Source organism: Maribacter sp. ACAM166, assembly GCF_005771495.1.
In the GTDB taxonomy this organism is placed as follows: domain Bacteria; phylum Bacteroidota; class Bacteroidia; order Flavobacteriales; family Flavobacteriaceae; genus Maribacter.
In genome coordinates, this window is sequence record NZ_VAUW01000014.1 from 57,672 (window position 1) to 98,352 (window position 40,681).

38 protein-coding genes and 1 pseudogene (1 of these 39 running past the window's edge) are annotated in these 40,681 nt (G+C 34.5%); 18 read left to right on the forward strand and 21 right to left on the reverse strand.

The features are described 5' to 3' along the window. Together ES765_RS11420 and ES765_RS22695 are read left to right on the forward strand one after the other, a co-directional pair. Nucleotides 1-338, forward strand: partial view of a carboxymuconolactone decarboxylase family protein gene (locus ES765_RS11420; protein ID WP_138114450.1) — the 3' portion only. 211 nt of this gene lie to the left of the window's left edge; only the last 338 of its 549 coding nucleotides appear in the window; the start codon falls outside the window, past its left edge; the stop codon is at nt 336-338. A 243-nt stretch (nt 339-581) separates the two neighbouring features. Then, nucleotides 582-767, forward strand: a complete 186-nt coding sequence (locus tag ES765_RS22695) for a hypothetical protein (protein ID WP_317131409.1) — start codon at nt 582-584, stop codon at nt 765-767. Between the two features lie 128 nt (nt 768-895). Here the strand turns inward: ES765_RS22695 and ES765_RS11430 are convergent, their stop codons facing one another. Next, nucleotides 896-2,449 (reverse strand): DEAD/DEAH box helicase, encoded by a 1,554-nt coding sequence (locus ES765_RS11430; protein WP_138114452.1) that lies wholly within the window; start codon nt 2,447-2,449, stop codon nt 896-898. 99 nt (nt 2,450-2,548) lie between these two features. On the opposite strand from ES765_RS11430, the gene ES765_RS11435 reads away from it, so the two are divergent. Next, a complete protein-coding gene (locus tag ES765_RS11435; protein WP_138114490.1) occupies nt 2,549-3,148 on the forward strand; it encodes a pseudouridine synthase in 600 nt (199 codons plus the stop codon). A 1-nt stretch (nt 3,149) separates the two neighbouring features. On the opposite strand, the gene ES765_RS11440 is transcribed toward ES765_RS11435, so the two are convergent. Both ES765_RS11440 and ES765_RS11445 read right to left on the reverse strand, forming a co-directional pair. Continuing rightward, nucleotides 3,150-4,085: an EamA family transporter gene (locus tag ES765_RS11440; RefSeq protein ID WP_138114454.1), complete on the reverse strand. Its 936-nt coding sequence runs from the start codon at nt 4,083-4,085 to the stop codon at nt 3,150-3,152. A 17-nt stretch (nt 4,086-4,102) separates the two neighbouring features. After that, nucleotides 4,103-4,561: a cold-shock protein gene (locus ES765_RS11445; RefSeq protein ID WP_138114456.1), complete on the reverse strand. Its 459-nt coding sequence runs from the start codon at nt 4,559-4,561 to the stop codon at nt 4,103-4,105. A 1,163-nt stretch (nt 4,562-5,724) separates the two neighbouring features. Between ES765_RS11445 and ES765_RS11450 the strand changes: the two genes are divergently transcribed. Beyond that, nucleotides 5,725-6,354 carry a GntR family transcriptional regulator gene (locus tag ES765_RS11450; protein ID WP_138114458.1) on the forward strand — a complete coding sequence of 210 codons (630 nt, stop codon included), beginning with the start codon at nt 5,725-5,727 and terminating at the stop codon, nt 6,352-6,354. 8 nt (nt 6,355-6,362) lie between these two features. Here the strand turns inward: ES765_RS11450 and ES765_RS11455 are convergent, their stop codons facing one another. Beyond that, nucleotides 6,363-6,962, reverse strand: a complete 600-nt coding sequence (locus tag ES765_RS11455; RefSeq protein WP_138114460.1) for a hypothetical protein — start codon at nt 6,960-6,962, stop codon at nt 6,363-6,365. A gap of 3 nt (nt 6,963-6,965) precedes the next feature. Then, nucleotides 6,966-7,457, reverse strand: a complete 492-nt coding sequence (locus tag ES765_RS11460; RefSeq protein ID WP_138114461.1) for an RNA polymerase sigma factor — start codon at nt 7,455-7,457, stop codon at nt 6,966-6,968. 248 nt (nt 7,458-7,705) lie between these two features. On the opposite strand from ES765_RS11460, the gene ES765_RS21755 reads away from it, so the two are divergent. Further along, the gene (locus ES765_RS21755; RefSeq protein ID WP_171017291.1) at nt 7,706-7,852 is read left to right on the forward strand and encodes a hypothetical protein; all 147 of its coding nucleotides are present in this window, start codon (nt 7,706-7,708) and stop codon (nt 7,850-7,852) included. A gap of 2 nt (nt 7,853-7,854) precedes the next feature. Here ES765_RS21755 and ES765_RS11465 read toward each other — a convergent pair whose 3' ends face one another. Genes ES765_RS11465 through ES765_RS11475 form a run of 3 tightly spaced genes read right to left on the reverse strand, consistent with a single transcriptional unit; the run spans nt 7,855 to nt 10,581 of the window. Further along, nucleotides 7,855-8,946: an amidohydrolase family protein gene (locus ES765_RS11465; RefSeq protein ID WP_138114462.1), complete on the reverse strand. Its 1,092-nt coding sequence runs from the start codon at nt 8,944-8,946 to the stop codon at nt 7,855-7,857. 4 nt (nt 8,947-8,950) lie between these two features. Then, complete coding sequence (locus ES765_RS11470) at nt 8,951-9,574, reverse strand: NTP transferase domain-containing protein (RefSeq protein WP_138114463.1); 624 nt, start codon at nt 9,572-9,574, stop codon at nt 8,951-8,953. Next, nucleotides 9,571-10,581 carry an XdhC family protein gene (locus ES765_RS11475; RefSeq protein WP_138114464.1) on the reverse strand — a complete coding sequence of 337 codons (1,011 nt, stop codon included), beginning with the start codon at nt 10,579-10,581 and terminating at the stop codon, nt 9,571-9,573. The genes ES765_RS11470 and ES765_RS11475 overlap by 4 nt, the downstream gene beginning before the upstream one ends. Nucleotides 10,582-10,790: 209 nt before the next feature. Here ES765_RS11475 and ES765_RS11480 point away from each other — a divergent pair, with 209 nt between their 5' ends. Together ES765_RS11480 and ES765_RS11485 are read left to right on the forward strand one after the other, a co-directional pair. After that, nucleotides 10,791-11,882: a vWA domain-containing protein gene (locus tag ES765_RS11480; RefSeq protein ID WP_138114465.1), complete on the forward strand. Its 1,092-nt coding sequence runs from the start codon at nt 10,791-10,793 to the stop codon at nt 11,880-11,882. 206 nt (nt 11,883-12,088) lie between these two features. Continuing rightward, on the forward strand, nt 12,089-12,919 hold the full coding sequence (locus ES765_RS11485) for an OmpA family protein (protein WP_138114466.1): 831 nt from the start codon (nt 12,089-12,091) through the stop codon (nt 12,917-12,919). A gap of 152 nt (nt 12,920-13,071) precedes the next feature. Here ES765_RS11485 and ES765_RS11490 read toward each other — a convergent pair whose 3' ends face one another. The 4 genes from ES765_RS11490 to ES765_RS11505 are packed head-to-tail and all read right to left on the reverse strand — an operon-like array spanning nt 13,072 to nt 17,201. Further along, complete coding sequence (locus ES765_RS11490) at nt 13,072-14,535, reverse strand: M14 metallopeptidase family protein (RefSeq protein ID WP_138114467.1); 1,464 nt, start codon at nt 14,533-14,535, stop codon at nt 13,072-13,074. A gap of 57 nt (nt 14,536-14,592) precedes the next feature. Beyond that, nucleotides 14,593-15,261, reverse strand: a complete 669-nt coding sequence (locus tag ES765_RS11495; RefSeq protein ID WP_138114468.1) for an N-acetylmuramoyl-L-alanine amidase — start codon at nt 15,259-15,261, stop codon at nt 14,593-14,595. Nucleotides 15,262-15,270: 9 nt separating this feature from the next. Then, a complete protein-coding gene (locus ES765_RS11500; protein WP_249356345.1) occupies nt 15,271-15,672 on the reverse strand; it encodes a 3D domain-containing protein in 402 nt (133 codons plus the stop codon). A 17-nt stretch (nt 15,673-15,689) separates the two neighbouring features. Beyond that, nucleotides 15,690-17,201 carry an FG-GAP-like repeat-containing protein gene (locus ES765_RS11505; RefSeq protein WP_138114469.1) on the reverse strand — a complete coding sequence of 504 codons (1,512 nt, stop codon included), beginning with the start codon at nt 17,199-17,201 and terminating at the stop codon, nt 15,690-15,692. A 107-nt stretch (nt 17,202-17,308) separates the two neighbouring features. On the opposite strand from ES765_RS11505, the gene ES765_RS11510 reads away from it, so the two are divergent. Then, complete coding sequence (locus ES765_RS11510) at nt 17,309-17,710, forward strand: DUF2452 domain-containing protein (RefSeq protein ID WP_138114470.1); 402 nt, start codon at nt 17,309-17,311, stop codon at nt 17,708-17,710. A 152-nt stretch (nt 17,711-17,862) separates the two neighbouring features. Beyond that, nucleotides 17,863-19,194 carry a serine hydrolase domain-containing protein gene (locus ES765_RS11515; RefSeq protein ID WP_138114471.1) on the forward strand — a complete coding sequence of 444 codons (1,332 nt, stop codon included), beginning with the start codon at nt 17,863-17,865 and terminating at the stop codon, nt 19,192-19,194. Between the two features lie 360 nt (nt 19,195-19,554). Here ES765_RS11515 and ES765_RS11520 read toward each other — a convergent pair whose 3' ends face one another. Then, a complete protein-coding gene (locus ES765_RS11520) occupies nt 19,555-20,397 on the reverse strand; it encodes a 1,4-dihydroxy-2-naphthoyl-CoA synthase (RefSeq protein ID WP_138114472.1) in 843 nt (280 codons plus the stop codon). 189 nt (nt 20,398-20,586) lie between these two features. Between ES765_RS11520 and ES765_RS11525 the strand changes: the two genes are divergently transcribed. The 7 genes from ES765_RS11525 to ES765_RS11555 all read left to right on the forward strand — a co-directional run bounded on the left by ES765_RS11525 (nt 20,587) and on the right by ES765_RS11555 (nt 25,914). After that, a complete protein-coding gene (locus tag ES765_RS11525) occupies nt 20,587-21,315 on the forward strand; it encodes a phosphatase PAP2 family protein (protein ID WP_138114473.1) in 729 nt (242 codons plus the stop codon). Nucleotides 21,316-21,573: 258 nt separating this feature from the next. Beyond that, entirely contained in the window at nt 21,574-22,524 is a 951-nt protein-coding gene (locus ES765_RS11530; RefSeq protein WP_138114474.1) for a carbon-nitrogen hydrolase family protein, read from the forward strand. A 200-nt stretch (nt 22,525-22,724) separates the two neighbouring features. Further along, the gene (locus ES765_RS11535) at nt 22,725-23,297 is read left to right on the forward strand and encodes a DUF2911 domain-containing protein (RefSeq protein WP_138114475.1); all 573 of its coding nucleotides are present in this window, start codon (nt 22,725-22,727) and stop codon (nt 23,295-23,297) included. 358 nt (nt 23,298-23,655) lie between these two features. Then, nucleotides 23,656-24,246: a hypothetical protein gene (locus tag ES765_RS11540; RefSeq protein WP_138114476.1), complete on the forward strand. Its 591-nt coding sequence runs from the start codon at nt 23,656-23,658 to the stop codon at nt 24,244-24,246. A gap of 189 nt (nt 24,247-24,435) precedes the next feature. Then, the gene (locus tag ES765_RS11545) at nt 24,436-24,909 is read left to right on the forward strand and encodes a hypothetical protein (RefSeq protein ID WP_138114477.1); all 474 of its coding nucleotides are present in this window, start codon (nt 24,436-24,438) and stop codon (nt 24,907-24,909) included. 421 nt (nt 24,910-25,330) lie between these two features. Then, a complete protein-coding gene (locus tag ES765_RS11550) occupies nt 25,331-25,651 on the forward strand; it encodes a Bor family protein (RefSeq protein ID WP_249356348.1) in 321 nt (106 codons plus the stop codon). A gap of 59 nt (nt 25,652-25,710) precedes the next feature. Beyond that, nucleotides 25,711-25,914 (forward strand): hypothetical protein, encoded by a 204-nt coding sequence (locus tag ES765_RS11555; protein WP_138114478.1) that lies wholly within the window; start codon nt 25,711-25,713, stop codon nt 25,912-25,914. Between the two features lie 150 nt (nt 25,915-26,064). Here the strand turns inward: ES765_RS11555 and ES765_RS11560 are convergent, their stop codons facing one another. The 5 genes from ES765_RS11560 to ES765_RS11580 form a co-directional block, all read right to left on the reverse strand. After that, on the reverse strand, nt 26,065-27,228 hold the full coding sequence (locus tag ES765_RS11560; protein WP_138114479.1) for a glycosyltransferase: 1,164 nt from the start codon (nt 27,226-27,228) through the stop codon (nt 26,065-26,067). Between the two features lie 316 nt (nt 27,229-27,544). Then, nucleotides 27,545-29,761 (reverse strand): tripartite tricarboxylate transporter TctB family protein, encoded by a 2,217-nt coding sequence (locus tag ES765_RS11565; RefSeq protein ID WP_138114480.1) that lies wholly within the window; start codon nt 29,759-29,761, stop codon nt 27,545-27,547. 221 nt (nt 29,762-29,982) lie between these two features. Further along, nucleotides 29,983-31,494 carry a DEAD/DEAH box helicase gene (locus ES765_RS11570; protein ID WP_138114481.1) on the reverse strand — a complete coding sequence of 504 codons (1,512 nt, stop codon included), beginning with the start codon at nt 31,492-31,494 and terminating at the stop codon, nt 29,983-29,985. A gap of 98 nt (nt 31,495-31,592) precedes the next feature. Beyond that, nucleotides 31,593-32,522 carry a 2-hydroxyacid dehydrogenase gene (locus tag ES765_RS11575; protein WP_138114482.1) on the reverse strand — a complete coding sequence of 310 codons (930 nt, stop codon included), beginning with the start codon at nt 32,520-32,522 and terminating at the stop codon, nt 31,593-31,595. A gap of 3 nt (nt 32,523-32,525) precedes the next feature. Next, a complete protein-coding gene (locus ES765_RS11580; RefSeq protein WP_138114483.1) occupies nt 32,526-33,035 on the reverse strand; it encodes a DUF6155 family protein in 510 nt (169 codons plus the stop codon). 172 nt (nt 33,036-33,207) lie between these two features. On the opposite strand from ES765_RS11580, the gene ES765_RS11585 reads away from it, so the two are divergent. Further along, a complete protein-coding gene (locus tag ES765_RS11585; protein WP_079513021.1) occupies nt 33,208-34,071 on the forward strand; it encodes an RNA polymerase sigma factor RpoD/SigA in 864 nt (287 codons plus the stop codon). A 774-nt stretch (nt 34,072-34,845) separates the two neighbouring features. Beyond that, complete coding sequence (locus ES765_RS11590; RefSeq protein WP_171017293.1) at nt 34,846-36,132, forward strand: interleukin-like EMT inducer domain-containing protein; 1,287 nt, start codon at nt 34,846-34,848, stop codon at nt 36,130-36,132. A gap of 66 nt (nt 36,133-36,198) precedes the next feature. Here the strand turns inward: ES765_RS11590 and ES765_RS11595 are convergent, their stop codons facing one another. From ES765_RS11595 to ES765_RS11605, 3 genes and pseudogenes are all read right to left on the reverse strand, one after another. Beyond that, nucleotides 36,199-37,536 (reverse strand): YaiO family outer membrane beta-barrel protein, encoded by a 1,338-nt coding sequence (locus ES765_RS11595; RefSeq protein WP_138114485.1) that lies wholly within the window; start codon nt 37,534-37,536, stop codon nt 36,199-36,201. After that, on the reverse strand, nt 37,536-39,908 hold the full coding sequence (locus ES765_RS11600) for a sulfatase-like hydrolase/transferase (RefSeq protein WP_138114486.1): 2,373 nt from the start codon (nt 39,906-39,908) through the stop codon (nt 37,536-37,538). Before ES765_RS11600 ends, ES765_RS11595 begins: the two co-directional genes overlap by 1 nt. 9 nt (nt 39,909-39,917) lie before the next feature. Continuing rightward, nucleotides 39,918-40,511, reverse strand: a pseudogene (locus tag ES765_RS11605) (glycosyltransferase); the annotation flags it as partial. Between the last annotated feature and the right edge of the window lie 170 nt (nt 40,512-40,681).

The window sequence follows — 40,681 nt, forward strand, 5'->3', positions numbered from 1 at the left end:
AAGTAAATAACTGTCTTTATTGTTTGTCTGCACATACTGCTATTGGAAAAATGAATGGTTTTACCGACGAACAGATTTTAGAATTAAGAGCTGGTAAAGCTTCTTTTGACTCAAAATTAGATGCATTAGCAATATTGGCTAAAAATGTAACGGAGAATAGAGGGCAGACCGATGCAGATATTTTGGAAAATTACTTTAAAGCAGGCTATACAAAAGCCAACCTAATTGATGCTATTTCATTAATAGGGGATAAAACAATTTCTAACTATGTACATAGTACAACTCAAGTTCCAATAGATTTTCCAATAGCTGAGCCATTAGATAGAGTAACCGTATAGTTAATAATAATTAAGAGCATCATGCTAATAAAACGTATAATAATGAAAAAAGTAGTATTAATTGTAATAATAATATTGGCATTTACCTTTAATTCAAATGCACAAAACAGAAAGATGAATCAAGTTGTTAAAACTATTTCTTTATAACAAACAACAGGCGAGTTTACCCAAAAATCATTAACTGTTGGTGAGGGTACTTATATTTTTGAAGTTTCAAATAATCATGTAGGTAAGGATGTGGGTTTGGTAATAGTACCTAAAGGAAAAGACGTTAGTAAGCCAGAAAATCATATTCAAACAGCATACGTAACTTCAACTGTTAAAGATGGTAGTGTAGAACAATCCAAGGAAACACTATTAAAAAAAGGGGAATATGTGTATTTTTGTCCTTTAAATCCGACACCTCAGTATACTCTAACAGTGGAGTAGTTTTAAGCGATAATCTTATATAAGAAAAAGGGTTGTTCGAATTTGATGAACAACCCTTTTTAGGTATTTTAATTTCCTTTGAAAATACTTAAATAGTGTAGCCTATTTAAAGATACATTAGTTATCCATTAATCCTCCGGCGGATGTCCATGAATATCTTCAAAAACAGTATCAAAATTTTCTCGTAAATAGGCATTCAATTTCTTCTGATAATCATCTCTGAGCCAGCTTAAAAAGTTGTATGTACTTTTGCTGATGCATTTACCGTACACATGTATACGGTTGTCAATATCTTCTTTCAGTAATTTAGCCAATGCCAACGCATCATATACATCTTCACTGTTTTCAATACAGATATACCCATGATGTGCAATTGAACGTTCTAAAACAACCTTAGATGATTCACCAGCAAAAGTTGCGGTTTCATACGTATCCTTAATATCAAAAAAGGTTTCATCAGAATTTTTAAATTCTTCTTTTATCTCATCCGAAAGATCCATTTTGAAATCACTTTCAATATCCTCGTCATCACGGATACGGTCCATGTAGAAATTTGGCGACTTAAATATAGCGCCCCAATCTAAATCTGCACCCCAAGGTCCAAATCGGTATAGGTTGTTACCTAGGTCAATAACCGTAAATCGCGATTTATTGTTCAAAATCCTTGATCCCCTACCAATCATTTGGTAATAAAGGGTAAGTGATTTTGTTGCTCTATTCAGGATAATCGTATCTATAGTAGGTTCATCAAAACCTGTAGTCAATATGCTTACCGAGGTTAAAATAGCATCTGGAGTTTCTCTAAACCATTTCAAAATTTGTTTTCGCTGTTTTTTTGTAGCGGTATTGTCTAAGTGCATTATAGGTAGACCGACAGCTTGAAATGTATGATAAACTTGTATCGATGTTTCGATACCATTATTAAAGATTAACGTTTTTTTACCTTTAGAGTGTTTTGTATACGCTTCTAAAAGTTTGCTCAGCATAGCTGGACTCGTATACAGGTCAGCTGAAGATTTTACAGTATAATCACCGTTAGAACCTATTTCTAATGAGGTTAGGCCCATATCGTATTGAAAAACCTCTGCCTTTGCCAAGAACTCATTTGCAATTAAATTTTCTATGGATTCCCCTGGTATGAGTTCAGCATAGTTTTTATTCATTGGCAGGTCTTTGTTCGAACTTAACGGAGTTGCCGTTACTCCTAAAACAAAGGAATTTTCAAAAAATTTAAAGAGTTTGGTAAAAGAATTATAATGCGCTTCATCAATAATCACAAGACCAACATCGGAAATATCTAACTGGCCATCATTCAATCTATTGTTCAAGGTTTCAACCATAGCCACATAACAACTATAGCGTTCTTGGTCGTCTAGATTGGCTTTGCTATTAACAACTTTATTTACAACCCCAAAGCTAGTAAGCATTTTTGAGGTTTGGTTGCAAAGCTCAATACGGTGGGTCATTACCAGAACTTTTTTGCTGTGGTTCTTTAGGTATTGGCGTACCATTTCAGAAAAAATCACTGTTTTACCACCACCTGTTGGTAACTGGTATAAAAGGTGGTAATCTTCACGTTCAGAATCGAACTTGTCGAAAATTTGTTGAATGGCTCCTTGCTGGTAGCTATAAAGTTCTTTTTCGGTTTTTTTATCCTGTAGTTCAAAAACAGTCTCTTGCATAAAATCTTCTCTGGAAGTTGCAAAGGTAACATTCTCCATAATGGATTACTAATTCACGGGTTAAAAAGGGTATCTTTTGCGACCATAGGTAACCGATTGATGATAGATGCCAGTATTAAAATAAAACATTACCATTTTAAAGTATATAAACCCTTTGGTTTGTTGAGCCAGATGTCTTCTGGTGAGGATCGTCAACTACGTAAAAAGCGCTTTCTGAGTGAGCTTTACGATTTCCCGGAAGGAATAATGCCAGTTGGGCGGTTAGATGAAAAATCAGAAGGTCTTTTGTTGATGACTACAGATGGTAAATTGAGCGATACGATAAACAGTGCAGGAATTGAAAAGGAATATTTGGTCCAACTCGATGGACTGATTACTTCTCATGGGATAGAACAATTATCCAAAGGTGTTAGTATAGGGGTTTTTGGTAAAAAGTATACCACTAAACCATGTTTAGTCAAACCATTAGAAAACGCTCCTGCCCTACCCAAAGCAGATACATCCTTACGTATAGGTAGGCATAGGCCAACCTCATGGATAAGTATAACGGTAACGGAAGGGAAATTCAGACAAATTCGGAAAATGACTGCTGCTGTGGGTTTTCCAACGTTGCGACTGGTACGTATTCGTGTAGGAGAAATCAAATTAGATAAATTAATACCTGGAGTAGTTGAGCCAACCCAACTTAATCGAGAATAATCTATTTAGGTATTCTTTTCCCAGTGAAGCGGGAAAATATGGTTAGCCTCTTTTTTGTGTTAATAAAATAGACCCCCATTAAGAGCATACACGAGGCGAAAGCTGATTGTAATGTTATATTCTCATTTAAAAAATACCATCCTAATACCATAGCTATAATGGGATTTACATAGGAAGAGGTAGCTACTTTTTCTGGCGATACTATTCGTAATAAATAATTGAAAGCGGTGAAGGTTACAATACTTCCAAAAATTATTAATAGTACCATTGCCCAAACCACCTGTGTACTCCATTGATTTGGCGCTGACCATGTTTCACCAAATAGGGTGCTTATCAGAAGCAGTGAAAAACCACTTGTAAGCATCTGATAGCCTGTGTTTACAAAGAAGTTCTTCGGTAAATCTGCCTTACCAACAAAAAGACTGCCGTATGACCAGCTCAGCATACACAGGAATATTAATACCATTCCTAGTACGGCACCCTCTTGTGCAATAATCTCTTTTTGACCTACCAATAGAAAGATACCCGTGATGCCAAAGATGACACCAATTACAGACATGGGCTGTATTTTTTTTCCTTGAAGCACACGCATCATTAACAATACGACTAAGGGCTGTGCAGAAACTTCAAGGGCTGCAAAACTACTATCCACATATTTCAATGCCCAAACAATAACACCATTACCAAAAGTCAAAAATAGAAATCCGGCAAAAAATGTATTTTTAAATTGGGCCTTACTAATTTTTAAGGGTAACCCTAAAAGCTTGGATATTAGGAAAATTAAACTACCAGCTACAGCAAAACGAATACCCGCCAACATAAAGGCAGGTAATTCGGTAACTGCAATTTTATTTAACAAATAGGTTGAGCCCCAAATGAAATAAATGGCAAAAAATGACAATACGACCAAAACGGTATTGCGTTTCATTTTTGCCATAGGAGATTTATTAGATACTATATCTTCTTAACACGAACGGCGTTCATACCTTTCATGCCTCTTTCCAGCTCGTAAGAAACTTTGTCATTTTCCATAATCTCATCAATAAGACCACTTACATGAACAAAATATTTCTCGTTATTTTCGGTGTCAATAATAAAACCAAAACCTTTTGAAGTGTCAAAAAATGAGACTTTACCATTTCTTACCGGGTCAAATTCTTCAACATCTCCTTCTTCCTTTTTAGGAATACCAAGAATGATATCCTCGGCTTCAACTTCAACTTTCAATGAAGGGTCTGGCGGAGTGTCTACTAAATTACCGTTATAATCAACATAAGCAAGTGGTATCCCAGAGGTTCCGCCTTCTTTTGTTGCAGCTTTACGAGCAAGCATCTTTTTCTTTTTCTCTTCACGCTTCTTTAAGCGTTTTTTTTCTTTTTCAGTTTTATTAAATGTCTGTTGTGATTTTGCCATTCGAAATTTTAATGATAATACTTGATTTTATTGTATAGGAACTGAAATACGTGGTGACGTGTATAACGAATGGTAGGTTTCTTGATTAAACTATGACGTCATTCGTTGTAAGGTCATTGCAAGAATCATCTGCATCCCTATAAAGTTTGGCAAAGATACAAGTTGTATTCGGATTACAAAGCATATAAAGAGCTCAAACTATTAAACTTTTAAAAGAATTCGTATTTATCAGAATAGAAATTTAAGTACGGACTATAATTTGATGCTAAAAGTGAATCTAATTTCAGATTAGGATCGATATCATTGCGTAATTTTCAGGCTTTTGTCCTAATTATAATTCACCTTCATTTAAAATAATCTTAAAATCATTAAATTAAAACGCCCACGTAACTGACAGTATTATAGTATTTTATGTTTATTTCAATTTTCCCAAATAATCTATTTGGGAAAATTAGTACCTTTTTATGCCTAGTACTGTAACAAATAACTTTAGTAGTCGTCTACTTTGTATAACAAAACAATTAATCATCAATTTAAAAATGAACATCATGAGAACTTTCATCAGAAACACACCAACGGAATCTAGAAGAAATACATTCTTTTCAAATTTTAAGAACAGTAAACGAGTACAGTGGGCATCCTCTAGAAACCATACGCATTAATAAAAACATCAATCAAAATAAATTAATCATCATCGGCTCATCATCGATATAAAACGAACATCATGAGAACTTTTATCAGAAACACACCAACAGAATCTAGAAGAAATACATTCTTTTCAAATTTTAAGAACAGTAAACGAGTACAGTGGGCATCCTCTAGAAACCATACGCATTAATAAAAACATCAATCAAAATAAATTAATCATTATCGGCTCATCATCGATATAAAACGAACATCATGAGATATAGTAGACCCAAATTGGTGTATAGCTTCATCAAATTGGAATATGTGAATGGCAATTATAGATAAACAACAATCGATTTTTTCTCAGATGCACTGTTAAAACTTCAATTTATACGAAGTTGTAAGGATATGAACTCATCACTCATATCCTTTTTTATTGCTAAACTATTTGGGTTTTGGTTACGAATAGATGCTTGATATTTAATAAAATAGAGTGGATTATTTTATATTCATATACGATATATTATATTTGATTTATGTTGGTTAAAATAAATTTAAGGGATCAAGTACGAGATTATCTATTATCTGAAATGATTACGGGCAATCTACGCACAGGTAAAACAATTAACTTAGCAGCACTATCAAGAGATTTAAATGTGAGTGTTACCCCTATTCGAGAAGCATTGGCACAATTACAACAGGCACATATTATAAAAGCAGTTCCAAACAGAGGATTTATTATTTCAGAATTAGATGTGAACGAGGCAGAAGATCTTTACGGATTAGCAGCTAATTTAGAAGTTATGGCCATTGAGAATTCTGAATTCACCGAAGAAGATATTAGACATCTCCGTAACCAACAGGAGGTTTTTGAAAACGCTAATAATGCAATTTCTAGAATTCAGGCTGATCTCGAATTTCATAGATTACTTACGAAAGGCTACGAAAATGATTTAGCGTTACAAATTCTCAATGATTTGAAAACGCGTATCTTCTTTTACGAACGAGCCTTTACAAATGATGATTCATTCTATAACAAATCAGACAATCAACATGAATCTATAATTGCAGCCATAGCAGATGATAATATACCCACAGCTTCCCTCCTATTAAAGATGAATTGGATGTTGATATTGAATTATATCCAAAAGAAGTTGACAGAGTAGCTTTAATATTACTCCATATCCTTAAGTAATTCTTGGGCTGATTTTGTTAATCTTAGATATCCTTTATACGCCCAGATACAGAAAACGGCCGTAACAATTAAAGTTATAGAAAGTAATACCAACTGTTCTGTTTTCAAACCCACTTGAAAAATATTTTTATTCGAACTGATTTTAGAAAATACGGGCAAAATAAAGAACAGTCCTAAAAACCCAACGCCCATACCTATCTGTTGTAGTTGTAAAAGTCGATTTTTCGCCTTTATAAAATGACTTAAATTATCCTTATAAGTACCTTTTAATATATTTAGGGTTTTTATTTTTCTCAATGCCTTTAAGATCAAGATGGGCAATATGATGAGATAGCTCAGAGATAGAATACCACAAAGTTGTAAGTACCATGTATCCAATTCACCGAATTTAACTAGGAATAACATGGCGATACAAAAACAAACGCATGCACCAAGTGTTTCGTAAGCCGTTACGGTTTTAAACTTGTTACGGTATTTTTCTTTGGTCATATTAAGAATAATTTCGTTGGTTAATTTCTTTTGATGCTCTAATTCATTGCTCATTTGGCTCCATGCAGATTGCAGTTCTTCTAATTCCATGGTCTATAATTTATTCATGTTAGTTTTTAATTTTTTCTTAATTCTAGAAATACGAGTGCCCACATTACTAGCTTCGAGTCCTGTTATTTCCGCAATTTCCTTATACCTTTTTCCTTCAAGTAAAAGGAATATCAATCCCATATCTAACGTGTTTAGTTGCTTTAACTGCCGATATAGAAGCCGTAAACGTTCTTCGTATATTTCATCTTTGGTAATGTCCGTTTCTTTAATAACAGTATCTGCAATTGAAATAGAATCTGGTCTTCTTCTCTTTCTTTTTAAATGGGTAATCGCAGTATTCATTCCCACGCGATACATCCATGTGGAGATTTTGGATTCATTACGAAAAGAATCGAAGTACTTCCAAAGTTGATATACAACTTCTTGAAAAAGGTCTTCTTGGTCCTGTTTGTTATCGGTATAGATAGAGGTAACCTTGAACAATAAACCTTGATGCTCCCGTATTAAATCAGTAAATAATGCTTCTTTCGGCATTTTAAAAATCTATTTAACCCATTAGTAAAGCAATGATTGCATTTGTCACACCATGGAGTGTTTTTTTTAAAATTAAATCTGAAGTCAATTGAAATAACAATTCGAAGATGCATCGATAAGTATAAATTCTTTGGTTTTGTTAATAGGTATATGAATTTTACTTCAGATTATCAATAGTTTAACTGAGGTTTAAATAATTAATAGAACATGGCTTATAAAAGTCCGTTTTACTTGAAAATTAATGAGTGATGCACTATTTAAATAAAGAGATTGAGGCATTGACAAAACGAAAAAACACCCCAGCCTTGGCTACGAAACAACCATCCTGTGGGATTTTTCAAAATGTAAAAAACATTTCGGCTGCGGCAGAGAATGTGATACTCAAAAATGTATAATCTTATTGGTTAAAAAGTGAAGTATCTAATCCGGGAATTAACTTTACCGCATTTTTATAGTATAGTTTTTTTAATACCTCGTCCGGTAAATTAAGTCCGTACATCGCCCAAAAGGCATGATACTTCTTGTAGTACGGAAAATATTCATCATTACTTTCCAACACTCTAAAATAAGTTGGAAATTCTTCTGGTTTCCAACTATCTTTTCCAAATAGAACCCGATCTTGATATTTAATAAAAAATGCTCTAGCATTTTGAGGCTGTCTTCCTAATTCGGCTATAACAGCAGAAATGCCCACATTCATATTTGGCATTTCATCTAACAATTCCCCTAGCTTCCCAAGGTTATTAGCATGCCAACCCATATGGGCATTGATAAATTTCGTATTCGGATGCTTCTTAAAGACGTTGTGCTGCTCTTGTATGATTTGCTCAAAAGGCACAGGATCTGTTGCAGATCGTTTTCTTCTAGGATGTGTTTTTAGTTCTAGCCAACGTTCATTATCGGCATTCATAGCATCCCAAAATGATTTCGGGTCTGCTGCGTGTATCAATACTGGCACATCCATTTCGCCACATTTCGCCCAAATAGGATCTAATCGTGGGTCATCTATTGCCAGACGTTTTCCATCTGCATCCTTATTTCTAAGTCCGAGACTTTTAAAAATTTTCAATCCCTTTGCACCATTTTTGATATCTTGCTCTAATTGTGAAGCAGCTTTTTTGCCCCATTCTAAATCCGTTGCTCCTTCAAAATCGACATTCGAAAAGACCACAAATCTATTGGGGTAACTTTTGTTGATATTTTGAATTTTCTCCTTGATACTTTCTCCAGAGCCACCGCTTAAATTCACCATAATCGCTTCATTCATGGTGTCCATATCTTTGACTAAACCAGATAATGCCTCGACGGACATATCTCTTTGGTGACTATGAACATCTATAAAAGGAAATTTAGCTTTTATGATTTCCTTACCAGGTACAACAAGTGTTGACGTTGGATTATATTCTTCAAAACCCATATTTTGAGCTGATGCAGGTACTACAGTAAATATTAAAAATGCTATTAGAAAAGTTGATATTGTTCTGGTCATACTATTATTCATTCTTGTTACTAATTGATTGTATTAATTGGTTGTATTCGAGTTTTGTATCTACATCTAATGACTGACCTCCGGCGTCTAAACGAACCATCTCTTTAAAATTAGTGTTTAAAAGGTCTTTAGCACCTTTATCGCCATCTAAAAGTACTAAGTTAGGATAAAGCAATTTAGGGAACAATGCGGGTACACCCACCCCTTTCCTATAATTCGTAGCAATTATTTTAGAGGTGTCTTTTTCAAAATTATGTATGAGTGAATTTAAATATGCCGAACTAAGTAAGGGTTGATCGGCAAGACAGATTAAAATACCATCTGGTACGGGATAGTTGTCTACTAAAATTTTAACGGCAAAAGCAATACTATTCCCCAATCCATCAGACCAATTAGGATTTACAGAAACCATTACATCACTTTTAGGAAGGTTACATTCTTCTAGTATGGTTTCGAAACTTGAACCAAGAATCACATGAATGGTATCTATATTACTTTTCTTGACGGTTTTAATGGTTTCTAATAGGAAGTTAGAATCTTTCCATGGTAGTAGCTGTTTAATACCTTCCATACGTTTGGAGCCACCTGCAGCCATGATAAGTACTGCTATAGTAAGGTTGTTTTTCAATCGTAAATTTTTTGACCTATATCTTTCAGCATCATCGGATTGGTCTTTCGAATGACCGTTAATATTTCAGATAGAATGGAAATTGCAATTTCTTGGGGCGTTTCCGCTCCGATGTTTAGACCGGCCGGACCATGAATACGTTCTAAAAAATCTAAGGCAATATCCATATCTTCCTCTATTAAGGTAGCTAATAATTTCTCCCTACGTTTAGCCGGTCCTAATAAACCTAAATATATCGGTTGCGTATTTTTTAGTACCATTAAATATTTTAGATCTTTAACATAGCTATGGGTCATTAAAATTACGGCGGTGTTTGAATCTATATGTTTTATAGGAAAATTTTCTGGTTCATAATTCAAGAGGGTTTCAATACCTGGGAAATCTGCCAATGATTTATTTTCTTTAGGAGTCACCGCTACGGTAACTTCCCAACCCATACTCAAACCGAAATGAGAAAGCTGCACTACATCATGTTCTCCCCCAATTAGTAATAGTCGTTTACAAGGTTGCATGGTTTGCTCAAAATGTAAAGCATCAGGTTGTTTTTTGGTAGAACTATTAAATGCGAATGTTTCGGAATCCAATAAAACAAAAGTTCCGTACCCCTCTAATTTTCCAAACTCTTTCTGGTATGAAGTCTGAAGCTCAAAGGACTTTCTATTTTTAATTGTTTTTTGAAATTTAAATAAGAGGTCATTACTAGGAGAAAATGGTTCTAATAACACATAAAGAATTCCTTCACAACCTAAACGATACCTACCATCATAGTTCATGAGTTTTGCAGTATTATTCTGAAAAACAGATTGCGTTTGAAACAAAATTTCTTTTTCAACACATCCCCCACTTACTGCCCCAATCATTTTATCATCTTCTCGAATAAGCATACGTACACCCGGTTTACGATAAGAAGAACCTTCAAGATCAACAACAGTTGCTAAGACACATCGAATTTTTGCATTGTTCGCCTTTTGAAATTCCTTAAAGATATTTTTTAATTCGTGGGTCATATACCTTAGCAGTTTATGGATTTATAGGGCTGGTCAATGGTAGCAACTAAGCAATTTTATAGCCAATAAACTTATGGAAATATAACCCTTTTGAAAATCTTGTCATCATAACAATTTTGGCTTTAACAATCTTTAACATTTATTTTATTATTCCCTATAATTTATATAAACTTTGTTCGTTCTGCTAGTTGAACCTATAATTAATAAATATGAAAAATTTCTTAAAGACCTTCAGTGTGTTTTTTTTGCTGTCTTTACTAGTTTCTTGTGGTAGTGCAGATGATGATGTTAATCTAGATTTGAATTTTGGTGATGGTCTTGGGAAGGGAGAGCCTGTAGATGATTGTTTAGGATTGGAAGAAGGGGAATTGGTTTTGTCTATTCAAGAACAATATACAACCTTACCCGGTAAAGTATCCGTTTTCTTTAGAGTATCCGATACAAATGGAAGTCCAGTACCTGGATTGACTGCTGAACAGTTTACCATTTATGAACAAGGGAGAAATGACGATTGTTTTAACACAATTTCAACTTCAGAATCCTCTGCACGTATTTCGCCAAATTCACAGATTTTTTCGAACAGTACATTATTGGTATTAGATTTAAGTAATAGTGTTCTCAGTAGCAGTTTACAAGAATTAAAACAAGCATCAACTAGTTTTATTAATGCGGTTATGCCTACTATCTCACAACAATCTGTTCAAATGGCCATCTATTGGTTTGATGGAGAAGATGAACTACATCTGTTGAATGAGTTGACGCCATCTAAAGATGAATTAGTGGCTTCTATTGATGGTATCACAGATGATATTAGTAATGATCCCTCAACCGATTTATACGGTGCGGTCATTAAATCGACTGACATCGCTTCAGGATTGGTAAAAGAATCAACTTCCGGTGGAAAGATTGGAGCGGCATCTGTGGTGATTTTCACCGATGGTACTGATCAAGCCTCTCGTTTTACAGAAGAGGCTGCATTAAAAAAGGTTAAAGATGCGAATGCCAATATTTCTTTCTTTAGTATAGGGTTAGGTGCAGAAATTGATACCGAGGTATTAACAGCTATAGGTAAAACAGCTAGTGTGTTTGCTCAGAATAAAGATGAGTTAGAAAGAACCTTTAGAGATATCTCTGAGAAGGTATCTGAACGAGCTAATAGTTATTACTTATTTGAATATTGCAGTCCGAAACGTGATGGTAGTGGAGAAAACAATCTTGCCATTGAGTTGAATACAGGTGCTAGACAAGGTGCAGTTCAAACTAAATTTAATGCCAACGGGTTTACCGGTGGATGTGAATAAATAATTCCTACTTAAAATATAGAAAGAAGCGTTTTTACGCTTCTTTTTTTTTGTTCAAATTTCACTCAAGCAACGTATTGATACTCATTTTGTTGGCTATAAACGTCTAAACATATAAACCCGTAGTGGATGTATTGAAACGTCCGTTTATCGATTTGCCCCGTATATAAAAGCGATTACACTAATATTAATTTAAAAAGTATAAAATGAAAAGATTATCCTTAGTTACTTTATTATCAGTAGCCATGCTAACATCATGTGTTTCTAAAAAGAAATACGTAGCCTTAGAAGATAACCTGTCTCAAACCCAGAGCAGACTAGTAAAGACTCAAGTTGAAAAAGAAGACTTGGAAGCTCAAATGTCGAAAATTGAAGCTCGTGTAGAAGAGTACAACACGAAGATCAACTCATTGAAAGAAATGAATGATAGCCAGTTCACTAGGGTTGATAATGTTACCGTAATGAGTAACAACATAAAAACTAAAATGAGAAATACCTTGAAAAATGTTGACCCTGCTAAATTGGCCGGAGCTAAAACATTACAAGATTCTATGAATTTGGCAGTTTCCTATAAACTAAAGCAGTCAATTTCTGAGGATGGTGAAGATATAAATGTTAGTATTGATAAAACAGTAGTTATGATCAATATTTCTGATGAATTATTGTTCAACACTGCAAGTTATAATGTAAGTAACAAAGCTAATAGCATTTTGAAAAAATTGGCTGAAGTAATCAAATCAGAGCCTAGCATGGAAGTTATGGTAGAAGGTCATACCGATTCTAGAACTATAAACACACCCATGGTTAGCGATAACTGGGATTTAAGTGTGAAACGTGCTACTTCTATTGTTCGTAAATTACAGAAAGAGTACGGTGTTGATCCATCTCAATTAATTGCTTCTGGTAGAAGTAGTTATTTACCCATAGTCGAGAATAATTCAAAAGAAAATATGGCCATAAACAGAAGAACAAAAATTATTATTCTTCCAAACTTAGATAAATTCTTTGCGCTATTAGATGCTGAAAATAACTTATAAAGAACATTGTTCTAGCACAAAAAAAAGGAAGCAATTGCTTCCCTTTTTTTGTGCTTAATTTTCGGAAATGAAATGACCAGTGCATTCTATTGATCATATAGGTGTTCAGTCTAGAGAATTAAACTTAATGATTCAATTTAAATTCTAGTTGGCTATTTATAAATCATTGCGTTGGGTACGGAAACATTCTTATTTCCTAAGTTGACTAAAAAACCATTAATCACCGCATATTCAATCGTACCCTCTTTTTCTAAAAAGAAGGTAGGATTAATACCTGGTTCCAATACGAACTCCGGTATCTTATACTTAGGTCCGATTAAATGAACAGGGAATGGTGAATTTATGTGCTTTCCGGGAATTGGCACCATTCGCACATATCCAACTCCTTGTTTCAATAATTGTTTAAAATCTAAAGCTTTCACTTCTTCTATTGTACTTAATGTCTTAGGGTATGCCTTAGCTTGTTTTATGCTATATGCAGAAGCATCTAACGTTTCATATCCATAATAGGTAGAAAGATCACCTTGATCTAAAATACGACTGCTATACCAAAATGAGTTGTGGTCGGCAATATCCACTTCAATTTGATTTATTCCCAAATCCAATACGTACATATTACCCATTAGTTCATAGTTCGCATTAACAATTTTTAAGTCAAATAATTTGCGATCGTTTTCAGGTATTTTTTCATATTCATCTATCGAAATCCCAATATAATTCTGTTTTGCAATAGTATAGATAGCAGATAAAATAGAAACATAGTTCAACTTTCTAATTTCCTGTTTCTCAATATCTTCAGCATAACCACCAGATTCAATAAGTATAGTACTCGTACCCCATTTTTGAATGTTATCACCGAATGCCCTAGGCTCAAAATCATCATTATATCGACCTACTTGTCCCGGGGCATATTTCTGTAGGATATCGTTCATAAATACAATTATTTTCATGGCATTACCACGTGTTTCATTGATGTCCTTTTCATAATTATATGCTGGAGCTAAATAAGAAATTGTAGCCGGCTTATCAGTACGTTCGGCATTATAGTAGGTACTTTGATCATGAAGGTTGAATCCGAAATCCGCATCGAGGCTATCACGAACCCTTTTTAAGGTTTTAGACTCTGGTGATTGTAATTGTAGAGCATCTCTATTTATGTCTATTCCCAATAAGTTTCTACGTTGAAAAAGTTCTGCTCCATCCGGATTCAGCATGGGTAAAAAATGGACCGTAAGGTTCGCTAAAATCGCCTCTTTTTCTACTTTGAAATCAGCACTATCAAAGAATTTTAATATGTCGAATATCGCTTGTGTGGCCGTAGGCTCATCACCATGCATTTGAGACCAAAGAAAAACATTGGTATCGCCTGTACCAATACTTATCAAGCTTAAATCCTTTCCTCCAATAGATTTGCCAACAGTGGCTACCTTAAACTTTTTGTTCGCAGTATATGTATCAATCAGGGGTTGAATATCAGCTCGTTTTATACGTCTTTTCCCAATTGAGGTTTCTTTAAAATTATCGTATGAATCGTATAATTGTGTTGTTACATTTTCTGATTGACTCATTCCTAGCATAGAGAATGAACATATTATTGCAAGTACTATATGCTTCATTGTTTATTTAATTTTAAGTTATTAGACTATTGATGTAAATAAGTTGAATAGAGCTTATTATTTAGATGGATTTTCAGGTAATTCTTTAAATTTTAAATCCTTTACTGCTTTTCTTACGTTGAACATAAAATCAGGTCCAGGGTCTGTTTTCTTGGTACGGTAACCTTCATCTTTTTCTAACCACAAGGGGTTATTTTCAAATAGAGTATACTCGTAATGGCCTATTAAATAGTCAATATCATATTTTTCCTTAAGATATCGAACCAACCAAATATTTGATTTCAACTGTGCTTTTGTTAGTGGTAATTCATCAGTTCCTCCAACATTTTCAACACCTATAGCACAGTGATTAAGACCAATAACGTGACGAGCCATAGTAGTTTCTGGTAAAAGTTGATAAATAGTACCATCTCGGTCAACCATAAATTGAGAAGATACATTTAAACCACTCACATCTTTAATGTCAGGACGCCAGTTAGGCAATGTTGCAGGATCGAAGGCTTCAAATGATTTTTCAAATGTGGGAATAACCGTCCAATGTAAAACAATCATTTTAGGATAGATTTGCGGAGCATCTTGCTCTAAGCCATATCTATTTTCAAGATATTCCAATGTTAATATTTTACGCTCTTCATTAAAGGTAATAGGACGTTCTACGATTGTTTTCGTTGTAGTACAGGAAGTAACTAAAGAGCCTAAAAGTAACCAGAATGAAATGTGTTTCATTTTTGTAAATTAGTTTATACTATCTTTTTTAACTGCGTATTTGATGGTTATTTTTCGTCTTCCCCATTCTTTGGCATCATTGATATTTTCTCCCATGTAAACATCAATTCTATTTTTCCACCTAGAATGCATTTTATCCTTCACAATATATATACCTTCTAAAGTATCAATTTTCACCATGGTATTATAAGCAAGTCCTCTATTTAATAAATCTCGAGATACGGCTATCCATTTTAAACCAGGTGTAATTGAATCTCCCCATGCCGCTATAGCCGGATGCTCATAAGACGTTTGATTCGGGAGTGAGTTATAGGCAGTGGCGGTTACTTTTAAAGGAATCCAATCATATTTTTTATCCAAGGTTTCATCAGTACAGCCAAAAGCTGCAAAGCAACTAAAAAGTATAATCATACGTTTCACCATACCTACTAATGTAGTTTATTTTCGAGTATTAAAAGATCGGTATAACTTTCACTCCACGCTTCTTCCAATTCTTTAGGTACGGGTGTAAATGAATAGGTAAGCGCGCTTAAAACAATATCTTGGTCGCCATCACCATCAATATCTGCTGAATCCATTAAGAACCATCTGGCCATTTTGGTATTTGCTAAATGCTCTTGTTTGAAGGAAAAATTCTTACTATCTACATTTTCTAAATACACAAAGTTGTATTCTGGATGATTTTTATAATCTGGAAAGGTTGCTAAAAGCGCCATGTCCATATCTCCATCTTGATCAAAATCTTTTGCAATCACTCGGGTTGCGCCGTTTAACGGATGAAAATAGGTCTCTTTAAAGCTATTCTGACCATCATTCAAATGAATTCGCATACCATGATAAGGTTTGCTTACATAAGATTCATCAGCATTATCACCGTTAACCGTTATGATATCTTCATAACCATCACCATTGTAGTCAACCAGCTCAAACCAACTAGAACCATAAACCGGACTAAATCGAATTACCTTATCAACCGTGAAATCTAAATTTTCTTTCTGGTATAAAATATAAACAGCCTCGTCTCCTTGTGCGGCTAAAACTACTAAATCAACTTTACCATCTTTATCCATATCTTTGGGTACCACCCTTAAGCTTCCTGGTATGTCTAAAAGGGGTTTTTCTTCGTAAAATCCATAGGAATCTTTTTCGAGCAACGTCAGTTTACCTTTTAAATCACCAAATTCACTTACAAGTATTTCTTCAGTGCCATTGTTATCAAGATCAATATATAGGGTGTGAACCGGCCGATGGAGTGAATCCATTAGTGATGCTGTGGCATTTTTTGACTTTAAAACTATTTTTCCACTCGGTATTTCTGAAGGGACCAATAAACCCATACTGGTAACGTAAGTGCTATCACCCACTATTCTTGCATCTGTAATTGCGCGATTAAAATAGCCTACCAATTTATTCTCTTTTGTGTTCAAATCAAACGACGATAATTCACCTTTTCTGGTACCCGTTAATATAGAGTTCGTGGCTGTATCTATTTTTAAGAATGTATATAAACTGCCTACCGCACTATCTAATAAAATAGGGGTACTCATAAATTGAGATAGAGGAGAACTTTTAGTAGGAACGGTATCACTTGAAATACTATCAGGTGCCATTTTAAGGATATAAGACTTTAAAAGCTCCCAATCCGCTGCTTCAATAATCGGTTTGTTAGGAAATATTCCCGTTTTGATTATCGCCATCTGTTCAGGAAATGATAATTTAAGATAGGGGTGGTTCTCAGATGTTATAATTCCCATTCTAGCCGCCATTGCCGGTAATACACTATTCTCCCAAATATCTTTTGGCAAATCTTGTATATCGGGTGCCATATGGCAACTTGCGCAATAGGTTTCATAAAGCACCACCTCTTTAGGTCGATTTTCAGTCGTACATGATATAAAAAGAACTATGAAAAAAGCGTAATAAGCTGTTTTGAAATCCATTGGAATTAAAATGATTTTCCTAATTGCGGAATTAAGTTTGGAAGATACCTATACCCACAAAATCTCGCAAGTGATAAATGAATGGTTTTATTTAAATTTGTAGTGCTATGAAAGAAAATAAAAAACCGGACAATGTCGTGTTCAACGAAGAAACACAGGAGTATCATGGAAAGTTATCACCCTTTGCAACCAGCGTTTCCGCTCCCAAAATAACACCGCCAGATGTTTCCTCTTGGAAAAACACGCATATTGTAAGTGCCAATAATCAGTTTAAGGCTCAATACGAAGAGCTACAGAAATCATATAAAGCATTGATGGATGATTTTGAGTACAATAATTTAGTATACAGTGCCAAATTCAATTTTGAACCGATTGTCGGAAAGGAATATCACCTTTATAGCGCCAAGGACGAAAGCACGTTTCTATCATTAATACCACCAAATGAATGTACGTTCGAGCATTTAGGCAGCTTTAGGCTAACAGGCGATAAAACCTGGGAAAAAATATGAGCGGGGTAATGAGAAATCACTATTTCACCTCAAAAAAAGGGATAATCTACCTACCAAAAAATGACCAATATCGATACTTCTATACTGAAGTATTCATCAGATGTTAATCATATAGTGCGGGTTCATACATTTAAAAAAATTAAAACGAAAAAATGAGAAAAATAAAATGGATTTTAGGAATAGCATTGGTTTCTGTATTGTTGTTAGGTTATTTCAATTACCCAAAACTTAATCTTATTTCTGGCTATGCCTCTAAAAATATGGCCTCGAATGTGTTTATAGCCCATAGAGATGCTGTAGACGTCATTTTGAATGATCACGAAATGACGCTTATTAATTTGGCAGATTCTGAGGTCTCGGAAGCTGATAAATCGGCTACCGCAAAAGTATACGGGCTCATGAAACGAAAAGCGGTTTATAAAGAAGGGTTGGGCGCCGTACTTACCAATAATGAATTTTTAAAACATAGTTTTGATTTAGTTCCTAAAAGAACCATTCGAGCAGACAGTTTACCCTTTCCCTATGGAAATAATGGAATAGCCGATACGCTTTTGGACAATGTGGATTATGCTAAATTAGAAGTTGCCTTCTCAAATGCCTTTAAAGATCCGCAAGAAAAAACCAGAACACTATTAGTTGTACATCAGAATCAAATTATTGGAGAACGCTACCTACGAGGTTTTTCTAAGGACACTCCAATTTTAGGTTGGTCTATGACCAAAAGTGTTTTGGCGACTTTATATGGTATTTTAGAATACCAAGGGAAAATTAAGATGGATGCTACTGCGCCTATTGCAGAATGGCAAAATGATAATCGAAATAAAATAACAATAAATCATTTACTACGCATGCAAAGTGGTCTTGCTTGGGATGAAGATTATTTTAAGATATCAGATGTAACCCAAATGCTATTTTTGGCATCAGATATGACCGTAGCGCAGAAAAAAAATAATGAAGTTGCAGCACCTGGTGAAATTTGGAACTACTCTTCCGGAACCACGAATTTATTGTCAGGCATATTACGAAATCAATTTAATTCGCACCAAGAATATTTGGATTTCCCATACACACAATTAATAGATAAAATAGGAATGAATTCCATGATTTTAGAAACCGATTTGGTCGGTAATTACGTGGGTTCTTCCTATGCATGGGCTACTACCCGTGATTGGGCTAAATTTGGACTTCTATACCTAAACAACGGTGATTGGAATGGACAACGCATATTTTCAGAAACCTGGGTAGAGTATATCACCAAACCAACACACGACTCTAACGGAACGTATGGAGCGCATTTTTGGTTGAATGCAGAGGGTAAATATCCAGATATACCTCGTAATATATATTCTTTAAATGGTTTTCAAGGGCAACGGGTATTTATTATTCCCTCGAAAGATTTGGTCGTAGTACGCACAGGTTTAAAAGAACAGACGGACGAACAATTTAATACACTATTGAAAGAAATAATGCAATCCATTCGTTAAAAGACTTAAAAGTTCAGCCTTATTTATGCAATACCACACTTTTGCATATTTTCACAACAGTATCCTCTTAAATGGCAACATAAGTTTCCACGTACTGCGTTTCATTTCTACATTTACAGTGTTATTAAAAACGATTTAAATTTTTTCATTTTCATATAGTGTTCTCGTAAAAGAGTCTGATCTTCACTGATTAGACTCTTTTTAGTTTGGTTCAACTCCGCTCACCAACCTAAAATTAGAACTAAAGTTATAATTTGAATTTATCAAAATAGCTCGGTGTCAATTCTCTGACCACTAAATCCATTCTCTGAGCTTAGCCGAAGTGAACCATCAACGGACAACCATCAACCATCAACCAAATCACGGTAACCAATTATCTTTACCAAAGTTGGGTTTACGTTTTTCAAGAAAAGCGTTTCTGCCCTCTTTGGCTTCATCGGTCATATAGGCCAAGCGGGTAGCTTCTCCGGCAAAAACTTGTTGCCCTACCATACCATCATCAGTTAAGTTCATTGAAAACTTCAACATTTTTATAGAGATAGGAGATTTTTCTAAAACTTCTTGTGCCCATTGAAAAGCTGTATCCTCCAATTCGTCATGCGGAATTACAGCGTTCACCATACCCATATCAAAGGCATCTTGGGCAGAGTAGTTTCTACCTAAAAAGAAAATTTCACGGGCCTTTTTCTGACCAACCATTTTAGCTAAATAGGCTGAACCATATCCACCGTCAAAACTAGTCACATCAGCATCTGTTTGTTTAAAAATAGCATGTTCTTTACTGGCCAAAGTCATATCACAAACAACATGTAGACTATGTCCGCCACCAACAGCCCAACCTGGTACTACGGCAATGACCACCTTAGGCATAAATCGAATCATACGCTGTACTTCTAATATATTTAAACGATGCTGGCCATCTGTCCCAACATAGCCTTTTTCTCCTCTAGCCTTTTGATCCCCACCACTACAGAATGACCAAATACCATCTTTGGTAGACGGACCTTCGGCAGAAAGTAAAACCACTCCGATAGAGGTATCTTCCTGTGCGTCATAAAATGCCTTGATTAATTCACTGGTTGTATGTGGTCTAAAAGCGTTACGTACATTCGGTCGGTTAAAAGCGATACGGGCTACACCTTTACATTTCTTATAGGTTATATCTTCAAATTCTATGGCGGTTTGCCAATCAGGTGATTTCATACTTTCTTACTATTCAGTTGCGGTATAAAGATACGAGTTCATCGGTCACCTAACCAAATGTAGCGATTGGCTAAAATTTGTATGAAAATGTAAGGGGCGTTATGAAACGAGTTATTTATCCTACGGTATGTAATAGTCCTTTTTTATAATTTCCCCTATGTTTACAACTTAAACATAACGTTTAGTAGCATGAGACAAACCCTTTATGCCTTTATAAAATCTATTCGTAAATTTTTGGCGGATAAGTTACCTCAATACAACGCTAATTTACCCTACCTCATTACGGTATTAATTGCCCTAGTTATAGTCGTAGGAGGGATAAATTTATTTATAGCGTTTACAGAAACGTTAAAAACAGAAGTCCTGGCCTCCTACGATACGGCAATAACTGATTATGTGATTTCGTACCGCTCTCCTACCCTTACTGCGTATTTTAAATTTATGACCAATGTTGGTGATTTTTATGGCTACTTGATGGTACTAGGTCTTTTTCTGGTGTTTTCCCTATTAGTTTTTAAACGCTGGAAATATGTGGTACAAGCAACATTAGTTTTAGCCTTGGCGACAGTTTCGAATATGATGCTCAAACGGTTTATTGATCGTGCGCGCCCCGGAATAGAACACTTGGTTTCTGTAGAAACCTTAAGTTATCCCAGTGGGCATGCCATGAGTGCGATGGCATTTTATGGTTTTTTAATGTTTCTTGTATACAAATTCAACATTTATATAATAGCTAAGTTTTTGTTGATCCTGGTTTTGGCTATTCTAATCTTAAGTATAGGTATAAGCCGAATCTACCTTGGCGTTCATTTTCCTTCGGATATTGCTGGCGGATTCATTGCCGGCTTCATATGGGTAGTATTTTGTATACTTGTTTTTGATTTGATTGAAATATTCAAGAGAGATCCAAAAACGTAATAACCATCGACGTTCGATTTTGAATTACTTTTTAGTTAATTCCTAAGCTTTTTAGTCAACGCATTGAAGTCTTGAGTGGAATGATGCTTTAATAAGTATTGATTTACTTAATTTTAGTTAATAAGTTATCACAAAACAGCTTAGGAGCACTTGACTTCATATTTTGAAACAACGAACTTCGTTGTCATCTGCTATAAGTGCCTTGTAATGAGCTTGTAGAAGTGTAAAACTCCTCTTAGTTCATCGTTATAAAGAAATATGAAATTAAAAGTTTGCTTAGTTCAAGATAGTCCAGTTTTCTTTGATAAGGAGAAAACAATTGAGAAAATAGAAAACCTAGTTAAAACCTACGCAAAGCAAGGTTGTGAATTAATCGTATTTCCAGAATCATTTATTCCAGGCTATCCAAGGGGGTTTTCTTTCGGTGCAAAAGTAGGTAGTAGAACCGATGAAGGAAGAAACCTATATTCAGAATATCATAAAAACAGTTTAGATTTAGAAAGCACTGATCTTAAAAGACTTGAAAAGCTTGCTAAAACTGAAAATGTTTACTTGGTGGTAGGTATAACTGAAAAACAATCAACTAACGGTAGTCTGTTTTGTTCCATGCTCTATATTTCGCCTACAGATGGGTTATTGGGTGTTCATAGAAAAATAAAACCAACAGGAAGTGAACGTATAATTTGGAGTGAAGATAATGGGGAATCTTTAGTTACGTTCAAAACCAAAATAGGAAAAATAGGTGGGCTTATTTGTTGGGAAAATTATATGCCATTGGCAAGAATGGCCATGTATAAACAAGGGGTTGAGATTTATATTGCACCAACAGCTGATGCTAGGGAAGAGTGGACTTCTACCATGAAACATATAGCGTTAGAGGGTAGATGTTTTGTTTTAGGATGTAATCAATTTTTTGAGAAATCAATGTACCCAAAGAAATATCAACACCTCGTAGAAGAAGAATCTGAACAGATGTGTCGAGGTGGTAGCGTAATCGTCTCACCATTGGGTAAATTAATTGCGGGACCTTTATATGATAAAGCAGGAGGGTTAATCGCAGAATTAGATTTAGATGAACTAGTTTCAGCTAAATTAGATTTCGATGTTATAGGTCATTATTCAAGAAATGATATTTTTCAATTTAATGCTTTGAACCAACCTGACATGAAGGTTGAAAAAGGGCTTGATACTGAAACCTCAGAATACTAGTTTCATTAGCTCAGCTACTTATAAGTATACTTCTTTAGTGACTTCTTGTAAAATACATTAGTAAATGCTTGACTGCATATTTTCAAACAACGAACTTCGTTAGTATTCGATAAAAGGTATCTGCGCTGCGCTTGTCGAAGTATTGAAGCTCCTCTTTGTTTAAATTTCAATTAACAATAGTAACCTCAATACATAATAGTATGAAAAATATTATCACAGTATTTGTGCTCATTAGCTTATTTACCTTTAGTACTGTAGCACAAGAATTTCGTGGACTAGACAAGAGTCCGTTAGACAGGGCTTATTTACCAAACAATTTTGCTCATGACAGAAAATTTGCTCCTGAAAGAAAGCTAGGCGAAACACCAATACTCAAAGTTGATTATAGCAGGCCTCAAAAAAATAATCGAGCCGTTTTTGGCAGTATGGTTAAATATAATGAGGTATGGCGTTTTGGCGCTAATGAAGCTACAGAGATAAAGGTTTATAGAGACATAACTATTGGTGGTCAATCACTTAAAACAGGTACGTATTCCATGTTTGCTATTCCAACCGAAAATAATTGGACCATAATATTTAATTCCGACCTAGATTACTGGGGACATTACAGTTACAACAAAGAGCATGATGTAGTAAGAGTTGAGACTCCTGTAATTGAAAGTAAAGAAATGGTTGAACAATTCTCTATACAATTTGAAGATGTAGAAGACGGAAAAGCTGTTATGTACATTGCCTGGGATATGGTACGCGTTGAGCTACCGGTAAGCTTTTGAATATCTTCAACAAACAAGGTATATGTTGGTATAACGGATGTTCTAAAGATGGTTTATTGTAAGAGGATAGAAATATAGTACCAAAATTGGACACCTAGACATAAATTAGATTTCGATTTTCTTAATTTATGTACCGATATACATGTTGAATTTATAATCAACAGATTGAAGCTGCTGGGCCGAGCTGCTTTACATTATTATTGTTAGTTTTCGTTAATAACTTCTTACAAAAGCAATACGACTTCCTTTTACCTTTCTACGGAAAACAGCGAACTTCGTTATCATCCGCTAAAAGGAATTAAAACTCCTCTTAGCTTATCGTTGGCTGCAATTAGAACTGAATCCTCAAATAATTAAAATGGACACTTTAATCATTGCCAAAACTGTTGGATACATGCTTAAGGCAATGAAATTAAAGGAAGACACAAGTTTATTCCGTAAAGAGTTTGCCTCCATAAGACATGGGAATTACTTTGAGTTTACAGAATTAATTAAAGGGGAAATTCCGACAGTTGTAGTCTATAACAAAGGAGATGTTCAAGTAAATAATAAACTTACAAGAGATGAAATCGATTTTGTTGGTTTAATAAAATCAGGTCCTTGTATGCTTAAATTCCATGAAAATTGTTTATGCCAATTCGGAAAATTAGTTGATAATGACATTTCAGATGAAATTTACGAAATGGTAGCATTATTTGAAATTAGTTTAAGAATGCATGCTAACAATAATAATTTAATTAATTATCAAGAAGATTTAATTGATGTTATTTTTAAACTTTCGAAATCAAAAAAGCTACCGAATAATCTAGTTAAAAAACTGCAAAACGGAAGTCGATTTTTAAATATGATTAAGCATCCAAAAAATCAATTCCCAAGTTGGAATGACGGAATTATTGCTTTTAATGAAGCATATTTTTTTTGTCTAAAACACTCACTAACCATAATTTAAAGATTCATCTAAAAACTTGACAAAATATACCATATACAAGTATATTGACCGAAACGGGATTCCATATAAAAAATGGCTTCAATTGGTATTAAATATAGTGACTATGAATTGAAAAAAGATAAAAGCTCTAAACAAACAATAAAAATTGAATTACCATTCGACTTAAAATAAGAAGAACAAAATGAAATAGTGCTTGATTATATATTTGACTTGACCTCTTATAGAGTTGATGATGTTAGAGGAGACCAAGAATATAAAAATAATGGTCATGAAATAAAAACACTTGGGAATATTGAATCAATAAGAGGAGATTTAGGATTATTATATACTAAAATACAAGATTTAGGGAAATTAAAGAGAGTTGGTGGTGATTTATGGTTTAGTGGTTCCGATGAGTTTATTAATAAAGGTAGTTTTAAAATAAAAACATTGACACCACTAGAAAAAGTTAATGGAGCTGTTTCAATTAGAGGCAATTCTCTAACCTCTTTAGGAACACTAAAATACGTAGGTAAAAATTTGAGTTTAAGATTTTCTAAAGTAACTGACTTGGGCAATTTGGAGGATGTTGGTGGAAATCTATTAATTTCAAAATACAATTTAGAATATTATGATTTTTCAAAAATTAAAATTGAAGGCAAAATCAGAAAGTATAACGATTAAATAACTGCAGCTAACAAGAACTGAGGTAAAAAACAACTCTTTTCTTTATTAATTCAACCGCTATTATTTTAAATGACTTTTCGTAATGTCTTTTTTCTGTTCTCATCGTGGATTGAGTTATAAATTTAAAGCTTAACCTACGGTCCAAACAAGTATAGTAACTCCAGTATGTAGTGGCAGACTAAGCCGTAGTACTGAAAAAGTTTCTGTAATGGAGATGGAGCGAATGGCTTAGCTAATTTGGAATACCGTTTGCCAACTTGCAAAAGGATGAGCTTATATTTGTTACAAATTAGAAGAGCCGTGTGAGGGGAGACTTTCAAGCACGGTTCTGTGAGAGGCTTGGGGTGAAATCCCCCTTGCCTACTCGATGCCAAACCAGTAATGCCCAAACGAGACTCAAAATGAGTAATATAAATAAATGTTTAATTTAATTAAAAAAAGAATGATTAAAAATTCAATGAAAACGATGGCAATCTTATTTGCTTCATCAATGTTATTAACTTCTTGTTACTCTTACACTAGTGTTGTCGGAGAAGGAGCAAAAGGAAATTCTCAAACGACTAAATGGAATCATTATGTTGTTTATGGATTAGCTCCTGTTGGAGTTTCTGATTCAAAACAAATGGCAGATGGTGCGAAAGATTATACAGTTCAAACGAGGCAATCATTTGTTAATGGATTAGTATCTGGTTTAACTTTTGGACTTTATACTCCAACAACTACAACAGTGACTAAATAGTTAATGAATTAAAGAAGGAAGGTAATTTAAGAATTGCCTTCCTTTTGAATAACCTTATAATGAAAAAAATATTTTTTTACATCTCAGCTATACTTTCTTTAATATTAATAGTTAATATAATTCAAATAGTAACAACCGATTTTGAAAGGTTGACTGAATATGGGTTTGGGTATTTAATTGGAAAAATAATTCTTTTCGGAATATTTTTATCTTTAACTCTTTTAACAAAAAAGCACATTAGGGAAAAGGAAGTAACTGAATAAAAGCACTATTTACAAAAAAGTGTATAATTAATTTATTGATAATAAGTTGCTTACGAAAATACTCGCAAATTTTTTATTCGGTTTTTATTTTTTTAATTCCATGCTTAACCATGTAAAAAACCAGATACATAATCGATAACGAAACTTTAACTACCTCCTATTCTTCTCCTCAATCCATTTGCCCATAAACTTCGTACTTTGAAATGTTTGGTATTGTAACAACGCTCCAATAAAATTTTGTTGTCGGTGCGTTGACAAGTTCTTTTGAAGTTCCTCTATTTTTTTTGTAATTATATGTTCCAAGCTTTTTTTTGAATACAAGGTATTGATAAGGGTTTTACCTTGTTCCTGCGCATTTTCCCAGGTGAGTTTAATAGTATATAACCGCACTGCAGCTTGAGCATATGCCGCATGGTCGTTTTCAACATAGCCGTTCCACTCCAAAATGCCCTGCATACCTTCTGCGCCGATGGTGGTGGTAACGCTTGGTGTACCATTTTGCATGGCAGATACCAGCTTTCCTTTAATTCCCGCTCCAAAATGCAATGGGGCCAAGCATACTTTAGCGGCTTGCATTACTTCGTTTACATCATCTACCCTTCCCTGTACTAAAAAACCTTCTTTTGGATTGTGCATTTCCAAGATTTGTTGGGGTAAATAGGCTCCGTAAATATTTAATTTAGCCTTTGGTAATTGTGCATGAATTAAGGGCCAAATAGCTGTTTTTAAATAGTTGATTGCATCAATATTTGGTGTATGTTTTCCTCCACCAATGAACATAAAGTCCGTTCTATTCTCGAAGGTTGTCCACTTTATATCCTCTGCTATTTCATCAATCATAAAAGGAAGTAACAAAAGTAGACTTTTGTCCATTTTTATGACATCGGTAAGCAAATCAAGTTCAAAACTAGAGATGATTAGCGAAAGATCGCAACGATACATACTGGCAATTTCGCGTTTGGTCTTATCATCTTCTAACCAGGCTTTCGTAGTAAATGGAATTTCCTTCTTGAAACAAAGTTCTCGAACATGACGTAGGCTATGTAAATCTTCCGTATCAAGAATACGTAAAGCATTTGGAACCTGTTCTACCACGCGCCATCCAAATTGTTCTTCACTTAAAAATCTATCGAAGAGAACAACACTGGGTTGAAAATCGGACACAAAGGCATCAAAAGAAGCATTATTAAGTTCAATTACTTGCGTTTGAATATCTCTAGAATTCAAATCTGCCGAAAACTCAAAATTAGATGCAGCAGAAGCTACCGTAATAGTATAGCCTTGTTTTTGAAATACAGCCAATAATTGCATCATACGTTCTCCAGCAGCAGTAGAAGCTGGTTCTGGCCATACGAAGGCAATAACAAGAAGCGTTTTAGTATTAGATTTGATAGGAGACGGAATTTATTGGGTTAGTTAAAGAGCGGAGTACAAAGTAAATGAAACAATGTACATTTAGCAATTAGCAATTAGCAATTAGCAATTAGCAATTAGCAAAAATACAATTTAAAGAGAACTGTCAGTATGGGGATAATCGTAGACTTTTCGTGGTCTGTTGCCTTCGACTGCGCTCAGGATGACATTTCGTCAAATGAACAACAACGAACAACCAAATCTTAGTCCCTAGTCACTAACTCTTGCTCACTACTCCTATTTCATCTACTACCACTACCCCATAGGGCGTTTGGTCAAAAATAAATTCAATAGTTTGCAATTGTCCTAGATTAAAATCGGGATTCTTAGCTGTAAATGTTTCCAAAGGAAAATGAAAAGTTTGTAATTGTACTTCCCACTCTTCACCGATCATTTCTTTATCTAAAAATTTAAATTTAGTAAAACGTGTTTTCAATGGTTTAGAAATACTTTTTATATCGCTTACCTTAATTGAAGTGCTTGCACCAAGTTCATCTGTCAGTTGAATACTGAAATCTAATTGTGGTATTTCCCGCTCCTCTTCTTCATCTATATCACGGTCTTTTTCCTCTTCCGTCTGGTTCACGTTTAACCATTCATGGTCACCAGCTGCCAAGGTCATTTGCAACGCTGAATTCGTAGATAACAGTACTTTATCTGTCTCGGACAATGAGATTGTATAAACCCCTTTAACATCTGATTTTGTAGGCTTCTCATAATCCCAACCTAAAATGACAGCACTATTTTCCTGACTATCCTCATCACGAGAAGGTAAAATATCTTCTTTCCATAATGCCATGTTTGAAGCAGTTAAAAGCGTGCTATCGGTTGCTGTGGTGATGTCTAAGTCTTCCTCAAAATTTGCTATCATTTTCAAATTAGAGGGTTCAAAATGCGTCAAGTAATGTTCAATAGGCAACCATTGCTTGGCGAGTGAAACATTTTTAAAAATAGGTAGATAAGTAGAATTCTGCTTTAGGCTCGCCTCGGCAAAGGCACTTATAAACACTTTAGCAGTCTCTTGCTGTTGCTTTTCTCTTAATAATGGATTTAGGTTTAACAACCATTTAGACGGAACACCAAAATCTGAATTCCCCCAGGTTGAATTGAACTGGCCATGGTTGGCGTGATGAATGTAGACTCCTGCTTTAAACCCAGGAATAGAATCTGTGAACTGTAACCTACGATAGGGACGCATTCCCCAGAAACTCACTTCGTCTGAATCGTACGATCCCTGTAAACTTAAAAAGTTTACATTTTTAAGTTTAATTTTACGATGGTACCGATAATCTGTTGGTGCCAAAGCAACCACCCCTTTTATATTGAAATTAAAATTGAATTTCTCTTTTGCCTGATCAGGAAAATACGGCAATTTGTTATACGCTGCTGCAATAGAGACAGCCTCTCCACCCCTTGAATGGCCTACTAACATGATATTCTCCATATCAACTTTTTGCGCTAAATCATGACCAGTCTCTGAATTCCAGTTTTGCCATTGTTCCAAATGTTTCAAAAGTAACCATGCCCTGGCTGGCATTTCCTTACCCATAAAGTCTCCAGACCAATGTCCGTTCAGAAAATTCTCATCTATGGATACAGCAATGATACCTCTACTTGCCAATAAATTCCCCAAATAACCATAGCCATCGTCAGAATAATCAATCATGCTATGATTACCATGTACAATTATAGTCAATGGAAACGGGCCTTCTCCATCGGGCATATATACCCTGCCATTTAAAGGAAAGTTCTCAGCACCAAATCCCCAATATTGTTCACGCCATTTTTTCTTTTTCCCCTTCCAATCAGGTATAAGCCATTTCCCGTTTACAGTATTGGTTTTATACGTGACACCGCTCGCAAACTCCTCACGTTGTTCATCAGTGCCACTACCATAGGTAAAGGTTTTTATCCCATAAGAGCCTTCGGCAGCTGGATTGTCAAAGTACGGAGTAGCAGACGCAAAATTATCAGTTTGTGAAAACGCCAAAGGAACTTCTTTATCAAAAGGGTCTGAACCAGTATTAATCAAAACAAACAATACATAAACCACACCAATTAAGGTGGTGCCAAATAAGATACTTGAAAAAAATGATTTCCTTCTTAGAAACCAATTGAATGAAATACAAAAAAGAATACCTATACCAATTATAGCACTAAAGAAAAGGGTTGGCCAGCCAAAACCAATATATTTCAAAATTACAAATCCTAAAATTCCGCTAACTATAGCAGAAATTGCTGTTCGTGGAATTTTTTTAGACCCTTTACTAATAACATTTAGAATACCATAAAGAATTGCATTTATTGTAATGCCTAGAAGAATCCCTAAGAGCATCATGATTATAGGATGCCATCCGGTAAGAAAATGATAACCGGCTATACCATAAAATAAAATTGTTAATAGGAAAATAAAGGATAGGAGTCGGTTTTTCATACGTGTTCGTTATTCTTGTGGTTCAAGAGCATGAATTTAACCATCTTATAGGGATATTGACAATCAATAGAGAATTTTTCGAAATTCTTTAATAAAGGGGGTGGATATTAAAGAATTAACTCGCCAATCGCCGTAATACTAGAATATCTAAATAATAATTAAAAGAGAACAATATCGTACGTTGGTATACATACAATTCAACCAACATCTAAGTTTGATATTTACATTTTAGATGCAAATTTTTTGGAAATTTTGGAACGCAACTTTCGTTCATAATCTTCTTCTAACCATTCTTTGTAGTTCTTGGTGTTGTTCATGATGCAATAGGAATATTGACGCACACGATATTTTATTTCTTCTTTTAGCTTTTTTGCAAGAATACGGGCGTCAAAAACATCTTCTGAATTTTCAGAACAGATTTTTGCGTGTTGTTCGATACTTTTCTCCAACACCAATTTAGATTTTTCTCCATTAGCAAAACTCTTTTTGTATTCTGCTTTGATGTCAAAATCGATATCAACCGACTTGGCGAACTCTGCTCTTAAAACTGCCGGCATTTCGTAGACGAATTCCCTTTCAATATCCTCATCGTTTTTAATATTCTCTAAATAGAAATCTGGAAAATGGAATATTTCTTGCCAGTCAATTCCAGCATTCCAAAGTCCGAAACGGGCAACGTTGTTTCCCATGTCAATGACATTGAAATCTTCCTTTTGGGGTAAATAGCGTGACCCACGCCCAATCATTTGAAAGTAAAGCGTAAGTGACCGGGTAGCGCGGTTTAGAATAATAGTTTCTACACTTGGTTCATCAAAACCTGTAGTTAAAATACTTACCGAAGTGAGTATGGCATCGGGTGTTTCCTTAAACCATTGTAGTATATCTCGTCGCTCTGAAGCATTATTTTTGTTATCTAGATGTCGAATGTTGTACCCTGCTTTTTTAAAGGTTTCACAGACATATCTAGAAGTGTTTATTCCGTTATTGAAAATAAGTGTCTTTGTACCTTTTGCAATCTCGCTATAAGCAGCCACAAGTTTATTTAGCATGCTATGGTTACCGTACAACTCATCTGATGATTTTACGGTGTAATCACCACTAATTCCTAGTTTTAAACTCTGCAGACTAACATCATAGTTATACATGTTCGCCTTGGCCAAGAACTTCTTCTGAATCAACGATTCAATTGATTCCCCAACAATCAACTTTTTATAGTTGTCTTTCATGGGTAGTTTAATATTCGAACTTAGTGGTGTAGCGGTAACACCTATAATCACTGAATTCTCAAAAAACTTAAATAACTTTCGAAAAGAGTTATAATGGGCTTCATCTATAATAACCAGCCCAATATTATTAATTTCAATTTTCTCTTCTTGAAGTCTGTTGTTAAGGGTTTCGACCATGGCTACAAAGCACATGTATTCTTCTTGGTCTTGCCATTCCTTAACTTCACTATTAATGATTTTATTCTTTACTCCAAACCCTTTAAGCATCTTTGAGGTCTGCAGGCTCAATTCAATTCGATGAGTTAGCACTACCACCTTTTTCTTTGTCTTTTCTATAAACCGTTTTGCTATTTCAGAAAAGACTACTGTTTTGCCACCACCCGTTGGTAGTTGGTACAATAGGTTCGAATTATCACCAGTATCATCCAAATACTTGAAAATAGTATTTAAATCTTCCTCTTGATAATCGTACAAGGTCTTTTCGGTAATCTCTTTCTGTAGCTTCAAAAGGGTTGTAGGCGTTAAACAGGTTTATAATGCAAAAACCTTATAAAATTATGTGATTTTTGTGGGTAAAAGAAATATAAATCTTGAATTTCGAAATATTAATAGCCATTTGCCATGTCTACCTTATGATTCAGTTCCTCGTTATTATGTAGTCGTTTGTAGTTTTCTAATAATTGGGGAATTACTGAATTTGTGTCTGAAACACTTGCATAATGGGGAGTCATATGTATTTTTTTATGATTCCAAAAGGGGTGTGCCTGTGGTAATGGTTCTGTATGATAAACGTCTAAACATGCCCCAGAAAGGTGACCATTATCTAATAACATTAGTAAATCACCATCGACCAAATGACCGCCTCTAGCTACATTTATGATATACCCATTTTTAGGAAGCTGTGCTAAAAGGTCTTTATTTAAAAAACCTTCTGTTTCTGGCGTTAATGGTAAAAGACATACGAGTATATCTGAAGATTTAAGAAATTCAGAAAGGGCTTCTTTGCCTGAGTACGTATTTACATTCTTGATGTCCTTTTTACTTCGACTCCACCCCTGAACATTAAAACCAACTCTGGTTAGGTCAGATGCAGTAAGCGCACCTAATTCGCCAAGACCTAGAATACCCACGGTAACATCTTTAATACGTAAATATTCCAAAGGCTGCCATACGTTTTCAACTTGATTTAACCTGTAGGCATTCAAATTTTTAAGATGAGCCAATATAACCGCCAATACATGTTCAGACATATCGCTAGCCAAAAAGGGGTCTACGATACGTGTGATAGGCACGTTTGTTGGACGTGTGGGGTCTTCAAAAATATAATCAACCCCTGCCCCTGCCGATGCAATGCATTTTAAATTGGGATAATTGGAAAGTGACCCAGGTGGATGTTTCCAAATAATAGCCATGGTAATTTCATCTTTGGGATGGTCTTCTAAATAACTATATACCTTTAATGTACTGTTTGCCTTTAAAAGCGCATTTTTCCAAAGTATTATTTTATTGTCTTGTCGAATGATAACTATTGCCATTATTTAATCTAATATATCCAAGGCTTTTGAAAATTCATCTTCAAAAAGCCATTTTTGGGATTGGGTTTCTTTATAAATAGTAAGGATTCGTACTTTAAATTCGGGTAAGATACCTTGAACGACTGTATATTGTATTACTTCGTTGAACGAATTTAGCATACTTCTATAAAAGGAATCGGGCACATTTTTTTCCATTGAAAATGTTTGCGCAATTTCAAGATTAAAACACATTACATCTGCAATTAAATGTGAATCTACCCCTAATTTTATAAAATGTTTCAAGAATTTTTGAGCCACAGATCGTCTTGCTTTTGGTCGTCTTCTTTTTAAAGGAAAGTATTCATTTGATATTTTCCCCTTAGCTTCTTGAATCAATTTTTCCTCTTTCGGATTGAAAGCAAAATCATAATACGTCTTTACAGTCGGAAATTTTTCATAAAGCTCTAATAGCTGTTCTTCCAATGCCTTTTTAGGTAATTTAGAAAGATATGTTTTTAAAGCTCTTTTACTCATATTTAATAGCTGTGTAGGTTCAAAAATAAGGCATACTCGTTTAATGACCTAAATGCATAATACTTTGTTAAACCTTATAAATAGTGTAGAAGTATAGCTTAGTTTGTTTGGTATTGACAATAATAAGTGGTATACTGTAAACTTGTAGAACTTCTAAATTCCATACACACATATGAGGCAACTAAAGATTATCAAGCAGGTTACGAATCGCGAGTCTAAATCACTCGACAAATACTTGCAAGATATCAGTAAAATTGATTTGATTACTGCAAATGAAGAGGTAGAGTTAGCACAAAAGATAAGGGAGGGTAGTCAAGCAGCTTTGGAAAAATTAACCACAGCAAATTTAAGATTTGTGGTTTCCGTAGCAAAACAATATCAAAATCAAGGTTTAAAATTACCTGATTTAATCAATGAAGGAAATTTAGGTTTAGTAAAAGCAGCCAAAAGATTCGATGAGACTAGAGGATTTAAATTTATATCCTATGCGGTATGGTGGATTAGACAGTCTATTCTACAAGCCTTGGCTGAACAATCAAGAGTAGTTCGTTTACCATTGAACAAAATTGGTTCTATTAATAAAATTAAGAAAACATTTTCTTACTTAGAGCAGGCACATGAACGTCCGCCATCTCCTGAAGAAATTGCTAAAGAATTAGAAATGACAGTTTCTGAGGTAAAGCAATCACTTAAGAATTCAGGTAGACACGTATCTATGGACGCACCTTTACGTGAAGGAGAAGATTCAAACTTATATGATGTATTGCGTTCAGGTGAATCACCTAGACCAGATAATCAATTGTTACAACAATCTTTGAATACAGAAATCAATAGAGCGTTGGATACATTGTCCCCTAGGGAGGCTGATGTGGTAAAACTATATTATGGTATTGGTGACCAACAGTCAATGACTTTGGCTGAAATAGGACAAACATTTGATTTAACTCGCGAACGCGTTAGACAAATTCGTGAGAAAGCAATTCGCAAGTTACGTCATGCCTCTAGAAGTAAGTTGTTGAAAACATATTTGGGATAGAATCAAATACATCTATATAATAAGAAAGCATCCATTTGTAATGGGTGCTTTCTTATTTAACCCTAGTATCAACCTAAGAATAGGTTAATTTATTGATGTTGAAATTAACCAGAATATCATTTAAATCCTGAATAAAATTTTGATAGGATGGAAAATCTTGATTTTGGTGTGCCATGAGAATTTTGGTTTTTAGATTTGTGGCTTGGACTGTTTACATATAATCCAATTCAGCTAATTCGTTTATACTTAAAATTTCATTTAAATCTTGAAGAAATAACAGGTACTCTTCACCGTAGGTATCGTAAAGCATGTGTGTAGGTTTAATTATTACATTTTGATTTGGGTAACTACTTCTACTAAAGTAAATATATAGTGTAGATTAAGGTGTGACAATTAAATGTGGTGAACCTTTTTGTTTTTGTGGTAAAACCTATAAAAAAGTGTTGTTTACTTAAATTATCGCTAGTCACTAATTTGGAAAAGGATTCTATAGTGACCGTTCATCCGAGTTAGTGGTTTTTAATCGGCGAATTAGTTGTTCCAATACCTTGACGAATGTTTTAGAATTTCAAAATCATTTACATCTTACTAGTAAATACATTAAAAATAAGTAGCGTACTGTTTCTACGTTGTACCATCTGATATACTTTCTGAATCTTAATAACGCTAAGTAAACTACAATATGAAGCACTTAAATTCGTTAATTCATACGCATCTTTACGAGTGTAAACACAATCAAAATTAGATTTAAAAGAAATGATAAATTCTTCCGCTATGCTATTCATTATCCTAAGAACCAATGTACTTCTGCCTATTCTCATTTTAAGCAGTGTAGTTCATAGTTTGGCCATTGAGCCAATCATTAAAATAGCACCTATTTATGAGCATATAGAACTACTTTTAAATAGCCATAGTTTTAATGCGAAGCAACGAAGCACCTTTAGTTTTTTATCCCAAACAGAATCTATAGAGCGCGGATTAACGGTTATTCATTTTCATGATTCAAAAAATATTGAATATAAAACCTTTGATACATACGGTAGTAAAGCAGAAGCAGAAGCATTGTTGACCGTGCTGACTCAAATGATTGAGAGCAACGCAAATTTCGCACTATTGGCCCATGATTCTGCAGCTGCAAGTCTAGGAGATTTAGCAAAATCATTACAATCACTAGGGTTTATTCAATTAAGCAATTTACAAGGAAGACAGGCGTACATTATGCATAACTTAAACGGTAGTATTATTGAAGAAGTAAATGACATGTCGGTTATTAAAACTATTTCAGTGTCTTCTGAAATTTTTGATAAGCATAGTTACTTTCCTAAAATAACATATGATTTTGAGCCTAATATTGATAGATATATTGCACATGCAGGCGGTGAAGTAAATGGGATAAGATCAACCAATTCAAAAGATGCCCTAGATCAGAATTATAAAAAGGGATTCAGAATTTTTGAATTGGATATTATAGAAACTTCCGACAGGCATTTAGTTGCAGCACATGATTGGAATATGTGGGCCCGTTTTACAGATTATACTGGTGCCTTACCTCCTACTCATGCTCAATTTATCAAACGAAAGATTTATGGGGATTATAGTACATTAGATATGGAAGGTATAAATACTTGGTTTAAAGAGCACCCAGACGCTACTTTGGTGACCGATAAGGTAAACGACCCACTTGCTTTCGCTGATGCCTTTATTGATAAAAACCGGCTTATTATGGAGCTATTTAGCGTTATGGCAGTTGAAAAAGCATCTGAACATAATATACATGCCATGATTTCACAAGAACCATTACTTGGATTAAAAGGAGATAAAATAAACTTCTTAAAAGTGAATAATGTAACATATGTAGGTCTTTCAAGAAGAATGATTGCAAGTCAAACTAAACTTTTACTGCAACTAAAGGAAGCAGGTATAAAAGTGTTTGTATATAATGTGAATTTTGACCCAGGGAAGGATGAAGAATATGTACAAAACAACGAAATAGGCCTTGTTTATGGGATGTATGCAGATAAATGGATATCGGATATGAATTCTAAAAATTTTACTAAATAAAATTTAGGAATTATTAAATCGATCGAATAATTTTCTATTCGGATATACTATTCGGCTGTCAACAACCTAAAAATTAAATTGATAGGTTAGTCCGGCAGAGAATGAATAAAAGAAACTTCCAGGGACGAAAGATTGTTCCTGACGCAATACACCAATATTCGTTCGATAAGAACTTAGATTATTTTTACTCGTAAACTGATACTCACAGCTTAACCGCTGAGATTCGATATACAATAAGGTCTCTGCCAAAATTTGATTTCCTGATGAAAACTGCCTCAACTCAGGAGAAAATCCGATTCCGAAATTGATTCCCATATAGTTTTCAGCATCCTTTAAATATTTTCTAATTAATATATTTCCCGATGCTTTAGTTAATTGATTAGGTACAGGTGTTATATAAGAACGTAATGAGAAGTAGTAATTTCCTCGGTAGTAGCCTAACGAGTTTGTTATCGACTTTACAGCTCTTGTGGCAAAACTAATATATCTACCTCCGGCTGAAAATTCAATACCACTTTTGTGATTATAATAAATATCTCCGCCGACTTTATGGTTTGGATATAGTTCTGAATTAGAGTATCCATAATTCAAATACGCATAGAATCCTTTTGCAATTTTTGGATAAAGGTCTAAGTCCAGTTGAATACCGTTTTTACCCAAACGGTTACTAAGGTTTAGCCGAGGTATAATGCTACCATAGGCTGTTTGTCGCTTGTAAGATATGCTTGAAGAAGTTATTGGGTTATAACTTTGGTCAAAAATGGTAACCGAACTATTGACCGCTACCCTATTTTTTTGCTCTTCTTCAGTAACAGGTGTTTTTCTTATAATTGGAGCACTTTTAACACTACTAGAATCTGTAATGGCTATTTTATTTGCCTTGTTCTCGCTATTTTTTGGGGTAAGAATGGTGTTAATGTTACTATCGACATTATACCAGCCTTTTTCAACGTATGTTGTATTATCAATACCTTTTTTTGCTAAATTTTTAAGCCTTTCCAATTCACTATACTCATCTAGGTACAATAACGCCTTATTTACCAGCCCTAATGCGATGGAATAGTTTTTAGCATAGAGTTCGTTCTTTACTGCAGATATCCATGCCTCCCGGTTATTTTTATCATTAGATAATACATCATTGAATACTGAGCGTGCTTTTTCATAATTACCTTCCCAGCTAAGCGTACTGGCCCATAGTGTTTTTACATTGGCATTACCAGGCTGTTCATTTACCAATGTGCTCAACATTTTAATAGCCGTTGAAGTTTTACCGTCATAAGCCAATACATAGGCAGTTTCAAAACTTCGTGTATTACTCTCTATAGTGTTCGCATCTTGTCCACTAACCCTGAGAATACAGCTTAGTACTATGAAAAAAACGCTTTGTATAATCCTATTCTTCATTATTTTGTGGAAGCCAATGTGCTTTTAGTAGGCCTATGAACTTTAATACCTGCATTTCTTGCCAGCGTACGTGCCCTAGAAATTTTCTCTGCAATTTCGCTGGCACTTGAGCTATTTTCTTCAACTAAATCTATTAGTTCCAAACCTTCAATTAATTTATCAGACCAATAATAAATATCAAACAACGCGGCATAAGAATCAATGTAATTAGGGTTTAAATTAATACACTCTTTCAATATTTTAATGGCTTTCTCATGGTTTCCTTTCCATGAATAGACCCTACCCATAAGTATTTTAGTATCTATATGACTGGGAGCTTCGGATAAATTATAGCGACATAATAAGAGTGCTTTGTCCCATTTTTTATTCCATGCTAATTCCCTAGCCTTGAAATAACCTTTATCAGAATCCTTACCATCATAAACACTGTTAAGCCAAACCGTTTCACTTTCCGTAAATTTTTCCTTTTGAATGGAGAAAATGGCCAAACTATCTGGTATTATCTTATTCTTGGCAGTTACATAAAGGTTCATAGATTTAAACGCCTCTAGTTTAGATTCAATTTTTGAACCACCGCCATATGAAGAACTAACGTCCATATTAGCTTCAAGTTCCATAATATCTCCATCCGTATATAAGTTTTTTCCACTTACATATTCCTTTAACTCATTCTTGTTTCTCATTAGTGGAATATTTTTAATGGATCGAAATGAAGTTTCCATATCTATTGCGCCACCCATCCACGCTATTTTTTTTGGCATTTTTAATTCATAAGTACTCTTCAACATAGCCAAAATAGAAGGCGTGACATCGAAATGAGATGATACGGAACTCATTTTACGTGTTGTCTTTAACATTGGGCTATACATAATCAATGGAACATGAAAACGGCTTATGTTATTTCGTTGCGGTATAGGTATCAATCTATGATCACCAGTAATTATAAATATGGTATTATCGTAATTTGGTTGTGATTTATAGGCGTCCATAAACCACTTAATCGAGTCATCGGTATATAAAAGTGTAGCAAAAACATTGTCATTTTTTTCGATAACATTTTCGACCCTTGAATCATACGCTCCCATAGAGAGTAACTTCTCTACCTTCTCCTCATAAAAATATTGATTTGGTGGAATAAACGACTCATGTGTGCTTATGGTCATATAAACCTCTAATCTAGGCTGATTTTCGTCTCTTGTTAAACTAATACTTTTCTTGAACAATTCTTTATCTGGATAGCCCCAAGAGGAGCCAGTAGCATCTTCTGCTTGTTGTTCGTAGTTGACTCCAAAGCCTGATTTATCGAGTACAAAATCAATGTTTTCACTTTTAAGAAACCGATCAACCTTATCGAAAGAACTATTAGTGCCTTGGTAAAAAGAAGTATGGTATCCATTGTTTTTCAATACACTGAAAAGGGTCAATTTATTCGGGAATTCTTCCAACTCCATAAATCCACTTTTTCCAAATGGTAAAGAGCCTAATAATGAGGGTAATACGCCAAAAGTTCTACCGGTATTACTAAGAAAATTTTCCCAGTAAAGGGACTTGGTACTTAAAGAATCTAAATACGGAGTGAAACCACCAAACTCTGCCCCTTCTCCCATAAAATCTCTACCAAGACCTTCAACCATTATAAAAACGATATTCGGTTTTTTTTCCTTTAATTCGAAATACGCTCCCAATACATCTTCAATATTGTCGTTTTTAATTAATGGAAATTCCTCATCTGAAGTATAGGTATTATCTTCTGTACTACTGTTATATAAGTTAACAGCCAAGTATTGTGTTTTATTTTGGTTAATGGGTTTACCATCGGTAAATAGGGATCCAACAAATAAGCTGAAAAGGATAATAGTAAACGGATACATTCTACTAATTCTATTATAGAATTTTGAGGTTACTCTGTATAGCCCTAAGAAAATTCCGATTAGAAAAATTATTCCAATCAGCACATAAATAGAGAGCATTAATCCGCCAGAGTTGGCTATGGTTATTTTAATATCAGAATAGCTATACCCCAAAAGGTCTGACCCTAACGGAACTAGGGTTGTGCAGTAATACCCAATTAACATTGCCTCGATAATCAATATGAAACCCAGTAAAACAAATACAAGGTTGAACCCATATTTAGGCCTGAAGTTTTCCCAAAAATTAAAAGGAAAAACTAGAATTATACCAATTATAGCCGTGAAGCCAATTTGATGAATTAAAGCCTTTACCAAACTCGTAGATAGTATAGCATCTAACACCCCTCTATAATACAATATACCATATTGAAAAAGTGTTAATACTAGCATACATCCAAAAAAGGATATCATAAGCCTAGTATATTGCTTTAAAGTATATCTATCTATAGTACTCGTATTCATTTCTTGAAGTTAACTAGCTTTTGCAAATCCTTTTCTGACCTGTGATCCCCAACCGGTTTTCACGTTAAATAATTTTTTATAATTGCCCCTAACTGCAGCGTATACAATTATAGGGTGAAATAAGAATGGTTCTAATAAGGCAAATCCCATTAATATTAATATATCTTTTGTCTTTTTGTATTGATTGTATGAATACACGTCCCACAGAATAGCGTAAAATGATATCATTATTGAAAAAAGATAAATAGCCGTAGTAATAACAATAAAGAATTCCCAATTCAAAATTCCTAAGTAGGCAAATAATAAAACCGTAAAAAACCCAAAGAATTCTAATAATGGAGATAACCATTCATAAAAGAACCAGTAGGGATAACTCAATAATCCCAATCTACCGAACCTAGAATTAAATAGCATATCCTTATGCTTAAATAAGGTTTCCAGATTTCCACGGGCCCAACGATCTCGTTGATTGACAAGAATGTTTAACTCTTCAGGCACCTCTGTCCAACATAACGGATCGGGTATATATTCTATGGTATAGGGTTCTTTACGATCATGCATATAGCGCCGCATTTTAAAGATAATTTCCATATCCTCACCTACCGTATTGGTGTCATAACTGTAGGCTTCCCCGTCTTAGGACACCTCTAAATTCGATAAATAATTATTATTTAGGTCAGGTTTGATGAAGAATTTAAATTCTTCATCAAACCTGGGCATACACTCTTTAGGTGATTTATTACCTAAAGATTTATGTGGGTGGTTGAAGTTAT

Coding starts and splice junctions, on each gene's coding strand:
- ES765_RS11430 (WP_138114452.1), bottom strand. CDS start 2,449: ATGCAAGAGACTGTTTTTGAACTACAGGATAAAAAAACCGAAAAAGAA.
- ES765_RS11435 (WP_138114490.1), top strand. CDS start 2,549: ATGATAGATGCCAGTATTAAAATAAAACATTACCATTTTAAAGTATAT.
- ES765_RS11440 (WP_138114454.1), bottom strand. CDS start 4,085: ATGGCAAAAATGAAACGCAATACCGTTTTGGTCGTATTGTCATTTTTT.
- ES765_RS11445 (WP_138114456.1), bottom strand. CDS start 4,561: ATGGCAAAATCACAACAGACATTTAATAAAACTGAAAAAGAAAAAAAA.
- ES765_RS11450 (WP_138114458.1), top strand. CDS start 5,725: ATGTTGGTTAAAATAAATTTAAGGGATCAAGTACGAGATTATCTATTA.
- ES765_RS11455 (WP_138114460.1), bottom strand. CDS start 6,962: ATGGAATTAGAAGAACTGCAATCTGCATGGAGCCAAATGAGCAATGAA.
- ES765_RS11460 (WP_138114461.1), bottom strand. CDS start 7,457: ATGCCGAAAGAAGCATTATTTACTGATTTAATACGGGAGCATCAAGGT.
- ES765_RS21755 (WP_171017291.1), top strand. CDS start 7,706: ATGCACTATTTAAATAAAGAGATTGAGGCATTGACAAAACGAAAAAAC.
- ES765_RS11465 (WP_138114462.1), bottom strand. CDS start 8,946: ATGACCAGAACAATATCAACTTTTCTAATAGCATTTTTAATATTTACT.
- ES765_RS11475 (WP_138114464.1), bottom strand. CDS start 10,581: ATGACCCACGAATTAAAAAATATCTTTAAGGAATTTCAAAAGGCGAAC.
- ES765_RS11480 (WP_138114465.1), top strand. CDS start 10,791: ATGAAAAATTTCTTAAAGACCTTCAGTGTGTTTTTTTTGCTGTCTTTA.
- ES765_RS11485 (WP_138114466.1), top strand. CDS start 12,089: ATGAAAAGATTATCCTTAGTTACTTTATTATCAGTAGCCATGCTAACA.
- ES765_RS11490 (WP_138114467.1), bottom strand. CDS start 14,535: ATGAAGCATATAGTACTTGCAATAATATGTTCATTCTCTATGCTAGGA.
- ES765_RS11495 (WP_138114468.1), bottom strand. CDS start 15,261: ATGAAACACATTTCATTCTGGTTACTTTTAGGCTCTTTAGTTACTTCC.
- ES765_RS11500 (WP_249356345.1), bottom strand. CDS start 15,672: ATGATTATACTTTTTAGTTGCTTTGCAGCTTTTGGCTGTACTGATGAA.
- ES765_RS11505 (WP_138114469.1), bottom strand. CDS start 17,201: ATGGATTTCAAAACAGCTTATTACGCTTTTTTCATAGTTCTTTTTATA.
- ES765_RS11510 (WP_138114470.1), top strand. CDS start 17,309: ATGAAAGAAAATAAAAAACCGGACAATGTCGTGTTCAACGAAGAAACA.
- ES765_RS11515 (WP_138114471.1), top strand. CDS start 17,863: ATGAGAAAAATAAAATGGATTTTAGGAATAGCATTGGTTTCTGTATTG.
- ES765_RS11520 (WP_138114472.1), bottom strand. CDS start 20,397: ATGAAATCACCTGATTGGCAAACCGCCATAGAATTTGAAGATATAACC.
- ES765_RS11525 (WP_138114473.1), top strand. CDS start 20,587: ATGAGACAAACCCTTTATGCCTTTATAAAATCTATTCGTAAATTTTTG.
- ES765_RS11530 (WP_138114474.1), top strand. CDS start 21,574: ATGAAATTAAAAGTTTGCTTAGTTCAAGATAGTCCAGTTTTCTTTGAT.
- ES765_RS11535 (WP_138114475.1), top strand. CDS start 22,725: ATGAAAAATATTATCACAGTATTTGTGCTCATTAGCTTATTTACCTTT.
- ES765_RS11540 (WP_138114476.1), top strand. CDS start 23,656: ATGGACACTTTAATCATTGCCAAAACTGTTGGATACATGCTTAAGGCA.
- ES765_RS11550 (WP_249356348.1), top strand. CDS start 25,331: ATGTTTAATTTAATTAAAAAAAGAATGATTAAAAATTCAATGAAAACG.
- ES765_RS11555 (WP_138114478.1), top strand. CDS start 25,711: ATGAAAAAAATATTTTTTTACATCTCAGCTATACTTTCTTTAATATTA.
- ES765_RS11560 (WP_138114479.1), bottom strand. CDS start 27,228: ATGATGCAATTATTGGCTGTATTTCAAAAACAAGGCTATACTATTACG.
- ES765_RS11565 (WP_138114480.1), bottom strand. CDS start 29,761: ATGAAAAACCGACTCCTATCCTTTATTTTCCTATTAACAATTTTATTT.
- ES765_RS11575 (WP_138114482.1), bottom strand. CDS start 32,522: ATGGCAATAGTTATCATTCGACAAGACAATAAAATAATACTTTGGAAA.
- ES765_RS11580 (WP_138114483.1), bottom strand. CDS start 33,035: ATGAGTAAAAGAGCTTTAAAAACATATCTTTCTAAATTACCTAAAAAG.
- ES765_RS11585 (WP_079513021.1), top strand. CDS start 33,208: ATGAGGCAACTAAAGATTATCAAGCAGGTTACGAATCGCGAGTCTAAA.
- ES765_RS11590 (WP_171017293.1), top strand. CDS start 34,846: ATGCTATTCATTATCCTAAGAACCAATGTACTTCTGCCTATTCTCATT.
- ES765_RS11595 (WP_138114485.1), bottom strand. CDS start 37,536: ATGAAGAATAGGATTATACAAAGCGTTTTTTTCATAGTACTAAGCTGT.
- ES765_RS11600 (WP_138114486.1), bottom strand. CDS start 39,908: ATGAATACGAGTACTATAGATAGATATACTTTAAAGCAATATACTAGG.